The organism is Streptomyces sp. NPDC029526 (assembly GCF_040637405.1).
In the GTDB taxonomy this organism is placed as follows: domain Bacteria; phylum Actinomycetota; class Actinomycetes; order Streptomycetales; family Streptomycetaceae; genus Streptomyces.
In genome coordinates this window covers 320,105-374,703 of record NZ_JBEZWE010000005.1, presented here as the reverse complement: position 1 = coordinate 374,703, position 54,599 = coordinate 320,105, and the positions used below count along the sequence as shown (strand labels likewise).

Genomic DNA, 54,599 nt, shown 5'->3' with positions numbered 1-54,599 from the left:
CGCCGGCCGGTGAGGACGGCGCGGACGGCGAGGGGGACGCGGACGGGGACGCCGACGGGGCGGCCCGCCGGTGGGGCGCGGTCGGCGCCGCGCTCGCCGTCGGGGTGACGGCGGTGCGCTCCTCGTCGGCGGCAGCCCGTCGCCCGTCCGGCAGCGCGGCCAGCGCCCCCACCACCGTCAGCACCGCGCAGGCCACCGCGCCGACGACGACCGCCCTCCGGCGGCGGGACCACGGCCGTGACCGGGCGCGGTCGGCGGTGCCGGACGGCAGCGGACCGTTGACCAGCGCCCCCGCGTCGGCCTGCGCGGCCGGGGCGGGGGAGCCGGTCGGGGCCGTGTCGTCCGGGCCGGGAACCGGTCCGGTGCCCGCCGGCTGACGCTCACCCTGGTCGGGCGCCTCCGGAAGGTCGGAGGCGGCGTCCGTGCGGGGCTCCACCACCGAGTCGGCGTCCGCGACGGCCTCCGGCCTGGCCGGCCCGGCCTCGTGCACGGCGTCCCCGACGGCCTCAGGTGCGGGCCCGGGCACGGCGTCGGCATCGGCATCGGCGTCGGGCGTCGTGTCGCCGGACGCCCCGTCAGCCGCCCCCGGGCCGGCCCCGGTGCCGGCGCGCGCGCCCGTGACCTCGGCGGTGTCCGAATCCGCTCGGCCGGCGGCCGGATCGGGCTCCCGTGCGGCACCGGGTGTCCCGCCGGCCGTCCCCTCGGGGCCGGTCCCCTCGGGGCCGGTTCCCTCGGGGTCGGTCCCCTCGGGGTCGGTCCCGGCGTCCGGCAGCCGGCCGTCCGTCCGGGGGCGCCGACGGGCCTCCACGGCCGGCAGCCACCGGCGGTGCAGCTCCAGGCGCTCCTCGCGCGTCGCCCCGCACAGGGCGGCGAACCGCTCGACGGGCGCGAACTCGACGGGGACCGCTTCGCCCGCGCAATACCGGTGCAGCGTCGAGGTGTTCATGCCCAGGCGACGGGCCAGCGCGCCGTAACTGCGGTCCGTGCGCTCCTTCAACTCCCGCAGCAGCGCGGCGAACCGCGCGACCTCCTCCTGCTCCGACACCGTCACCCCGCACTCGAATGGCCCGTTCCAGGCCCGGGACGGTGTCCCAGGCACCCCATGTACCTGCACGTCAGGGGGCCTGGGATGGTTCCAGGCCCGCCGATCGGGCCTCGGCCCTTGCGCCGTCCTCCCGCGACCGCCGATGCTCTCGGTGTCGCCGACGGCCCCGGACGGACCTGCCCGGCCGTCACGGTGGCCCCGGCGCGGGCCGGCCGGGCGCGGTACCGCCCGCCCGTCGCGCCGCACCGCTCCGCATCCGATCACGTTCCTACGGGGGACCGCCATGCCCATGCGTACCCGAGCCGCCGTGCTCGCCGCTCTCACTGCCGCCGTCGTCGCCGCCGGCACCGCGCTGACCGCGCCCGCCGGGGCCGCGCCCGCCCAGGCGGCGCCCCGCTTCCTGTCGGCCTCGCAGCTGCCGCCACACCCGTTCTCCGACTGGAGCGCGGGGCCCGTCACGGACGGCTTCCCCGTGGAGCTGGCCTACTGCCTGGGCGAGGGCGTCCCGGCCTACGACTACCGGCACCGGGTCTTCCACACCGATCTGGACACGGGCGCCGTGCAGGTCACCGTCGTGACGGGGTCCGCGGCCAAGGGCAGGGCGCTGGCCGCCCTGCTGAACAAGGAGATCCGCGGCTGTGCGGCGCGGCTGGAACAGTCCGACCCGGAGGTCGACGCCGCCTACCGCTCCTACGGCCCGGTGCGGGTGGAGGAGGGCGCCAAGGTGCACGGCCTGCACACGGAGACCTCCTGGGGCGCCACGGACATCCACCTGCTGTCCGTGGGACGGGACGGCCGGACCGTGACGGTCGTGGGCTGGGGCCAGATGGGCGACTTCGGTGACGCCCCGGTGGGCGCGTTCCGGAAGACCACGAAGAAGGCCGTGGAGAAGCTCTACTGACCGCAGCGTTGACCGCTGGGCCGCCACCGCGCGGACCGTGAGCCGCCATCGCGCGGACCACGGTGCCCCGCCACCGCGCGGACGGGGTCGTCCTCCCGCCTCGGGGGTCGGGAGGACGACCCCGCACCCGTGTGCCCGGGCCTCGCCCGCGTGGGCCGGACCCCGCACCCGGTACGTGGCCGTCGCACTTCGGCCAACTTCGGCCGATGACCGACGGTGACGGTCCGGCATGACTTCCCGCACCGGTGACGGGGCATGGATTCCCCTGGACCGTTCGAAGAACGTGTTCGGGCAAGGGGGAACCGACATCGGAACGCGGGCGGGGGTCATGACGAGGCAGGTGGGCGGGGTCGCTCCCGGTGAGGCCGGGACGTCCTCGGTGAAGACGGCGGAGAAGAGAGCCGGTGAGGACACCGCGGTGGCGGTGGGCACTCAGCTGCGGCGCAGACTGGGCCGGGCGGACCTCAGGGCGGTGCCCGAGTCCCGCCGGGCCCTGCGCGAGCTGTTGCGGCAGTGGGGCAGGAGCGGCGGATCGGAGACGGCAGAGCTTCTGACCAGCGAACTCGTCACCAACGCACTGGTGCACACCGACCACGACGCGGTGCTGACGGCCACCGTGGGACCGGACGGACTGCACGTCGAGGTACGGGACTTCACGGCCCGCGAACCCCGCCCGCGTCCCCCGGACACCGACCGCACGCACGGCCGGGGGCTGGCGCTGGTCGAGGCGCTCGCCGACGCCTGGGGGATCCGGGCGCACGGCGTGGGCAAGGCCGTCTGGTTCGAACTGGGCGCGGACCCGGCCTGATCCGGACCGCCGTGCGGCCCCGGGACGCCCGGCCGGCCACACGGGGGGTGAACCGGCAGGGGCGCGCGGCGTGCCGCGGGAACGGGCCGCGCCACAGGAGCCCGGCACCGGCGGACCTGACGGCAGCGGGACGGGGTGCGGCCGACTCGGGCCGCCGCACTCCGTCCCGCTGCCGTCGTCCCCGTCGCCCTTCCGTCGCCTGCCCGTGCCCGTGCCCGACCCTCCGTACGGTCTCCGACGGCCCCCGCTCAGTCCCCGACGGACCGTCAGCCGAACTGCTGCTCCAGGTCCTTCAGCTTGCGCTCCAGGGAGTCCAGGCGCGGCAGCGCCTGTGTGTCGTCCTCCGCGGTCAGGTCGACGGGCTGGGCGTCACCGGCGCCGCGGACCGGCTGCAGGGAGGGACGCGCGCGCACGGGCAGGGCCTCCGGCGCCGGTATGGCAGGCTCCGCGGGCACCCGCTCCAGGTCGGTGGCCCGCTCGACCGTCGGCGTGTCCAGCTCCCGCCCGCCGCCCCGGCCCACGAAACCGCGGTGGCCCCGGCTGATCGCCTTGAGCCGGGCCCGCTCCACGCGTTCCTGCTCGCGGCGGCGCCGCCGGGTCTCCTCCTTCTGCCGCTGGTCCTCGCGGACCTCCTCGACCGCCTCGTCCAGGCTGCGCACACCCTCCAGCAGCATCAGCGACCAGGCGCGGTAGGTCTCCCGCGGCGCCCGCAGCCAGCGCACGATGCGGATCTGCGGCAACGGCCGCGGCACCAGGCCCTGTTCCCGCAGGGCGGCCCGGCGGGTCTGCTTCAGCGCGCGGTCGAACAGCACCGCCGCCGACAGGGACATCCCCGCGAAGAAGTGCGGCGCCCCCGCGTGGCCGATGCCCCGGGGGGCGTGCACCCAGTTGAACCAGGCCGCCGCGAAGGCGAACGTCCACACGAGTATGCGCGAGCCGAGCGCCGCGTCACCGTGGCTGGCCTCGCGCACGGCGAGCACGGAGCAGAACATCGCCGCGCCGTCCAGGCCGAAGGGAACGAGGTACTGCCAGCCGCCGGACAGGCCGAGGTTCTGCTCGCCGAAGCCGACCAGGCCGTGGAAGGACAGCGCCGCCGCCACCGCCGCGCAGCAGAACAGCAGGATGTAGGAGACGGTGCCGTAGATGGCCTCCTTGCGCCTGCGGCGCTCCTCGCTGCGCTCCCACGAGTCGTCCGCACTCGTGTCCTTGACCGAGGAGCGCTTGCCGCGCGCGAGCACCGCCACCGCCGCCAGCATGCCCAGGAGCAGCACGGCGCCCGGAAGCAGCCAGTTCAGCGATATGTCGGTCAGTCTCATCTAGGGGTCCCTTGCATTGGGATAGGGCGTAACGCCCGCCATAGTGGCCCAATCCCGTCGTCCCTCAGGGGTTTTCGGGGCAAGAGGCCGCCAATGAAGTGCGAGGGGATGCCCAGGGCGGCGTTCTGCTCGAACTGCCGCGTGAGGGGCGGGAGGTGAGTTCGAATAACACTACCCGTAAGGGTGGTTCCACGGAGTGTTCCCGCGCTGGGTGAGGGAAGTGTGAATGAACCGTGACCTTCGGGTGCCCGGAGTCACGGTGGCCTCAGGGAGGCGGGAGGTGCGCGGGACGGCGTTCCCGGAGGGCCGAGGAGTCTTGGGGGTGACCGTCGCGGGTCGCGGAAGCTCACCGTACGGGTCGCGGGAGTGCCCCCGTACGGGCAGGGCGCTGGGTGCCCCGTACGGGGCAGGGGTACTCCTCACGCGGGGCGCGGCCCGGTCCTCGGGGGCGCGGGAGCGGTGAGGGCCGGGTACGCCGGGTTTGGGTACGCCGGATTGGGGGGCGTCGGCTCCGGGGGTGGCGGCCCGCCCGGCCGCCGGTGTGACGTGCGGAGTCGCCCTGTGGGGCGGGGCGGCAGGCCGTGCGGTCCGTCAGCTCGCCCGGGCGGTCTGCCTCTCGGCGCGTACGGCGCGGTCGGCCGTCCGGGCGGTGGTGCAGGTGCGGGGGCAGGTGGCGCAGATGTCCTCGGGGCGCAGCGTGTAGAACATGCAGCAGCTCACCCGGTCCCGGGTGGGGGCGGGGGCCGGCTCCCCGGCGGGTCCGGCCGGACGGCGGAAGGCTGCCGCGCCGACGTACGGGGTGGTCGACCCGGGCAGCAGCAACTCCAGTTCGCGCACCACCCGGGTGTCCTCGCCGAGCAGCTGGCCCACGTACCACAGGCTCTCGACGATCTCGTCGGTCGCCATGCCCCACAGGGCCCGCCCGCGACGCCGCATGCGCGGGCCGAAGGAGGCCAGCAGCGGCTCCAGGTGCTCCGCGACGGCCGCGCGCACCTCGGCGCGCAGGGCCTCCTCGTCCGGTACGACGCGGGCACCGGGCAGCGCCGCCGCCGGGTCGTCCGGGAGGCAGGCGAAGGTGTCCGGGCGCACGGCCATGCGGCCCACGGCGAGGCCCGGGGCGGTGCGGTCGAACGAGACGTGCGTCACGGGGCAGCGCGGCACCCTGCGGTGCAGGAACCACGGCACGGTGATCAGCAGGCAGGCGGGCCAGGCGTACCGGTGCAGCCCGAAGCTGGCGATGACGTCGGGCCGGGCCTGCTGCCCGTAGTCCCGCTGCACCTGGGTGTCGTCCAGGGCGAGGAAGGCGTCCAGTTCCGGCCCGCCCGCGGCCAGCTCGGCGGCGGGGATCCAGCCGCCGCCCCGGGGCATGTCCTCGTCGGGTCCGAGTACCGTGACCGCCATCGCCGGGAAGACCTCGGCCAGGCGGTCGTACGCGTCGGTGACGGCCGAACCGGGCACAGGCATGGGACCACCCATTCACGTCGTCGACCGGCCCCGTGGAGGCCGCTTGAAAGGTAAGGCTCACCTTACCGAAGATCGGCGAGATGTGAACCCGTGCCCCTGTGCCCGTATCGTGCTTGACGGCCGGGTGACAACCCGTCGTAATGACCTCAAGTACCGAAACGTCCGGAGGGGGACCTGTGAAGCACGGTGGGCAGGGCTCCGTCAGGACGGAGGAGACCGGGACGGGAGTGACCGGGGCGCGGGAGACGGAGGAGGCGGCGCGCGTGTCGGACGTCCGCCGGAGCGCGGGGACCGGGCGGGCCGGGAACACCCGGCAGGGCCCGGCCCTTCCCGCCGCCCACCGCGTGCCCGCCCAGCCCGGGGCCGGCGACGCCGGCCGCGAGCGGGTCCGCAGGGAGGGCGGGGACACCGGTGCGAGGGAGTCCGGCGCGAGGGAGTCCGGATGGGACGCGGCCGCCCCGGACCGGGAGCGGCCCGGCACCGGGACGGGAGGTGCGGGCGGCGGTGCGGGTGGCGGTGCGGCGCGCGGCGAACACACGCACAGCGAACCGCCGCTGCCCCGGCCGCGGGTGTCGGTCCAGCGCTCCTCCGTGCGCGGCCAGGTCCTCGCCGCCCTGCGCACCGCACTCGTGTCGGGCGAACTGCGGCCCGGCGAGGTGCACTCCGCGCCGGTGCTGGCGCAGCGGTTCGGCGTCTCCGCCACGCCCGTCCGCGAGGCCATGCAGCAACTCGCGCTGGAGGGCGCGGTCGAGGTCGTGCCGAACCGGGGATTCCGCGTGGTCGAACGGAGCGCCCGGGAGCTGGCCGAACTGGCGGAGGTGCGCGCGCTCATCGAGGTGCCGGTGATGCTGCGGCTGGCCCGCACCGTGCCGGCCTCCCGCTGGGCGGAACTGCGTCCGCTCGCCGAGGCCACGGTCCGCGCCGCCGTCTCCGGCTGCCGTGCCACCTACGCCGAGTCCGACCGGGCCTTCCACCGCGCGGTGCTGGCCCTCGCCGGGAACGAGCAACTGGTCCGCATAGCGGAGGACCTGCACCGCCGCGCCCAGTGGCCTCTGGTGGGCGGCGGCCCGGACGCCCGCCACCGGGGCGAACTGGTGGCCGACGCCCACGAACACACCGTGCTGCTGGACGCGTTGATCGCCGGCGACCTGGACGTCGTCCGTGACCTGGTGCGGGAGCACTTCACCGGGTCGGCCTGAGCGGGGACCGGGAACTCCCCGGCGGCGGAGCGTCTTCGCCGCCGGATGCCCCGGAGGCGTGGCGTCGTCCTTCCGTGCCGGGCCCGTGCCGGGCGTGCCGTAGCCGGGGTGCGCTTCCCTTCGGTGGGAGTTTCCGTCCGCCGGGCCGCGGGTGTTCCTAAGCCGTCGCCGCCGCGCCCGTGGCCGGGGGTGCCAACTGGCGGGCCAGCCACGTCGGGACGCCCCCCAGGAGCCGGAACAGCCGGCGGGCCTCCTCGCGCAGCCGGGACGCCTCCGCCTCGGTCTCCGTGTCGGCGAGCGAGACCAGCGCCGGAGCCGTGCCGATCAGATAGCCCAACTCCTCGCGGATCCGGAGGGATTCGGCGAAGCCCTGTCGTGCTTCGACCAACTCTCCCTCGCGCAGGGCGAGTCCGGCCAGATGGCGCCACGTCCCGGACAGGAGCAGCGCGTCGGCGTGGGCGGTGGCGCCCGCGTGGGCCCTGCGGTACGCGGCCCGGGCGGCCTGCGGGGACCGGGTGAGGTTCTCCGCGACCAGCCCGCGGCGGAAGTCCAGGAGGGGCCGCCCGGCCGCGTCGGGAGCGATCAGGGCAGCCGCCCGGCCGAGGGCGGCGCGTGCCTCGTCGGCCCGGTCGCGCACGCCGAACAGGGTGGCCGCGTAGGCCAAGTACCCGCGTTCACAAGCGGCGGCGCCCCGCTCGTCGTCGCCGGTGGCGAGGGCCTCGGCGGTGCGCAACGCGTCCTCGGCCTCCTCCCAGCCCGTCTCGGTGTACAGGCACCGCTCCACCAGCAGGGAGGCCCGTTGCAGAGCGGCCGCCGGTTCCGCCGCCGGGAGCAGGGCTGCCGCGTCGGCCCAGCAGGCACGTGAGCGCAGCCGCCATACCGCGGTCTGGAGGGGATCGTCACCAGAGGTCGTTCCGTTACCAGACATGGCGGTATGCGCCACGTTGCCCTCCCCGAGCACGCCATCGAGCTGTTGAGTGGTGGCCGCATCTCAGCACGAACAACAGGGCCGGGCCAAGAGGGTGGGTGAAGTTTTTCACAAAGTCGTGGACCGGGAGGCCCGAACCCGCGAACGCGCCCCGGCGCGCGGGTCTCGCCCAGGGCGCCCCCGGCGTCCCCCGCGCCCCACAGGGCGCCCCGCACCACCCGCGAAGCCGCTCTCGACCACAGGGCGGGGCGTACTCGCGCGCGGGCGGGACCGAGCACGGAGGGGGCGCGCTCGCACACGGGGCCTGCTCGCAGACGGGGCGCGCTCGCCGGCGGGGCGCGGCCGTACACGGAGGGGGCGCGCTCGCACGCAGGCGGCGCTCGTACGCAGGCCGCGCTCGCCGGCGGGGACGGAGTGTGCTCGCCCCGGGGCGCCCCGTCCGCGGGACGGGGCGCCCCCGCCCCGCGCACCGCTCGCCCCGGCCCCGCGCGGCCCCCGCCCCGCGCCCCGCCCCGCGCCCCGCCCGCGCCGGCCCCGCTGCGCGCGCTGCCCCGCCCGCGCCCGGGCCGCACTCCCGCCTGAGGTGCGGTCAGCTCATGCGCAAAGCCAGGAAGAAGTCCAGCTTGTCCTCCAGCCGGGACAGGTCCCGGCCGGTGAGCTGCTCGATGCGGCCGACGCGGTAGCGCAGGGTGTTGACGTGCAGGTGGAGGCGTCCCGCGCAGCGGGTCCAGGAGCCGTCGCAGTCCAGGAACGCCTCCAGCGTCGGGATGAGTTCGGCGCGGTGCCGGCGGTCGTAGTCCCGCAGCGGGTCGAGGAGCCGGGCGGTGAAGGCGCGGCGCACGTCGTCGGGGACGAAGGGGAGCAGCAGGACGTGCGAGGCGAGTTCCTGGTGGCCGGCGGCGCAGACCCGGCCGGGGCGGGCCGCCGCCACCCGGCGGGCGTGCCGGGCCTCCTCCAGTGCGCCGCGCAGTCCCTCCGCCGAGTGCACGGCCGCGGACACGCCCAGGGTGAGGCGGCCGTCCCCGTCGAGACCGGCCGCCAGCGGATCGCGCACCGCGGCCAGCAGCGTGTCGGCCTGGATGCCCGCCCGGGACTCGTCGTGCTCGCCCGTGGCGAGGGTCGGCAGCGGGACGAGGGCGATCGCCTCGTCCCCGGTGTGGGCCACCGCGATCCGGTCGGAGTGCTCCGGACCGGTCTCGGCGGGGTCGACGAGGATCTCCTCCAGCAGCGCCTGCGCCTGCGCCTGCGCGCCGCCGTCCGGCCCGTCCGGTCCCTCGCCGTCCCAGTCGACCCGGGCGACCACGACCTGCCAGTGCGGTGCCGCGCCGAGCCCCGGAAGCAGCACCGGGGCCGCCACCCGCAGCCGGGCGGCGATCTCGGCCGGGGCCGCGCCGTTCTGCACCAGCTCCAGCACCTCCTGCGCCAGGCGGCGGCGGACGGTGCGCGCCGCGTCCCGGCGGTCGCGTTCCACGGCGATCAGCTGGGTGACCCCGTGCAGCAGGTCCAGGCGCTCCTCGGCCCACTCCCCGGCGTCCGCCTCCACGGCGAGCACCCAGTCCGCCAGTGACCCCTCCGGCGGCGCGGCCCCCTCCGGGGTGTCGCCGGGCCGGGGGGAGCGTCCGGTGCTGCGGACCGGGAACAGGCTGTAGGTGGTGGAGCCCAGCGTCACCCGGTGGGGGCCGCGCCGGCTGCCGCGGGCGGTCGCCAGGTGTTCCGCCGCCAGCCGGGCGCAGACCTCGGCGGGCAGCCGCGTGCCGCCCGCCGCACCGGCGGCGGGGCCCGCCTCCTTCGGCGCGGCGATCAGCCGGCCCGCGGGGGAGAGCACCCAGGCCCGCAGGTCCAGGTCGGTGCCGAGCAGGTCCAGGACCACGTCCGGGCCGCCGCCCGCCGGGCCCGAGGTCATCATCCGCCGGTGCCGGTCCACGACGGCCGCGAGGTCCCCGGCGCGTTCGCCGGACACCTGCCGGACCACGTGCTCGGTGACGGTCGCGAAGGCCACCGACTCGTCCACCGCGAACAGCGGCAGCCGGTGCCGAGCACAGGCGACCACCAGGTCGTCGGGGACGTCGCCCAGCTCCGCCGTGCCGGCCGCCAGCGCGGCCACGCCGGCCTGCGCCAGGACCCGTACGAAGGGTTCGGAGTCGTCCGCGTCCCGGCGCCAGGCGAGGCCGGTGAGCACCAGTTCCCCGCCCGAGAGGTAGCGGCTGGGGTCACGCAGGTCGGTCGTCATGACCCCGCGCACGCTGCGGTCCAGTTCCTCCTCGCCGCCGAGCAGCTTCAGGCCCAGCGCGTCGGTGTCCAGCAGTGCGCGCAGCCGCATTCTCGTCGCCGCCGTTTCTTTCGCTCGTTGTCGGTGACGGACCATGGAGGAACAGTGCGGTGTTCGGCCGGCCGGTGGCTGATCAGCGCGGTGGGCCGCTCCTGGACCGCCTCCTCCGGTGTCGGAGGAGGTGAGGGGGCCACGAGCCCCCCGCGTTCATACGAATCTACAAGATGACCTCGCTGGCCAGCCAACTCCTTCATGCAATCCGTGACTGACCCGTGCGGAGCAGCGGGCGGTGTACTGAGCCCACTCCGCGTGAACTGCACAGAGTACGAGCCCGGTCCGCCGCACCCGGATGGCTCGATCTGTACGACCCACCAGACGAAGAAGAAGAGAGCCGGTCATGGACTTCCTTCGCCCCGCCAGCTGGGAGGAGGCGCTCGCCGCCAAGGCCGAGCACCCCGCCGCCGTGCCGATCGCGGGCGGCACCGACGTGATGGTCGAGATCAACTTCGACCACCGCCGGCCCGAGCACCTGATGGACCTCACCCGCATCGGCGAGCTCTCCGAGTGGGAGACCGGCGAGGACGGCGTGCGGCTCGGCGCCTCCGTCCCCTACACGAAGATCATGGAGCACCTGCGGGCCGAACTGCCGGGGCTCGCCCTCGCCTCCCACACGGTCGCCTCCCCGCAGATCCGCAACCGCGGCGGCGTCGGCGGCAACCTCGGCACCGCCTCCCCGGCCGGCGACGCCCACCCGGCGCTGCTCGCCGCGGGCGCCGAGGTCGAGGTCGCGTCGGTGCGCGGCTCCCGCCGCATCCCCATCGACGACTTCTACACCGGCGTGAAGCGCAACGCGCTGGCGCCCGACGAGCTGATCCGCGCCGTCCACATCAGGAAGGCCGACGGCCCCCAGCAGTTCTCCAAGGTCGGCACCCGCAACGCCATGGTGATCGCGGTGTGCGCCTTCGGCATCGCGCTCCACCCGAGCACCCGCACGGTCCGCACCGGGATCGGCTCGGCCGCCCCGACACCCATTCGGGCGACGGCGGCCGAGGAGTTCCTGAACGCGGCGCTCGACGAGGGCGGCTTCTGGGACAACGGCAAGATCATCACACCGTCCGTCGCCAAGCAGTTCGCCGACCTGTGCGCCGCCGCCTGCAACCCGATCGACGACGTGCGCGGCACCGCGAGCTACCGCCGCCACGCGGTCGGCGTCATGGCCCGCCGCACCCTGACCTGGATCTGGGAGTCGTACCGCGGCGCCCGCCACCTCACCGAGGGAGCCGCCTGATGCGTGTCACCTTCACCGTCAACGGACGCCGCCAGGAGGCCGACGACGTCTGGGAGGGCGAGTCCCTGCTGTACGTGCTGCGCGAGCGGCTCGGCCTGCCCGGCTCCAAGAACGCCTGCGAGCAGGGCGAGTGCGGATCGTGCACCGTGCGCCTGGACGGCGTCCCGGTCTGCTCCTGCCTGGTCGCCGCCGGCCAGGCCGAGGGCCGCGAGGTCGTCACCGTGGAGGGCCTGGCGGACTACGCGAAGCAGCGCTCCTGCGCCACCGGCGCCTGCGGAACCGACACCGCGACGGACACCGCGACGGACGCCGGGACCGGCGCGGGCACCGACTCGCAGACCGGCGAGGGCACCGAACTCTCCCCCGTCCAGCAGGCGTTCATCGACGCGGGCGCCGTCCAGTGCGGCTTCTGCACCCCGGGCCTGCTGGTCGCCGCCGACGAGATGCTGGAGCGCAACCCGGCCCCGACCGACGCGGACATCCGCGAGGCCCTGTCCGGCAACCTGTGCCGCTGCACCGGCTACGAGAAGATCATGGACGCGGTCCGCCTGGCCGCGGCCCGCCAGTCCGAGGGGGTCTGACCATGCCGACCAACGGTGTTCCCACGAAACTCACCCAGGGCACCGGCGCCTGCGGCGGCATCGGCGAGTCCACCCTCCGCCCGGACGGCACCCTCAAGGTCACCGGGGAGTTCGCGTACTCCTCCGACATGTGGCACGAGGACATGCTCTGGGGCCAGATCCTGCGCTCCACCGTCGCCCACGCCGAGATCCTGTCCATCGACACCGCCGAGGCCCTGGCGACCCCCGGCGTCTACGCCGTCCTGACGTACGACGACCTGCCGACCGAGGTGAAGAACTACGGCCTGGAGATCCAGGACACCCCCGTCCTCGCCCACGGCAAGGTCCGTCACCACGGCGAACCGGTCGCGATCGTCGCCGCCGACCACCCCGAGACCGCGCGCCGGGCCGCCGCCAAGATCAAGGTCGACTACCGGGAGCTGCCCGTCGTCACCGACGAGGCGTCCGCGCTCGCCCCCGACGCCGTCCTGATCCACGAGAACCGCGACGACCACCACGCCGGCCACGTCCCGCACCCCAACGTCGTGCACCGCCAGCCCATCGTGCGCGGCGACGTCGCCGCCGCCCGGGAGCGGGCCGACGTGATCGTCGAGGGCGAGTACACCTTCGGCATGCAGGACCAGGCCTTCCTCGGCCCCGAGTCCGGCCTCGCCGTCCCCGAGGAGGACGGCGGCGTCCACCTCTACGTCGCCACCCAGTGGCTCCACTCCGACCTGCGCCAGATCGCCCCCGTGCTCGGGCTGCCCGAGGACAAGGTGCGGATGACGCTGGCCGGCGTCGGCGGCGCGTTCGGCGGGCGCGAGGACCTGTCGATGCAGATCCACGCCTGCCTGCTCGCCCTGCGCACCGGCAAGCCCGTCAAGATCGTCTACAACCGCTTCGAGTCCTTCTTCGGCCACGTCCACCGCCACCCCGCCAAGCTGTACTACGAGCACGGCGCCACCGCCGACGGCCGGCTCACCCACGTCAAGTGCCGCATCGTGCTCGACGGCGGCGCCTACGCCTCCGCCTCCCCGGCCGTGGTCGGCAACGCCTCCTCGCTCGGCGTCGGCCCGTACGTCGTGGACGACGTCGACATCGAGGCGATCGCCCTCTACACCAACAACCCGCCGTGCGGCGCGATGCGCGGCTTCGGCGCCGTCCAGGCGTGCTTCGCCTACGAGGCGCAGATGGACAAACTGGCGGCGAAGCTGGGCATGGACCCGGTGGAGCTGCGGCAGCTCAACGCCATGGAGCAGGGCACGCTGCTGCCCACCGGGCAGGTCGTCGACTCGCCCGCCCCGGTCGCCGAACTGCTGCGCCGCGTCAAGGCGATGCCCATGCCGCCGGAGCGCCAGTGGGAGTCCAGCGAGGGCGCCGACGTGCGCCAGCTGCCGGGCGGCCTGTCCAACACCACGCACGGCGAGGGCGTGGTGCGCGGCGTCGGCTACGCCGTCGGCATCAAGAACGTCGGCTTCTCCGAGGGCTTCGACGACTACTCCACCGCCCGGGTCCGCATGGAGGTGGTCGGCGGCGAGCCGGTCGCCACCGTGCACACCGCGATGGCGGAGGTCGGCCAGGGCGGCGTCACCGTCCACGCGCAGATCGCCCGCACCGAACTCGGCGTCGGCCAGGTCACCATCCAGCCCGCCGACACCCAGGTGGGCTCGGCCGGTTCCACGTCCGCCTCCCGGCAGACCTACGTCACCGGCGGCGCCGTCAAGAACGCCTGCGAGCTGGTCCGCGAGAAGGTGCTGGAGCTCGGCCGGCGCCGCTTCGGCTCCCACCACCCGGCGTGGGCGACCGCCGAACTCCTGCTGGAGGGAGGCAAGGTCGTCACCGACGGCGGCGAGGTCCTCGCCGACCTGGTGGACGTCCTCGGCGACGACGCGGTGGAGGTCGAGGAGGAGTGGCGGCACCGGCCGACCGAACCCTTCGACCTGCGCACCGGCCAGGGCAACGGCCACGTCCAGTACTCCTTCGCCGCGCACCGGGCCGTCGTCGAGGTCGACACCGACCTCGGCCTGGTCAAGGTCATCGAACTGGCCTGCGCCCAGGACGTCGGCAAGGCGCTCAACCCGCTGTCCGTGCTCGGCCAGATCCAGGGCGGCACCACCCAGGGGCTGGGCGTCGCCGTCATGGAGGAGATCGTCGTCGACCCGAAGACCGCGAAGGTCCGCAACCCCTCCTTCACGGACTACCTCATCCCCACCATCCTCGACACGCCGACCATCCCCGTCGACGTGCTCGAACTCGCCGACGACCACGCGCCGTACGGGCTACGCGGCATCGGCGAGGCCCCGACCCTGTCGTCCACCCCGGCGGTCCTCGCGGCCGTCCGGAACGCGACGGGCCGGCAGCTCGACCGCACACCGGTCCGCCCCGAACACCTGACGGGAACCGCGTAGCGGGTCCCCGAGGGATCCGCGTGCCCGCCGCACCCCGCGGCACCCGGCGCCGGGCAGGGAGCAGCACCACACGGTCCTCCCGGCGCCGCCCACCGATGTTCGTCTCGGGCCGTCCCCCGGGTCGTGCACATCCCAAATCCCGTGAACCCGCTCCAGGGCACGGGTGCCCCTGTGAACCTTGGGAGATGGCACCATGACCCAGTCAGTGCAGCCCAGGACCGCCGCCGACGACGCGGGCGCGGGAACCCGCGTCCCGGCCGGACGGTCCTGGCTCGACCGTTACTTCCACATATCGCACCGAGGGTCGACGGTCGCCCGTGAAGTGCGCGGCGGCATCACCACCTTCATGGCGATGGCCTACATCCTGCTGCTCAACCCGCTGATCCTGTCCGGCGAGGACGCGGCCGGCGACACCCTCGGCCGCACCGCCCTGATCACCGCCACCGCGTTCGCCGCCGCGCTCACCACCCTGCTGATGGGCTTCTTCGGCAAGGTGCCGCTCGCCCTCGCCGCCGGGCTGTCCGTCTCCGGCGTCCTCGCCTCGCAGGTCGTGCCCGTCATGACGTGGCCGCAGGCGATGGGCATGTGCGTCCTGTACGGCGTGGTCATCATGCTGCTGGTCGTCACCGGCCTGCGGGAGATGGTCATGAACGCCATCCCGCTCGCCCTCAAGCACGCGATCACCATGGGCATCGGCCTGTTCATCGCCCTGATCGGCTTCTACAAGGCCGGCTTCGTGCACCAGGGCGAGGCGACCCCGGTCACGCTCGGCCCGGCCGGCGAGCTGTCCGGCTGGCCGGTGCTGCTCTTCGCCGTCACCCTGCTGGCGATCTTCATGCTCCAGGCGCGCGGCGTGCCGGGCGCGATCCTCATCGGCATCATCGGCGGCACGGTGCTGGCCGTCGCCCTCAACGCCTTCGGCGTCATCGACCCGAAGCAGTGGGCGGCCGGCGCTCCCGAACTGAACGGCAGCGCGGTGTCGATGCCCGACTTCGGGGTGTTCGGCGCCGTCGAGTTCGGCGGCTGGAGCGAGGTCGGCGCGATGACCGTCGGCATGATCGTCTTCACCCTGGTGCTGGCGGGCTTCTTCGACGCCATGGCCACCATCATCGGCGTCGGCACCGAGGCGAAGCTGGCCGACGACAAGGGCCGCATGCCCGGCCTGTCCAAGGCGCTGTTCATCGACGGCGCCGGCGGTGTCGTCGGCGGTGTCTCGGGGGCGTCCGGGCAGACCGTGTTCGTGGAGTCGGCGACCGGGGTCGGCGAGGGCGCCCGCACCGGACTGTCGTCCGTCGTCACCGGCCTGTTCTTCGCGGCCTGCCTGTTCTTCACCCCGCTCACGGCGATCGTGCCGGGCGAGGTGGCCGCCGCCGCCCTGGTGGTGATCGGCGCCATGATGATGATGAACGCCCGCCACGTCGACTGGGCCGACCGCGCCACCGCCATCCCGGTGTTCCTCACCGTGGTCATCATGCCGTTCACCTACTCCATCACCGCGGGTGTCGCCGCCGGCGTCATCTCCTACGTCGCCATCCGGACCGGCCAGGGCAGGGCCCGCGAGATCGGGGCCTTCATGTGGGGCCTGGCGCTGATCTTCCTGGTCTACTTCGCCCTCGCCCCCATCGAGAGCTGGCTGGGCGTGCACTGACCCCGCCCGGGAACCCGCACCACGCCGAGGAGAGAGCACGATGCTGGACATCGCCGAGGAACTGCACCGGTGGGCCGCCGAGGGCCGCGACTTCGCCGTCGCCACGGTCGTGGCGGTCGGCGGCAGCGCGCCCCGGCAGCCCGGCGCCGCGCTCGCGGTCGACGCCGACGGCACCGCGATCGGCTCGGTCTCCGGCGGCTGCGTGGAGGGTGCCGTGTACGAGCTGTGCACCCAGGCGCTCCGGGACGGCGAGCCCGTCCTGGAGCGCTTCGGCTACAGCGACGACGACGCCTTCGCGGTCGGCCTGACCTGCGGCGGCGTCATCGACGTCCTGGTCACCCCGGTCCGGGTCGGCGATCCCGTCCGCCCCGTCCTGACCGCCGCCCTCGACGCCGCCGCCCGGGGCGGGGCGGCGGCGCTGGCCCGGGTGGTGAGCGGCCCGGCGGAACTGCGGGGCCGCGCACTGGTGGTCCGGCCCGACGGGTCGACGGAGGGCGGCTTCGGCGGCCACCCGGAACTGGACCGCACGGTCGCCGCGGAGGCCGCCGCCCTGCTGGACGCGGGCCGCACCGGCACGGTCGAGATCGGCGCGGAGGGCTCCCGGTGCGGGGCCCCGCTGACGCTGCTGGTGGAGTCGTCGGTCCCGCCGCCCCGCATGATCGTCTTCGGGGCGATCGACTTCGCGGCGGCCCTGGTCCGGGTGGGCAAGTTCCTCGGCCACCACGTCACCGTGTGCGACGCCCGCCCGGTGTTCGCCACCCGGGCGCGCTTCCCCGAGGCCGACGAGGTCGTCGTGGAGTGGCCGCACCGGTACCTGGAGCGCACCGAGGTCGACGGCCGCACCGTCCTGTGCGTCCTGACCCACGACGCGAAGTTCGACGTGCCGCTGCTGCGGCTCGCGCTGCGGCTGCCGGTGGCCTACGTCGGCGCGATGGGCTCCCGCCGCACCCACCTGGACCGCGCCGCACGCCTGCGCGAGGTCGGCGTGACCGACCTCGAACTGGCCCGGCTCCGCTCGCCCATCGGCCTCGACCTGGGTGCCCGTACGCCGGAAGAAACGGCGCTGTCCATCGCGGCGGAGATCGTCGCCGACCGGCGGGGCGGCAGCGGCACCCCGCTCACCGGCGCGCACACCCCGATCCACCACGACGGCGGCCCGGGCCCGGGGCCGGCGGGGCGGATCGGCTCGGTGGCCTGACGGCCCGATCGGCACGGGCGGCACGGGCGGGCGGACGAACGGACCGGACGACTGGACCGGACGACCGGACTGGACCGGACGACCGGACCGGACCGGACGGACGGCCGTCGGACGGGCCCGGCGGCCGATCGGACCTGGCGGGTGGCCGACAGCGTGGCGGTGGCCCGCCGGCCGGACCTCGTCGCGGAGACCGTCGAGCGCGCCGGTCACAGCGGCTCCTCGTCCGCGTCTCCGCCGTCGGCCCTCCCACCGTCTTCGCGGCCCCGCTGGACACGCCCCCGGAGGGACGGCCGCCGGCGCCGGGCCGAGCCGTCGGCCATCCCTCCAGGGTGCGCGGGCCGTCCGCCCGACGGGGTCACGCCTGCCGGAGCAGCCGGTTGACCGCCCGGCCGAAGACCAGGCGCCCCGTGCGGGCCACCACGCCGTCGAGCGCGGTCGGGACCAGCGCGACCCGCAGGTCCTCGCGCCACTCCACGCGGGCGCGCCCGCCCGGTCCCGGCCGCACCTCGATCTCCGCCCACCCGGTGACGACCCGGCCCCGCTTCTCCAGGCGGCACCGGCCCGGGGTGCCGTCCCCGGGCGGCTGCCACACCGTGACCTCCATCGGGTCGTCGAAGGCCAGCGGGCCGATCCCGGAGCGGGCCACGACGACCGTGCCCTCGCCGGTCGGCGGGGGAGTGGTCACCGTGACCCGGGTGAACGGGACGGTGTCGCCGTGCCGGTGCCAGGCCGTGAGCCGGCGCCAGGCCTCTGCGGGGGGAAGGGGCGCCGTGCGCCGGACGAGGAAGAGGGCCACCGGACGATCCTAGGAAACGGCGTCCGCCCCCCGGCGGACCCGGGGCCGTGTCACCCGGTCGGCCCAGCGCCCGCCCCCTGCCGCGGTCACCGGTACACCTTCCCCGGTTCCGCCCGGCCCGGGGCCAGCAGCTGGGGGACGGTCACGAACACGTAGCCCCGCTCCTTCAGCACGCGGATGATGCCGGGCACGGCCGGCACCGTGCCGTCGTAGAGGTCGTGCAGCAGGACGATGCCGTCGCGGGAGACCTGGGACAGGACGCGGCGGGTGATGACGTCGGAGTCCGTGGTCGCGTAGTCCTTCGCGGTGACGCTCCACAGGATCTCGGCCAGCCCCAGTTCCCGGCAGATCTCGTGCACTCTCGCGTCGGTGCGGCCCTGCGGTGGACGCATGAGGGTGGGGCGGCGGCCGGTGAGCTCCTCGATCGCGTCGTCGGTGCGCGTCAGCTCCTCGCGTATCTGGTCCGGCTGAAGGTCCGTGAGGTTGCGGTGCGTCCAGGTGTGGTTGGCGAGCTCGTGCCCCTCGTCGGCCATGCGGCGGACGAGCTCGGGGTAGCGGTCGATGTGCCGCCGGCCCATGAGGAAGAACGTGGCCGGGACCTGTTCCTCGGCGAGGATGTCCAGCAGCCGTGCGGAGTGCTCGCTGGGGCCGGCGTCGAAGGTGAGCGCGACGCACTTGGCCTGGCGGCAGTCGACGGTGCCGAACCGCGCCCGGACGTCGGTGGCCCGCGCGCTGCTCGGGGTGGTGGTGTCCGTCCGTCCGCAGCCGCCCAGGGCCATCAACAGGGCCGCCGCCACCCCCAGCGAGGCGGCCCGGAACGCGATCGTGGATCTCTTCGTCTTCTTGGTCGGAGAAGGCATGCCCGGACTATACGCAGCGTGTATACGCGCAGTGCATAGTCGCTCCGACGTGCTCTCCGCCGGGCGCCGGCGGGCCTGTGAGGGTGATCACTCGGCCGTCTCCCACCCCGGCGCGCGCTCCGCGCTCCGCGACCTCGACTGGGCCGAATCGGTGCATATCTGCCTAAGTTGTCTCCAAGTGTTTGAGACAACCGCAAAACGGCACTCGCGTTCCCCAGGAGCCCCACCGGCCCAGGACGGAGCACATCCCCCATGCGCATCCTTGGTATCAACGCCCTGTTCCACGACCCCGCCGCCGCCCTCGTCGTCGACGGGCAGGCCGTGGCGGCCGCCGAGGAGGAGCGCTTCAGCCGGCGCAAGCACGGCAAGCGCCCGGTGCCCTTCTCCGCCTGGGAGCTGCCCGAGCTCGCCGCCCGCTGGTGCCTCGAGCACCACGGGCTCACCCCCGCCGACCTGGACGCCGTCACCTACTCCTTCGACCCCGCCCTCGCCCGGCCCGCCGCCGACCTGGGCCTGGACGACCCCTTCGACCACCTCCGCCTCGACTACGCGCGCCGCGCCCCCGAGTTCCTCGCCGAGGCCCTGCCCGGCCTGGACCCGGCCCGGGTGGTCTTCGTCCCCCACCACGTCGCCCACGCCGCCTCCGCCGGACCCGCCTCCCCCCACCCCGACAGCGCCGTCCTCGTCCTGGACGGCCGGGGCGAGGCCGCCTCCCACCTGGCCGGCCGCTACCGCGACGGCAAGCTGGACACCCTCGCCACCCAGGCCCTGCCCCACTCCCTCGGCCTGGTCTACGAGGAACTCACCGAGCACCTCGGCTTCCTGCGCAGCAGCGACGAGTACAAGGTGATGGCCCTCGCCTCCTACGGCACCCCCCGCCACCTGGCCCGGCTGCGCGAACACGTCCACGCCACCGGCGACGGCGGCTTCCGCGCCCACGGCGTCGACTGGGCCGCCCTCACCCCGCGCCGCGCCCCGCACGAACCCTGGAACCAGGACCACGCCGACCTGGCCGCCAGTGCCCAGGCCGTCCTGGAGGAGGTCCTGCTGGACCTCGTGCACTGGCTGCACCGCGAAGCCGGCGGCGACGCCCTCACCCTGGCCGGCGGTGTCGCCCTGAACTGTGTCGCCAACTCGCGCCTCGCCGCCCGCGGACCGTACCGCCACGTGTGGGTGCAGCCCGCCGCCGGTGACGCCGGCACCGCCCTCGGCGGCGCCCTGCACGTCTCCGCCCAGGAGGGCGTCACCACCCTGCCCATGCCCGGCGCCGACCTCGGCCGCGGCTGGAGCGACGACGAACTGCGCGACTGGCTCGACCGGGCCGCCGTCCCCTACGAGCGGCCCGACGACATCGCCGAGACCGTCGCCGAGGAACTCGCCCGGGACGGCGTCGTCGCCTGGTTCCAGGGCCGCAGCGAGTACGGACCGCGCGCCCTCGGCCACCGCTCCCTGCTCGCCCACCCCGGCCGCGCCGAGAACCTCGAACGGCTCAACCAGGTCAAGGGCCGCGAGGAGTTCCGGCCGGTCGCCCCCATGGTGCTCGCCGACCGCGCCGCCGACCTGTTCTCCGGCGGCCCGCTGCCCAGCCCGTACATGCTCTTCGTGCACGACGTGGCCGCCGGATGGCGCGACCGCATCCCCGCCGTCGTCCACGTCGACGGCACCGCCCGCATCCAGACCGTCGACGAGCGGCAGGAGCCCCTGGTCGCCCGGATGCTGCACGGCTTCGAACGCCGCACCGGGCTCCCCGTCGTCGTCAACACCAGCCTCAACACCGCCGGCCGGCCCATGGTCGACGACCCGCGCGACGCCCTGGAGTGCTTCGGCTCCGCCCCCGTCGACCTGCTCGCCATCGGCCCCTACGCGGTGCGCCGGGGGAGGGCCTACGCATGACCGCCTACGCCGTCGTGATCCCCACCCTGGTGCGGGACACGCTCGCCGACTGCCTCGCCGCCCTGGCCGCCGCCACCGGGCCGCGCCCCGACGAGATCGTCCTCGTCGACGACCGGCCCGACCCCGACCCGGCCGCGCTCGACCACCCGCTGGGCGTCCTCGGCGACCTGCGCGACCGCACCACCGTCCTCACCGGCGGCGGACGCGGACCCGCCGCCGCCCGCAACACCGGACTGCGCGCCGTCTCCGCCCCCTGGGTGGCCTTCCTCGACGACGACGTCCAGGTCGGCCCGAACTGGTGCGCACAACTCACCGAGGACCTCGCCGACGCGCCCCCCGACGTCGCCGGCGTCCAGGGCGTCATCACCGTGCCGCTGCCCGGCGAACGCCGCCCCACCGACTGGGAACGCGGCACCGCCGGACTGGCCCGGGCCCGCTGGATCACCGCCGACATGGCCTACCGCACCGAGGCGTTGAAGCAGGTCGGCGGCTTCGACGAACGCTTCCCGCGGGCCTTCCGCGAGGACGCCGACCTCGCCCTGCGCATCCTCGGCCGGGGCCTGCGCATCCGGCGCGGCAGCCGCACCACCCGGCACCCCGTGCGCCCCGCCTCCCGCTGGGCCTCCCTCAGGCAGCAGCGCGGCAACGCGGACGACGCGCTCATGCGGCGCCTGCACGGCCCCGACTGGTGGGACAAGGCCGCCGCCCCCCGCGGCCGGATCCGCCGCCACGCCGCGATCACCGCCGCCGGGGCCGCCGCCTGCGTCCTGGCCGCCACCGGACACCGGCGGGCGGCCACCGCCTGCGCCCTCGGCTGGGCGGCCGGCACCGCCGAGTTCGCCCGCGCCCGCATCCTCCCCGGGCCGCGCACCCGCGACGAGGTGACCACCATGCTCGTCACCAGCGCCCTCATCCCGCCCGCCGCCACCTGGCACCGCCTCACCGGCGCCTGGCGCCACCGCCGCGCCCCCGCCTGGCAGGAGGCGGCCCGGTGAGCCCGGTCCGCGCCGTCCTGTTCGACCGCGACGGCACCCTCGTCCACGACGTCCCCTACAACGGGGACCCCGCCCGCGTGCGCCCCGTCGAGGGCGCCCGGGAGGCGGTCGCCGCCCTGCGCCAACGGGGCGTGCGCACCGGCGTCGTCACCAACCAGTCCGGCATCGCCCGCGGACTGATCACCGAGACCGACGCCCGCGCCGTCAACCGCCGCGTCGACGACCTCCTCGGCCCGTTCGACGTGTGGGCGCTGTGCCCGCACGGCCCCGACGACGGCTGCGCCTGCCGCAAACCCCGCCCCGGCATGGTCCTGTGGGCCGCCGGACGGCTGTGCACCGACCCCGCCGACTGCGTCGTCATCGGCGACATCGGCGCCGACGTCGAGGCCGCCCACCGGGCGGGCGCCCGCGCCGTCCTCGTCCCGACCCCCGCGACCCGACCGGCGGAGACGGCCGCCGCACCCCACGTCGCCCCGGACCTGACGACGGCCGTCCGCGCGGTGCTGGACGGCCTGCCGGAGCCCGGCCGGACCACCACCCCGGCCGCCGGATCCCCGGCGCCCGGGAGGCACCCGTGAAGGCCCTCGTCACCCGGCTCGACAGCTTCGGCGACGTGCTGCTCGCCGGGCCCGCCGTGCGCGCCGTCGCGGCCCGCGCGGACCACGTCACCCTGCTGTGCAGGCCGCTCGGCGAGCCCGCCGCCCGGCTCCTGCCCGGCGTCGACGACGTCCTCGTCTGGGACGCGCCCTGGGCCGGGTTCCGCCCGCCGCCCGTCCGGCGCGACGACATCGACGCCCTCGTCGGCCGGATCGCCGCCACCGGCGCCGACACCGCGCTCGTCCTCACCTCCTTCCACCAGTCCCCGCTGCCCACCGCCCTGCTGCTGCGCATGGCGGGCGTCCGGCACATCGCCGCCGACAGCGAGGACTACCCCGGCTCCCTCCTCGACGTGCGCCACCACCGCGCCCCGCACGCCCACGAGGCCGAGGCCGCGCTGGATCTCGCCGGCGCCGCCGGGTTCCCGTGCCCCGACGACGGCCGCCTGCGCGTCCTCGCGCCCCCGGACACCGAGCCGCTGACCGGCCCCGCCGGCTACGTCGTCGTCCACCCCGGCGCCAGCGTCCCCGCCCGCGCCTGGAGCCCCGGCCGGTGCGCCGAGGCGGTCGCCGACCTCACCGACGCCGGGTACCGGGTGGTGGTGACCGGCGGCCCCGGCGAGCGGGACCTGACCGCCCGCGTCGCCGGCGACCACGCCCTCGACCTCGGCGGCCGCACCGACGCCGCCCGACTCGCCGGGGTGCTCGCCCGGGCCGCCTGCGCGGTCACCGGCAACACCGGCCCCGCCCACCTCGCCGCCGCCGTCGGCACCCCCGTGGTGTCCCTGTTCGCGCCGGTCGTCCCGGCCGGACGGTGGCGGCCGTACGGCGTGCCCTGCGTGCTGCTCGGCGACCAGAACGCGCCGTGCGCCGGCACCAGGGCCCGCACCTGTCCCGTCCCCGGCCACCCGTGTCTGGACGGCGTGACCGCGCTCGACGTCGTAGCCGCCGTCGGCAAGCTGGTGGAGGTGGCATGAGGATCCTGCTCTGGCACGTGCACGGGTCGTGGACCACGGCCTTCGTGCAGGGCCCCCACACCTACGTCGTCCCCGTCACCCCCGACCGCGGGCCCGACGGCCTCGGCCGCGCCCGCACCTTCGACTGGCCCGACTCCGTCGTCGAGGTCCCGCCGGAACGGCTGCGGGACGAGGACATCGACGTCGTCGTGCTCCAGCGCCCCCACGAACTGGCCCTGGTGGACGCCTGGCTGGGCCGCCGCCCGCCGATGATCTGGCTGGAGCACAACGCCCCGCACGGCGACGTCCCCGACACCCGGCACCCCGCCGCCGACGTGCCCGGCGTCACCCTCGTGCACGTCACCCACTTCAACCGCCTGATGTGGGACGCGGGCGCCACCCCCACCACCGTCGTCGAACACGGCATCGTCGACCCCGGCCCGCGGTGGACCGGCGAGCTGCCCCGGGCCGCCGTCGTGGTCAACGAGCCGGTCCGGCGCGGCCGTACCACCGGCACCGACCTGCTGCCCGCGTTCGCCGACGCGGCCCCCCTGGACGTGTTCGGGATGGGCACCGAGGGCGTCGCCGCGCACGTCGGCCTGCCCCCCGACCGGTGCCGCGCCCACGAACTCGCCCAGCGCGACCTGCACGCGGAGATGGCCCGCCGCCGCGTCTACGTCCACCCCGTCCGCTGGACCTCCCTCGGCCTGTCCCTGCTGGAGGCGATGCACCTCGCCATGCCGGTGGTCGCCCTCGCCACCACCGAGGTCACCGAGGCGGTCCCGCCCGGCGCCGGGGTGGTCTCCAACCGGATCGACGTCCTGACCGACGCCGTCCGCGACTTCCTCGCCGACCCGCTGTACGCCCGCGGCGTCGGCGAGGCGGCCCGAGCGGCGGCCCTCGCCCGCTACGGGCTCCCCCGCTTCCTGGACGACTGGGAGCGGCTGCTGAAGGAGGTGACCCGATGAGGATCGCCATGGTGTCCGAACACGCCAGCCCCCTGGCCGCGCTCGGCGGCGTCGACGCCGGCGGCCAGAACGTGTACGTGGCGCGGCTCAGCGAGGAACTGGCCCGCCGCGGCCACCACGTCACGGTCTACACCCGCCGCGACACGGTGACCCTGCCCGACCGGGTGCCGCTGCCCGGCGGGGCCGTCGTCGAGCACGTGCCCGCGGGCCCGCCGGAGACCGTCCCCAAGGACGAACTGCTGCCGCACATGGCCGCGTTCGGCGCCCACCTGACGCGGGCCTGGGGCCGGGACCGGCCCGACGTGGTGCACGCCCACTTCTGGATGTCCGGCATGGCCTCCCAGGTCGGCGCCCGCCCGTACGGCATCCCGGTGGTGCAGACGTTCCACGCCCTGGGCACCGTCAAGCGCCGCCACCAGGGATGGCGGGACACCAGCCCGCCCGCCCGCATCGGCATCGAACGGCAACTCGCCGGCACCTGCGAACGCATCCTCGCCACCTGCTCCGACGAGGTCGCGGAACTCGCGGCGACGGGCGTGCCCGCCCGGCGCGTCTCGGTGGTGCCGTGCGGCGTCGACGCCGGCCACTTCCGCCCCGGCGTCACCGGCCCCGGCATCCCGCCGCGGCGGGCCCGGCACCGGCTGCTGGCCTGCGGCCGGCTGGTCCGCCGCAAGGGCTACGACCTCGCCGTGCGCGCCCTGGCCCGCGTCCCGGACGCGGAACTCGTCCTCGCGGGCGGCCCCGCCGCCGGGCGCCTGGACCGCGACCCCGAGGCGCGCCGGCTGTGGCACCTGGCGCACCGCACGGGCGTCGCCGACCGGGTGCGGATGCTCGGCGCCGTCGACCCCGCCGCCATGCCCGCCCTGATCGGCAGCGCCGACCTGGTGCTGTGCACCCCCGCCTACGAACCCTTCGGCATCGTCCCCCTGGAGGCGATGGCGTGCGGCGTCCCGGTCGTCGCCACCGATGTCGGCGGCCACCGCGACAGCGTCGCCGACGGCACCACCGGCCGGCTCGTCACCCCCGGCGACCCGGACGCGGTCGCCACCGCCGTGCGCGACCTCCTCGCCGACGACGACACCCGCCGCGCGTACGGGGCCGCCGGCCGCGCCCGCGTCCTCGACCACTACACCTGGCAGCGGGTCGCCGACGGCGTCGAGCGGGTCCACCGCCAGGTCCTGGCCGCACACACGATCCCGAAGGAGGTGGCCTGATGACCGTGCACCCTCCCGTCACCGGGCACTGCGACCGACTGGCCGAGGCGCTGGCCGCCTTCCGGGCGCACGCGCCCCTCGTCGCGCGGTGGGGCGAACGGCTCGCCGAGGTCCTCACCGCCGGCGGCCGGCTGCTGGCCGCGGGCAACGGCGGCAGCGCGGCCCAGGCCCAGCACCTGACCGCCGAACTCGTCGGCCGCTACCGCGACGACCGGCCCGCGTTCTCCGCCATCGCCCTGCACGCCGACACCTCCAGCACCACCGCCATCGCCAACGACTACGGCGTCGACGCGGTGTTCGCCCGCCAGGTCCGGGCGCACGGCCGGCCCGGCGACGTGCTGATGCTGCTGTCCACCAGCGGCGCCAGCGCCAACCTGCTGTCCGCCGCCGACGCCGCCCGCGCGGCCGGACTGCGCGTGTGGGCCCTCACCGGACCCGCCCCCAACCCGCTCATGGCGTGCAGCGACGAGTCCCTGTGCGTCGAGGCGCCCCGCGCCGCCACCGTCCAGGAACTCCACCTGGTGGCCGTGCACATGATGTGCGGGGCCTTCGACGCGGCGCTGGAGAGCGGAAGGTGGCGGGAGGGCACCGAGGGACGGAGGGTGTCGTGAGCGGCACCGGCGTCAAGGCGCCCCTGCTGGTCGTCGGCGACGCCCTCCTCGACCGCGACCTCACCGGCAGCTCCGAACGGCTCGCCCCCGACGCCCCCGTCCCCGTCGTCGACGACTGCGCCGAGACCACCCGGCCCGGCGGCGCCGCCCTCACCGCCTACCTCGCCGCCCGCGACGGCCGCGAGGTCACCCTGGTCACCGCGCTGGGCGGCGACCCGGCCAGCCGCGAACTGAAACGCCTCCTGCGGCCCTGGGTCGAGGTGATCCCCCTGCCGCTGACCGGGGCCCTGCCGGAGAAGACCCGCATCCTGGCCGGGGACCGCCCGGTGGCCCGCCTGGACCGCGGTGACGGCCGCGCCCGCGCCGCCACCGACGAGGCCCGCGAGGCGGTCCTCGGCGCGTCCGCCGTCCTGGTCTCCGACTACGGCCGCGGCACCGCCGACGCCCTGCGCGACGTCCTGACCGCCCGCCCGCCGCTGGTCTGGGACCCGCACCCGCGCGGCGGGCCGCCGGTGCCCGGAACCCGGCTGGTCACGCCAGCCGAGAAGGAGGCGCAGGCCCACGCCCCCGACGCGGCGCCCGCCCGGCGGGACCTGTACGGGGTCGCCCACGGGGCCGCCACCCTCGTCCGGCAGTGGAAGGCCGCCGCCGTCGCCGTCACCCTCGGCGCCCGCGGCGCGCTGCTCTCCTACGGCGACCACCCCCTGCTGGTGCCCGCCGCCGCCGTGCACCGCGGCGACCCCTGCGGCGCCGGCGACCGCTTCGCCGCCACCGCTGCCGGGCTGCTCGCCGACGGCGCCCTGGTCGGCGAGGCGGTGGAACGCGCCGTCGCCGACGCGACCGCCTTCGTCGGCGCGGGCGGCGCGGGCGCCGTGCCCCGCGCCGACGCCGCCCACGGCCACCGTCCCGACGGCGACGACCCGTTCGCCCTCGCGGCGGGCGTCCGCGCCGCCCACGGCACGGTCGTCGCCGCGGGCGGCTGCTTCGACCTGCTGCACGCCGGCCACGTCGGCCTCCTCCAGGCCGCCCGGGACCTCGGCGACTGCCTGGTGGTGTGCGTCAACTCCGACGCCTCCGTACGGCGCCGCAAGGGCCCCGGCCGCCCGGTCAACCCCATCGACGACCGGGTACGGGTGCTGCGCGCCCTGGCCTGCGTCGACGCCGTCGCGGTGTTCGACGAGGACACCCCCGAGCGCCTGCTGACGGACCTGCGCCCCGACGTCTGGGTCAAGGGCGGCGACTACGCCGCCGCCGACCTGCCCGAGGCGGCCCTCCTCGACGCCTGGGGCGGCCAGGCCGTCCTGCTGCCCTACCTCGCGGGCCGCTCCTCCACCGGCATGCTGGAACGCGCCACGGAGCGCCGGCCGTGACCCCCCGGCCCGCGCCCGGCCGCCCGAACGCCGTCCCGCCGGGGGGTACGGCGGCCCGGGCGGCGGGCGGCGCACCCGCCGCCGCCCCGATCCGCCGGCCGCCCGGAGCGACCGGGCGCGCCGCGGCGCGCCCCGGCGCCGGGAGTGCCGGGCCTGCGCCCGGGAGTGCCGGGCCGGTGCCGGGGCCTGCCGGGCCCGCGTCCGAGAGCACCGAGCTGGTTCCGGGGTCTGTCGGGTCCGTTCCTGAGTCCGCCGGGCTGGTGCCGGGGTCGGCTGGTTTGACGCCTGATTCCGTCGCGCCCGCGGCCCGGAGCGGTGGGCCCGCGCCCCGGAGCGGTGGGTCCGCGCTCCGGAGCGGTGGGTCCGCGCGCGATTCCGCCGGGCCCGCGCCCGGGAGTGCCGAGCCCGTGCCGGGGCCTGCCGGGCCCGCGCCTGGGATCGCCGGGTCCGTGCCCGGGACAGCCGCACGCTCCCCCCGGACCCGGCACGGCGCGGTGCCGGCCGGGGGCACGCGGCCCCGGGTGCTGGTCCTGCGGGCGCTCGGCCTCGGCGATCTGCTCGCCGGCGTGCCCGCCCTGCGGGCCCTGCGCCGGGCCTTCCCCGGCCACGAGCTGGTCCTCGCCGCCCCGTCCGCGCTCGCCCCGGTCGCCGAGGCCACCGGCGCCGTGGACCGGCTGCTGCCCGCCTCCGCGCCCGGCCGGGCCGTGCCCTCGGCCCTCGACTGGACCGGAACGCCCCCCGACCTCGCCGTCGACCTGCACGGCAACGGGCCGCCCAGCCACCTCCTGCTGGCCCGCCTGCGCCCCCGGCGGCTGCTGGCCTTCGCGCACCCGGGCACCCCGGAGATCGACGGCCCGCCCTGGTACCCCGAGGAACACGAACGGGACCGCTGGTGCCGCCTGCTGCGCTGGTACGGCATCGACGCCGACCCCGCCGATCTGCTGCTGCCCCGCCCGGCCGCCACGTCCCCCGCCCCCGGCGCGGTGATCCTGCACCCCGGCGCGGGGGCACCCGCCCGCTGCTGGCCCGTCGAGCGGTACGCGGCCGTCGCCGACGCCCTGCGGGCGCGCGGCCTGCGGGTCGTGGTCACCGGGGGCCCCGACGAGGGCGACCTGGTGGCCCGCCTCGCCAAGCAGGCCGGCCTGCCCGACACCGACGTCCTGGCCGGCGGCGTCCCCTACGACCGGCTGTCCGCCCTGGTCGCCGACGCCCGCGCGGTCGTCAGCGGCGACACCGGTATCGCGCACCTCGCCGTCGCCCACGCCACCCCCACCGTCACCCTCTTCGGGCCGGTCCCGCCCAGCCGCTGGGGCCCGCCGTCCCACCCGCGCCACCTCGCCCTGTGGTACGGCCCCGAAGGAGACCCGCACGCCCGGCGGACCGACCCCGCCCTGCTGCGCATCACCCCGGCCGACGTCCTGGACGCCCTGGCCCGGCTGCCCGGCCCCCGGCCCCCCGGAGAGGAGCCCGCACCGTGACCGCCCCGTCCCCGCCCCGCAGGATCGGCGTCGTCATCGCCACCCGCGACCGCGCCGAGCGGCTCGCCGTCACCCTGCGCCACCTCCTCGCCCTGCCCGAGCGGCCCGAGGTCCTCGTCGCCGACAACGCCTCCACCGACCACACCCGCGCCCTGCTCGCCCGCGACTTCCCCCAGGTCCGCGTGCTGGCCCTGCCCGTCAACCGCGGCGCCCTGGCCCGCAACCACGGCGCCCGCGCCCTCGACACGCCCTACGTGGCGTTCAGCGACGACGACTCCTGGTGGGCGCCCGGCGCCCTCGCCCGGGCGGCCGACCTGTTCGACGCCCACCCGCGCCTCGGCCTGATCGCCGCCCGCACCCTCGTCGGCCCGGACGCGGAACCGGACCCGCTCAACGACGTCCTCGCCCACTCGCCGCTGGGCACCGCCACCGACCTGCCCGGCACCCAGGTCCTGGGCTTCCTGGCCTGCGGCGCCGTGGTCCGCCGCAGCGCCTATCTCGACGCGGGCGGCTTCCACCGGCTGCTGTTCTTCGGCGGCGAGGAGACCCTGCTCGCCTACGACCTGGCCGCCCGAGGCTGGGGCGTCACCCACTGCGCCGATGTCGTCGCCCACCACCATCCGGACCCGGGCCCCCGCGACGGCCGACCGGCCGTGCAGCGCCGCAACGAGCTCCTCACCGCCTGGCTGCGCCGCCCCGTCCCGTACGCGCTGGCCCGCACCGGAGCCCTCGCCGCCGCCGCCCGCAGCGACGGCCACGCCCGCCGGGCCCTGCGCGAGGCCCTCGGCCGCCTGCCCGCCGCGCTGCGCGCCCGCCGCCCGCTGCCGCCGCACGTCGAACGCGCCGCCCGCCTGCTGGACGGGGCGCCCGCATGACCGGCCCCGGGACGACCTCCGTGGAAGGGGGGCACCACGCATGACCGACCCCAGGACGACCGTCGTCGTCATCACCCACAACCGGCGCCGCGAACTCCTGCGCACCCTCGGCCACCTCGCGGCGCTGCCCGAACGCCCCCGGGTGATCGTCACCGACAACGCCTCCACCGACGGCACCGCCGAGGCCGTCGCCCTGCGCCACCCGGAGGTGCGGCTGCTGCGCCCTGGCCGCAACCTCGGCGCCGTGGGCCGCAACCTCGCCGTCCGTGAGGTGCGCACCCCCTACATCGCCTTCTGCGACGACGACTCCTGGTGGGCACCCGGCTCCCTGGCCGGCGCCGCCGACCTCCTCGACCGGCACCCCGGCCTCGCGTCGGTCACCGCCCGGATCGTCGTCGAACCCGACGGCACCGAGGACCCCATCGTCCGCGAACTGCGCCACTCACCGGTCCCCGGCCCGCCCTGGCTGCCCGGACCCGCCCTCGGCTCGTTCCTGGCCGCGGCCACCGTGCTGCGCGCCGACGCCTTCCGCGCCGCCGGCGGCTTCCACCCCCGGCTGTGGCTCGGCGGCGAGGAGGAACTGCTGGCCGCCGACCTCGCGGCCGACGGCTGGTGGCTCACCTACGCCGATCACCTGACGATCCATCACCAGGCGTCGGCGGCCCGCGACTCCACGCTGCGCCGCCGCCACGGCATCCGCAACACCCTCTGGTTCACCTGGCTGCGCCGCCCGCCCCGGGCGGCCCTGCGCCGCACCGTGAACCTGGCCCGCACGGTCCCGCGCGACACCACCTCGCTGCGCGCCTTCGCGGAGGCGACGGCCGCCCTCCCCTGGGTCCTCCGCGAGCGCCGCGTCCTGCCGCACGAGGTGGAGTCCCGGCTGCGCCTGCTCGAACCCTCCCAGCGTGACTCCACGGCCCGGCGGTACACGGGCTGACCGGCCCGCACCGCCAGGGGAGCACCAACCGGGTGGACGGGTGCGCCGGAACGCCTTCAGCCGCCGGACCAGCGGCACAGCAGCCTGAACACCGCGAACAGCGTCGGCGGCCACACCAGGGCGAACGCCCAGATCACGCCCGGTGACGAGGTGACCATCCCGGTCACCGACAGGGCGACGGACAGTGCGCACAGCAGGGCCACCGTGAGGGTGTGCGGGCGGTAGGAACCGACCCGCCTCAGCAGGCCCGGCACGTCGGGCCACCGGCTCCACCGCAGGGTGCGCAGCCGCCGCGCCAGGCGACGGTCGCGGCACAGGGCCCGTTCGATCTCGTCGAGCAGCCGCTGCTCGTGGTCGGGGAGTCGACCGATGGACACAGCACCTCCCGGGACGGAACGGCGGGAACGTCCGCTCCGAGTGCCCCGCCCCGCCCGGGCCCAACCCGGGCCCGATCCGGGCCCAACCCGGCCCAAGCCGGGCCCGGTCCGACCCGGACCCGGCGGGCGCGGAGGACCTCGGACACCCGGCCCGCGGCGCACTCCCGTGGCCCGCCCCTCGGGCGGACGACGGCAAGGTGACGACAGGACCCGGCGTGGCCAAGGGACCCTCGACCCCCGCACGCCGCCGCAGGTCGCGCCGCCCTACCGCACCGTGCTCGTCGTCAGCGCCTCGACCAGGTGGTCGGCGCTGTCGGGGGCGGTGTCCTCGCGGAAGGCGTCGCGGGCCTGGCGGGCGGCGACCCGGCCCGAGGTCAGGCACCAGTACCACCAGCGGTCCAGTCCGCGTTCGTCCAGCCGCTCGGCGGGCAGCAGCGCGGGCCACCCGCAGGCGCGGGCCTGGGCGGAGACCTTGGCGCCGCCCGCCACCGGATCCACGGCGAGGACGGGCGTGCCCACCCGCAGCCCGAGGACCAGCCCGTGCAGCCGGTCGGTCACCACCAGGTCGAGCCGGGCCAGGACGGACTGGGTCTGGGCCGGGGTGGCGTTCAGGTGCCAGTCGGATGTGTCGAGCCGGGTGTCCAGTTCCAGCCGGGCGCAGTCCTTGCCGGCCAGCCAGCGCGTCACCGTCTCGGCGACCTGCCCGTGCCGACGCTGCCGACCGTACTCGTGCTGCCCGTGCGTGAGGATGACCCCGACGACGGGCCGGGCGGGCTGGACCGGGGCGTGCGCCGCGAGGTCCTCCACCGGCGGGGCGTCCGGGGCGTCCCGGGCGAGCACCCGGTGGAACCCGGTCACGGCGGGGCTGCCGGGGTCGATCACACTGGTCCCCACCGCGATCCGCACGCAGTGCGCGAACCGCCGGTGCAGTTCCTCGACCTGCGGCCCGTGCAGCGGGCCGCACACGAACACCAGGTGCGAGTAGTCGCCCGGCCGCACGTCGTCGAAGTGGCGGGCGTCCGGCCGGAAGCCGGGGCTCCACACCACGTCGTAACCGATCTCCGCGCCGCGCAGCACCTCTTCGACCCGGTGCAGGGCCAGCACGTCCCCGGCGGTCGCCTCCCCGTCACGGAAGCTGAACCACCCGGTCAGCAGGACCCTCTTCGGGCGCACGTCGTCCTGTGTGAACATCGCGCTCCGAGTGCCCCGCCCGAGATGAACCAATCGTCCCCATTGTCCGGTCGTCCGCGACGTCTGGTCGTCCGATCGTCCGGTCACCCGCGGTGTGCGGCCGTCCGCGACGTCCCGTCGCCCGACCTTCCCCGTCCGGTCCCCCGGGCGACCGCACCACCGGAGGGCAGCTGCCCCCGACCGGAGGGCGACGCAGGACGGCTGCCCACCACAGCGCGGTTGCCCGTCGCGGACGGTGTCCGGCCGCGAGGCCGGTTAGCCTGCCCGCATGACCGCGAAGAGCGAGCGAGGCGCCACTCCGCCGACGGGCCCGGTGCTCGGCCCCCGCGCCCTCAACCGGGCCACTCTCGCACGGCAGTTGCTGCTGCGTCCGGCCGCGATGTCGGCCGAGGCGGCGGTGGGCCACCTGGTCGGCCTCCAGGCGCAGAACGTGAAGCCGCCGTACTACGCGCTCGCCGCCCGTCTCGACGGCTTCACGCCCGAGGCGCTGTCCGGGCCGATGGCGGAGCGCCGGGTCGTCCGCATCGTGACCCTGCGCTCGACCCTGCACACCCACACCGCCGACGACTGCCTCACCCTGCGCCCCCTCGTGCAGCCCGCCCGGGAACGCGAGCTCGCGCTCTTCCGCAAGGGGCTCACCGGCGTCGACCTCGACCGCCTCGCGGCCGTCGCCCGCGAGCTGGTCGAGGCGGAGCCGCGCACCATGAAGCAGCTGCGCGAGGCCCTCCTGGTCCACTGGCCGCACGCCGACCCGCAGGCCCTGGGCATCGCCGCCCGCTGCCTGCTGCCCCTGGTCCAGATCACCCCGCGCGGGCTGTGGGGCCGCAGCGGGCAGGTCGTGCTCACCACCGCCGAGCGCTGGCTGGGACGCCCCTCCGAACCGGCGCCCCGGACACCCGACGCGACCGTGCTGCGCTACCTCGCCGCCTTCGGACCGGCCTCCGTGAAGGACATGCAGACCTGGGCGGGCCTCACCCGGCTGAGCCCCGCCTTCGAACGGCTGCGGCCCCGACTGGTGACCTTCCGCGACGAGCGGGGCACCGAGCTGTTCGACCTTCCCGACGCGCCCCGCCCCGACCCCGGCACCCCGGCGCCGCCCCGCTTCCTGCCCGAGTTCGACAACCTGCTGCTCTCCCACGCCGACCGCTGCCGGGTCGTCCCGGCGGACTACGCGGGCCTCAACTGGCGGGTGAACACCGCCTACCCCGCGCTCCTCGTCGACGGCTTCCTGGCCGGCGTCTGGCGGCTCGACGCCCACGCCCTGGTCGTCGAACCCTTCGGCCGGCTCGACCGGGCCGGCCGTGCCGACGTCGAGGCCGAGGCCGAGCGGATGCTGCGGACGATGCATCCCGGCCGTGCCTACGACATCGGCTTCGGGACGGTACGGACCTGATCCGGCCGGGGCCCCCGCCGGCCGCCGACCGCGCGGGCGGGCGGGTGCCGCCGTGCCGGGACGGCGGCGTGGACCCGCGGACGCGCCGGGCGGCGCCGTAGGAATGGAGAGGGGGCGTTGCGGGCTGCTCGTGGAAGCCCGCAACGCCCCCTGGTCTGTCGGCCCGGCGGTGTCGCCGGGCGCCGGAGCGGCTAGGAGGTGACCTGCGCGGTGACCAGGGAGGAGAACGTGGTCAGCCGGGCGTAGACGCCGGGTGAGCCGGCCGCGGCGCAGCCGTCGCCCCAGGAGGTGATGCCGGCCAGCCGTCCGCCGATCAGCAGGGGGCCGCCGCTGTCGCCCTGGCAGGTGTCCACGCCCCCGGAGGAGTAGCCGGCGCACACCATGTCGCTCGCCACGTAGCGCGAGCCGTAGGAGGTCCGGCAGCTGCTGTCGGACACGGTCGGCACGGTGGCCGTCCGCAGCTGGTTGGAGGAGGTGCCGCCGGAGCGGGTGGTGCCCCAGCCGAGGACGCGGGCGGTCGTCCCGGCCGCGTACACCGAGGTGTCGGTGGGGGAGACGTACGGCGCCGTGGCGTACGGCATCGGCGTCGAGAGCGTCAGGACGGCCACGTCGTCGCCCCGGGTGACGCTGCGGTAGTCCGGGTGGATCCAGATCCGGCTGACCCGCGCGACCGTGCCGTTGGTCCCGTTGAGGTAGGTGCGTCCGCCGACCACGCGCACACTGTTCGTGGTCTCGCCGGTCATGCAGTGCGCGGCGGTGACGACCTTCGTCGGGGCGACCAGCGTGCCGCCGCAGAACTGGTCCTGCGAGGCGTCGGTGATCTGCATCATGAACGGGTAGGCGGACGTGGTGGTCGTCGTACCGCCGACGACGGGCTGGGGCGCGGCGCTCGCGGCCGGGGCGCTGAGCAGGGCGGACGCGGCGGCGGCAGCGGTGGCCGCGAGGACGGCGGCGGATCTCCTGGCACGGGTGAACCCGGACATGGTTCTCCTCGGGGTTTGCCGGTGGGGGGTCGCGCGGGGTGGGGGGTGGTGCACGAGGTCCGGTGACCCGGCCCCCGTGTGCCCGGCGAGCGGCACGGTTTCACGCTACGAGCCCCGGCGCACGCCCCCAATGAGGGAACGCCCTACGGGAGTTGGGGCAGGGAAAACCCTCGGTGGTCCACCTCCGCACCGAGGGTGCCGGCGGGCCCGTTCCTCCGCCCGGCGGGCGGCGGGGGCGTCGGGGCGGCCCGCCCGTGTGCACGGCGAAGTCCGCGACGGCAGCGGGGGAGGCCGGCGGGGGAAGGCAGCCGGGGAGGGGCGGTGGACGGGGCCGGGACGCCGCCCGTCCGGAGACCGGCCGCGGCACCGCCACGCGCACCGGCAGCCGCGGGTGGCAACCCGCAACGGCCCCTGGCACAGCGGCTTCTGACGGGTCGTCGACCGCACCGCCGCTACTGCGTGCGGCGCCCCGCCGCCAGGCGGACGATGTCGACGCGGGAGCGGATGCCGAGCTTGCGGTAGACGCGGGTGAGGGTCGCCTCGACGGTCTTGACGCTGATGAACAGCCGGCCGGCGATCTCCCGGTTGGTGGCCCCCTCCATCACCAGCGAGGCCACCTGCCGTTCCATCGACGCCAGGCCGTCCAGCGCGTCCGGGGCCGCCGGGGGGACCGTCTCCGGCCGTACCGGGCCGGCGGCCACCGCCGCGTCCACCTGGCGCAGCCACGGCACGGCGCGGCAGCGACGGAACAGCCGGGCCGCCTCCTCGTAGGCCACCGCGCCGGGACGGCGGGCGCGCAGCCGGGCCAGCACGAACGCCGAACGGGCCTCCTCCAGCCCGTAGCCCAGCTTGCCGAGGCGGTCCTGGGCCGAGGTCAACAGCGCCTCGGCGGCCTGATGTTCGCCCCGCGCCGCGCGCACCAGCGCTTCCGCGCGGTCCAGCACCGCCAGTACGCCCGGACGGTCCAGGCGCAGTGCGTGCGCCCGGGTGCGGTTGATGAGGTCCTGCGCCTCGGCGGGCTCTCCGACGCGCACCAGCGCCTCGGCCAGGTCACCGTGCCAGCGCCCGCGCGCCGGGTCGGTGATGCCCATGCCCCGCTCCAGCTCCCGCACCCGGCGCAGCGAGCGCACCGCGTCCGCCGCCTCCCCGGCGACCAACTGGGCGTAGCCCAGGGCGGCCAGGGCCCGCGAGAGGTACATCTGGTCGCCGTCCACCTCGGCGTGGTCCGCGGCCTCCCGGGCCAGCGCCAGCGCCCGGTCCACGTCGCCGCCGGACGCCTCCGCGAGGGAGGCGAGCATGGCCGACGCCCCCTCGCCGATGCCGGAGTCCCTGGCCAGCCGCAGGCTCTCGCGGGCCAGGTCCAGGGCCCGGCCGCAGTGCCCGGTGCGCAGTTCGGTGTCGGCGAGGAAGCGCAGGAAGTGCACCTCGCTCTCGACCATGCCGCGCCGCCGCGCCTCGCGCAGCAGCCCGGTGATCGTGGTGCGGGCCTGCGGCAGCTGGTCGCTCATCAGCAGCCAGCGGAAGCGGGCCATCCCCGCCCCGTTGTGGTGGCAGGCCACGTACGGGTCCTGCGGTTCGCGCAGCGCCCGCTTGACGGTCGCGGCGGCGTCCGGGTGACCCATCAGCGTCTCGGTGGAGGACTGGAAGGCGAGCGCCATCAGCTCGGTGCGCCGGTCCTCGCCCCGGGCGGCGAGATCCGCCGCGTGCGCGGCCTCCTGGCGGGCCTTGTCGAAGTCGCCGTGCACCACCAGCTCCCGCCACGCCAGCTGGTAGTGGACCAGGGCCAGCAGCCGCGGGTCGTCACCGGCGTCGGCCAGGACCTGCGGGAAGACCGCGTCGACCTCGCCGAGCGCCTGCCCGGCCGCCTCGATGACGACCATCCAGGCCCGCACCCGCTCGGCCGGCACGGTGGCCCGGGTCAGCACCTCCCGGGCGATGTCCCGGGCGAGGTCCGCCTCCCCGGCGATGATCGCGTCCTCCGCGGCCTGCAACCTCCGCTCGTCCGGGCCCGGCGTGCTGTCGCCCGGGGTGTGCCGGGCGGCGAGCAGGCCGAGCGAGGCGGCGACGGACGGCGCGCCCCGGTCCCGGGCCAGCGCGGCGGCCCCGGCGAGCCGGGCGGCCACGTCCGGGTCGGTGCCGGTGGTGGCCAGCGCCAGGTGCCGGGCGCGTTCGATGGGGTCGGAGGCCGCCGTGGACAGCGCGGTGTGCACGGCCCGCCGCTCGTGCACCGGTGCCTCCGCGTACAGCGCCGCCGAGATCAGCGGGTGCGCGAAGCGCAGCGCGGGATCCTCCGGGTCCGTGGTCAGCAGTCCGAGCGCGGCGGCCTGCGCGGTCTCCGCCTCGGCCTGTTCCCGCCCGGCCGCGTGCAGCAGTGCCAGCGTGGGGCGCGCCCCGGCGCTGGCCACCAGCAGGGTGCGGCGGGCCTCGTCGGACAGCATGCCCAGGCGGCTGAGGACCAGCGCCCGCAGCGAGGTCGGCACGGGCAGCGGCTCGCCCGGCCGGGGCCGGGTGGGGCTCTCGGCGAGGGCCCGGCCGAGTTCCAGCGCGAACAGCGGGTTGCCGGCACTGGTGCGGTGGATGTCGCGGACGGTGGAGCGGGACAGCCCGGTGTAGCCGCGGTGGTCCAGCAGTGCGGAGACCTGGGAGCGGGAGAACGGTCCGAGCCGGACGGCGTGCGTGTCGGGCGGGCAGGCCCGCAGGTGCCGGTCGTACTCCTGGCCCTCGGTGCGCACCGCGCACAGCATCTGCACCGGGGTGTCGCCCAGCCGTCGGGCGGCGAAGCCGAGGAGTTCCGCACTGGCCGAATCCAGCCACTGCAGGTCGTCGGCGACGACGAGGACCGGGCCCTCGGCGGCCAGCGCCCGCAGCGTCGACAGCACGGCGAGCCGCAGCGCCAGCCCGTCCCGCTGGAGGCTGGACTCGCCGCGGCCGGTGAGCGCCGACTCCAGCGCGGTGCGCTGGGCGGCGGGCAGCCCGGCGGAGACGCGGTCCAGGACCAGACCGAACAGGTCCGCGAGCGCCAGGAACGGCAGATGGGATTCGGACTCGGTGGCCGAACACCGCAACACCGTGCGCGCCCCGCCCGCGTTTTCCGCCGCAAGTGCCCGGAGCACGGTCGACTTTCCTATTCCGGCGGGCCCGTGGAGCAGCACACTGCCCCCGTCGGCCAGCTGCCCGCGGGCGTCCGCGTACAGCTCGTCCCGGCCGATGACCAGGTCGGGGCGGCACCTGGCAGGCTCCTTATGGTCCCCTCGCACGGTCACCGCTCCCCTCCGAGTGTCGTGTCCTGGCCAATATTAGGCAATCGACTCTTTCATTTCGGACGGACGGCGTGGTGAGGGAAATAACAGTGCAGCGACATCCGTGAAAATCCAATGCCGCGCACACGGAAATAACACCCTGGCGGGAAATCACCGCAAACCTACGGCAATCACCCCGCCTCGCGGGCCGGGACGGCCGTCGGCCCGCCCAAAAGCGCCCTCGGCCTCCCCGTCGGCCGACGACCCGGTGGCCCGCCGCGGCCGGGCCGGCGCACCGCGCATCTCGGCCACGCCCGCCGCCCCCGCCGGGTCCGTCGTCACGTGATCGCCCCTTCGCCGCGGTGTCCGAGCGCACCGCCCCCCGTTCGGGGGTAGTGGGACCCGCACCACGGATTACACGATGGACCACAGCCGCCCGGCAAGGTCCGGCACCGGGGGGCACACGAGCCGCAGGGCTCCCGACACCGATCCGGGGCCCGCACGGGCCGCCCGGACGGAGGAGAGGATCGATGACGACGGCGACCGAAGAGTTCCGCAGGGCCCGCGACTTCCTGCTGGCACACCGCGAGGACTACGCCACCGCCCACGCGGGCTTCACCTGGCCGAGGCCCGAACGGTTCAACTGGGCGCTCGACTGGTTCGACGTGATCGCGGACGGCAACGACCGCACCGCCCTCCACCTGGCCGAGGAGGACGGCACCGCCACCCGGCTGTCCTTCGCCGACCTCGCCCGCCGCTCCGACCAGGCCGCCAACTGGCTGCGCCAGCAGGGCGTGCAGGCCGAGGACCGGGTGCTCGTCATGCTCGGCAACCAGGCCGAACTGTGGGAGACCGCCCTCGCCGCGATGAAACTGCGCGCCGTGGTCATCCCCGCCACCCCGCTGCTGGGCGCCGCCGACCTGCGCGACCGCGTCGACCGGGGCCGCGTCCGGCACGTGATCGCCCGCGCCGCCGACACCCCCAAGTTCGACGAGGTGCCCGGCGACTACACCCGCATCGCGGTGGGGGAGGGCGCGAGCACCGCCTGGCTGCCCTACGAGGACGCCTACGGCGCGGCCGGGCACTTCGCCCCCGACGGGCCGACCCTCGCCGACGACCCGCTGATGCTGTACTTCACCTCCGGCACCACCGCCCGCCCCAAACTCGTCGAGCACACCCACACCTCGTACCCGATCGGCCACCTGGCCACGATGTACTGGATCGGCCTGCGCCCCGGCGACGTGCACCTGAACATCTCCTCGCCCGGCTGGGCCAAGCACGCCTGGTCCAACCTCTTCGCCCCCTGGAACGCCGAGGCGACCGTCTTCCTGTACAACTACTCGCGCTTCGACGCCGGCCGGCTGATGGCCGAGATGGACCGGGCCGCGGTGACCACGTTCTGCGCCCCGCCGACCGTGTGGCGCATGCTGATCCAGGCCGACCTGACCCAGCTGCGCACCCCGCCGCGCGAGGTCGTCGCCGCCGGCGAACCGCTCAACCCGGAGGTCATCGAACAGGTCCGGCGGTTGTGGGGGGTGGACATCCGCGACGGCTTCGGGCAGACCGAGACCGCCGTGCAGGTCTCCAACAGCCCCGGGCAGCCCCTGAAGACCGGCTCCATGGGCCGCCCCAGCCCCGGCTACCGCATCGAGCTCCTCGACCCGGTCTCCGGCGCGCCCGGGGCCGCCGAGGGCGAGATCGCCGTGGACCTCTCCGACCGCCCGGCCGGCCTGATGACCGGCTACCACGGCGACCCCGACCGCACCGCCGAGGCCATGGCGGGCGGCTACTACCGCACCGGCGACATCGGCTCCCGCGACGCCGACGGCTACATCACCTACGTGGGCCGCGCCGACGACGTGTTCAAGGCGTCCGACTACAAGATCTCCCCGTTCGAGCTGGAGAGCGCCCTGCTGGAGCACGAGGCGGTGGCCGAGGCGGCCGTGGTGCCCGCCCCGGACGCGCTGCGGCTCGCCGTGCCCAAGGCGTACGTCGTCCTCGCGGAGGGCTGGGAGCCGGGACCGGACACCGCGAAGGTCCTCTTCGAGCACTCCCGCCGCACCCTGGCCCCCTACAAGCGGATCCGCCGCCTGGAGTTCGGCGACCTGCCCAAGACCGTCTCCGGCAAGATCCGCCGCATCGCCCTGCGCGAGGCCACGGCCGCCGGTTCCGCCGCCGAGTACCGCGAGGAGGACTTCCGCTGACGGCCCGGCCCCCGGGGAGGCCGTCCGCCGTCCCGCCGTACGCCCACGCCACCGCCCCGCTGCCCGGCGGCACCCCCGGGGCCGGCCTGGGGGCCGCCGCCGTGCGGTGAGCGCCGCCGCCCTCAGGACCCGGGCGGCGGCGCGACCTCGCGCCGCATGCACACCCGCGGCCACCGGGCCAACCCGACCTCCGCCTCCTCGGCGACGACGCGGCGCAGCCCGTCCGGCAGTTCGTCCGGGTCCAGGACGCGGAAGCCGAGCCGGGCGTAGTAGGGGGCGTTCCACGGGATCTCGGCGAACGTGGTCAGGGTCAGCGCCGTCAGCCCCTCCGCGCGCGCCCGCCCGGCCGCGTGGTCGATCAGCGCCCGGCCCACCCCGCGGCGGGCGGCGCGGGGGTGCACCGAGACCTGCTCGATGTGCAGCGCGCCGTCGACCGGTTCGGCCAGCAGGTAGCCGGCCGGCCGGTCCGGGCCGTCCTCCGCGACCCAGCACCGGCCCGCCCTGCGGTAGCGCTCCAGCATGCCGAGGGAGGGTGGTTCGTCGTCGGCGATCTCCGGCAGGCCGGCGTCGCGGAAGGGGGCGCCGGCGGCCCGCTCGATGTCCTGGAGCGCGGGCAGGTCGCCGGGGGCGGCGGAACGGATGCGCATCCGTCGAGTATCGGCCGCCCGGGCCCGCGCGTCGCCGGGATTTCAGGCCCGGGTGGCGTCCAGGTCGTCGGCCGGGGTGTTCGCCGGTCTCGGCACGCCGTCGCGGTCGATGAGGAACAGGGGGACGGCGAGGGTGTCGCCGCGGGCCCGGGCGCCGTCGGTGTGGCCCGCCCGGGAGAAGTGCACGCCCAGGGCGGACTCGGCCATCGCCGTCAGCCACAGGCACTCCACGTCCCGCTCCGTCGCGGGCAGGGGCGCGGGGTGGACCCGGGCGACGATCCCGGGGCCGGTCAGCCACAGCCCGGACGGCGGGCGGCGGCCCACGCGGCGGACGTCCCGGTGGCCGAGGCGGCGCAGGTACCGCTCGGCCGCCGCGACCGCGTCCCGCACCTGCCCGTCGGGCTCCGCGTCCGTGCCGTGCTCCGCCACCGGTATCCGCAGCGACGTCCCGCACGGGCAGCCGAGCTGGGGACGCGGCCACTCGCCGGGCAGGCCGCAGGCGGGGCACCGCACGGTGACCCACTCCTCCTGCCAGGCCCGGTGCACCACCGGCACGGCCGGCCGCGCGCGGTCCAGCGGCGGCACGACCGGGGCGCCGCAGGCGCACGGGTACGACGGTGCCGTGTAGCGGTGCGCCCGGCGGCAGACCGGACAGTGCACCCTCAGTTGCTCGGACATGGGATCCCCGTTCCCGGACCGCCCCCCGGGTCCGGCACTCCATCGCCCCATCGTGCTCCTTTCGGCCGCCGGGTGTCCGGTGCTTTCCGGTACTCACCGCTTCCCGCCGCCGTCTTGACGGGATTCGCGCGCCCGCCCTACATTCATTCCAGATAGCAGAAGATGATTTCCGCAATACGGAAGCGGAAGTTGGGCAGGTTCCCACCGGAGGAGCTCACCGCGGGGCGCGACGGGAGTGCGAATCCGACGGCCGAAGCAGGAGAACTCCATGGCTCGCATGACCGCTGCCCGCGCGGCAGTCGAGATCCTCAAGCGCGAGGGCGTCACCGACGCGTTCGGTGTCCCCGGCGCGGCGATCAACCCCTTCTACGCGGCGCTCAAGGCATCCGGCGGCATCACCCACACCCTCGCCCGCCACGTGGAGGGCGCCTCCCACATGGCCGAGGGCTACACCCGCGCCGCCCCGGGCAACATCGGTGTCTGCATCGGCACGTCCGGCCCCGCCGGCACCGACATGATCACCGGCCTGTACTCGGCGACCGGTGACTCCGTGCCGATCCTGTGCATCACCGGCCAGGCGCCGACGGCCGTGCTCCACAAGGAGGACTTCCAGGCCGTCGACATCGCCTCGATCGCCGCGCCGGTCACCAAGATGGCGATGACCGTGCGGGAGGCGGCCCAGGTCCCCGGCGCCTTCCAGAAGGCGTTCCACCTGATGCGCTCCGGCCGTCCGGGCCCGGTGCTCATCGACCTGCCGATCGACGTCCAGCAGACGGAGATCGAGTTCGACCCCGACACCTACGAGCCGCTGCCGGTCCACCGGCCCGCCGCCTCCCGCGCCCAGATCGAGAAGGCGCTCGCCCTGCTGAACGCCGCCGAGCGCCCGCTGATCGTCGCGGGCGGCGGCGTCATCAACGCGGACGCCGCCGACCTCCTCGTCCGGTTCGCCGAACTGACCGGCGTCCCCGTCGTGCCCACCCTCATGGGCTGGGGCGCCATCCCCGACGACCACGAACTCAACGCCGGCATGGTCGGCCTGCAGACCTCGCACCGCTACGGCAACGCGACCTTCCTGGAGTCCGACTTCGTCCTCGGCATCGGCAACCGCTGGGCCAACCGCCACACCGGCCGGATCGACGTCTACACCGCCGGGCGCACCTTCGTCCACGTCGACATCGAACCCACCCAGATCGGCCGCATCTTCGCCCCGGACTACGGCATCACCTCCGACGCCCGCGCGGCGCTGGACCTGTTCATCGAGACCGCCGAGCAACTGCGCGCAGAGGGCCGCCTGCCCGACCGCACCGCGTGGGCGGCGGCGGCGCAGCACCGGCGGGCCACCCTCCAGCGCCGGACGCACTTCGACGACGTCCCGATCAAGCCGCAGCGGGTCTACGAGGAGATGAACCGCGCCTTCGGACCCGAGACGCGCTACGTCTCCACCATCGGCCTCTCCCAGATCGCGGGCGCCCAGCTGCTGCACGTGCAGCGCCCCCGGCACTGGATCAACTGCGGCCAGGCCGGCCCCCTCGGCTGGACGGTGCCCGCCGCGCTGGGCGTCGCCAAGGCCGACCCGGACGCGCCGGTGGTCGCCCTGTCCGGCGACTACGACTTCCAGTTCATGATCGAGGAGCTGGCGGTCGGCGCGCAGCACCGGATCCCGTACGTCCACGTCCTGGTCAACAACGCCTACCTGGGCCTGATCCGCCAGGCGCAGCGGGCCTTCGACATCGACTTCCAGGTCAACCTGGAGTTCGAGAACGTCAACAGCCCCGAACTGGGCGTCTACGGCGTCGACCACGTCAAGGTCGCGGAGGGCCTGGGCTGCAAGGCGATCCGGGTGACCGACCCCGGTGAACTGGGCGCGGCCTTCGAGCAGGCGAAGAAGCTCGCGGCGGAGCACCGCGTCCCGGTCATCGTGGAGGCGATCCTGGAACGCGTCACGAACATCGCGATGTCGACGACGAACGACATCGGCGCGGTCGCCGAGTTCGAGGACCTCGCGACGGAACCGGGGCACGCGCCCACGGCCGTCAGGCCGCTGGAGGTCTGAGCCCCGAGCCGCCGGGCGGCCCTTCCCCCGCGAGGGGCGGGCCGCCCGGCGGCGTGTCCGGACGGCCGGCACCGCCCCGAGCCGTCGGGCCGGGCCGGCGCCCCGAGCGGCCGTTCCGAGCCGTGCCCGACGGGCCCGGCGCCGCATCCTGCCCGTCCGACGGCCCGTCGTCTGCCCGCACGGCGGCCACCGCCCGTCTCCCGTCACGCCCTCGGCCGTCCGATGGCGCGAGGCTCCCCGCTGCCCGTCCGCCCCGCCCGGACGACGTCACGCCGGGTGCTCGGGCGCGGGGCGCGCTTCCGCGGGCTGCCGTCCTGCCCCGCTGCTCGCCGCATGCGCCGGGCCCTTTCCGGTGTCCGGCGGGTGCGCGACGGCCGGGTACTCCGACCGGTCGCCCCTTCAGCCGGGCGGGGGAGCCCGGCTGAAGGGGCCCCGCCCCCTGAAACCCCGCTTCCACGGGCTCCCGCACCCGGCCCCGGCGCTCAGTCCCCGCCGCCCCCTCCGCCACCACAGCCTCCGCCTCCGCCCTCGCCGGATCCGCCGTAGTCGCCACAGGCGAACCCGACGCCGGAGGATCCGCCGCCCCACCTGCCCCCGTACAGGCTGCGCCGCAGGAGGGGCGCCTGCCGCAGCCGGACCCGCTCGACCAGGCCCGTGCGCAGGGCGAAGCGGGGAACCAGAGCCCGGAGCGCGGGCTCGCCGTGCAGGGCGATCGCGAGCAGGACGGTGCGGTCGGGCAGGCCGCGGCGGCTCGCCGGCACCGGATGGGCCGTGCGCAGTGCGCGCAGGTGCCGCCGGGCGGCCCGGGCCGGCCGCAGCAGGGGCAGGCGCAGCAGCCCCGCCTCGGCGAGCGGGACGCGCAGCTCCGCCACGGCCCACCGGACGTCCGGACGGCGGGCCAGCTCGGCGAGGCCGCAGGGCTCGTGGAGGCAGGAGTGCACCGCGCTCTCCAGGTACCGCGCGCGCTCCGCGCGGCTCACGGCGCCCGGCCGCCCGTCCGGCGGGGCCGGCGCCGCATCCGGGGGCGGGAGAACGGGCAGGCCCTGCTCGCCCTCCCCGTGGACCGCGCGGAACGTCCCGGGGGCGGCCGCCTCGACCGCTCCCCGCAGGTGCAGGGCGACCACGGCGACCGTGACCGCGGCGCGTGGTCCACCGCCCAGCAGCGCCACCTCGTGCGGTGTGCCGAGAACCGTCGTGACGTCGTCGTCGCCCATGGAGCACCCCCGACTCCCGTGCCGGCGGGGCCCGCCGCCCCCGTGCCGACGGGCCCCGCGTACCGGGGTTCTTCCCGGCCCGTGGGGCGGCCCACCCCTCCAAGTCCCGGGTTCAGAGGTTGATTTGAGGGTGCCGTAGCGCGCCTACGACCCCTGCGGTACGCGGCGCGTCAGGGGGTGTGGGGGTGGGACAGTCCGGGCCAGTCGTCCGGTCCGCCGCCCTGCCACTCGACGAGGTCGGTGCTCTCGACGTCCGTCACGTACAGGTCGGCCAGCCGCAGGATCTCGCTCACGTCGTCGGCGTGCGTGGCGAGGCCCAGGGTCTCGTCGCCCGCGGTGACGCGGCGGGAGCCGTCCAGGCCGGGCGCGTGGACCACGACGTGCGGCCGCTCGGTGGGAGGTGCCATGTCTCCAGGCTGCTGCGCCCCGGCCCGGTCCGCACCCCGGGGCGGGGACGGGACGGGGCACGCGGGAGGCCCCGGTGCGGGACCGTCCACACCGGGGCCGTGGGGAGGTGGGTCCGTCCGGCGGGCGAGGCCGGGCGCGACGGAACGTTCGCGCCGCCGGACGGGGCTGGGGGTGCTCGTTCCGGACGGGGACCGCGGCGGGTGCGACGGCACCGGTGCCCCTCCCCTCAGGTCGAAGAAGAGGCGCCGGCGGCCTTCACCACCGCACTGGCTCGCACGCCACCGCGGGTCCCCGTCCCGCCCGGCGGACTCCGTCCCGGCCCCTCGTCGGGGGCGGGGGCGCGGTCCGCGCGGGCCGCGTACGGTCCCGACCTCCCGTCAGAGGCCGTACGCGAGCTTCGGGTGCCGTTCCGGTGGAACGGCCGGGGTGGGGAGAAGAAGGGGGATCCGGACGGTGCCGGTGCCCGGGCGCGACACAACAGGTGACGGCACCGGCACCGCCCGGGGACCGGGAGGGCGCGGGGTCAGGCCGCCGCGCCGGACAGCCGTTCGACCGCCCGCAGCAGGGCGGAGTGGTCCAGCCCGCCGTCGCCCTGTGCGCGCAGGCTCGCCACCAGCTGGGCGACGACCGCGCCGACGGGCAGTGCGGCGCCGACCGTGCGGGCCGCGTCGGTGACGATGCCCATGTCCTTGTGGTGCAGGTCGATGCGGAAGCCCGGCGCGAAGTCGCGGCTGACGAAGTTGTCCTTCTTGCGGGTCAGCACGGTGGAGCCGGCCAGTCCGCCGTTCAGGACCTCCAGCGCGGCCTTGAGGTCCACGCCGGACTTCTCCAGGAAGACCACGGCCTCCGCGCACGCCTGGATGTTGACGGCCACGATGAGCTGGTTGGCGGCCTTCACGGTCTGCCCCGACCCGTGCGGACCGCACAGCACGATGGTCCGGCCGAGGGTCTCCAGCAGCGGCCGGGCCTCCTCGAAGTCGGCCTGCTCACCGCCGACCATGATGGACAGCACCGCCTCCACCGCCCCGGCCTCACCGCCGGACACCGGGGCGTCTAGCACCCGGACGCCCTTCTCCCGGGCGGCGGCGGCCAGGTCGACGGAGGTCTGCGGGGTGATCGAGGACATGTCGATCAGCAGCGTCCCGGGGCGGGCGTTCTCCAGGATGCCGTCGGGGCCGTAGGCGACGGCCTCGACCTGGGGGGAGGCCGGCACCATCGTGATGACGACGTCCGCGTCGCGCACCGCCTCGGCGACCGATCCGGCGGCGGTGCCCCCCGCGGCGGTCAGACGGTCCAGTTTGGCCTGCTCCAGGGTGTATCCGGTGACCTGGTAGCCCGCCTCGACCAGGTTCTCGGACATGGGGGAGCCCATGATGCCGAGTCCGATCCAGGCGACCTTGGGAAGCGTGCTCATAGGGGTTGCCTCTCTGCGTCTGTCAGTGCGTGGGCGCTCGTCCGGCCGCGGGCGACGCCGCCGGTCCCCGGGGTGTTCAGCGTGCGGCGCGGGCCTCGGGCGGGAGCCAGTCGAAGGACCGGTCGCTCGTGGGGCCGCCGGGCTTGTACTCCAGCCCGACCAGGCCCGTGTAGCCCGCCCTTGCCAGGCGCCCGAGCAGGTCCGCCAGCGGCAGCGTCCCGGTGCCGGGGGCGCCGCGGCCCGGGCTGTCGGCGATCTGCACGTGGCCGGTGAGGGCGGCGTACCGGTCGATCACCGCGGGGAGGTCCTCCCCGTTCATCGCCAGGTGGTACAGGTCCATCAGGAACCGCGCGTTGCCCAGTCCCGTCGCCGCGTTGACCTTCTCCACGACCTCGACCGCGGCGGGCGCCGAGACCAGCGGGTAGTGCGGGGACTCGGGCGCGTTGAGCGCCTCGATCAGCAGCACCGCACCGACCCGGTCGGCGGCCCGGGCCGCCAGGGTGAGGTTCTCCAGCGCGAGCGCGTCCTGCTCGGCCGGGTCCACGCCGTCGACGCGGTTGCCGTACAGCGCGTTGAGGGCCGTGCAGCCGAGGGAGCCGGCGAGGTCGGCGGCCACGTCGAGGTTGGCGCGGAACCGTTCGGACTCCTCACCCGGCACCGACAGGGCGCCCCGGTCGCGGCCGGGCAGCTGCCCGGCGTAGAAGTTCAGGCCGGTGAGGCGGACACCTGAGCGCTCGATGGCCGTGCGCAGCGCGTCGAGGTCGGACCGGTCGGGCGTGGGGGTGTCGGTCCAGGGCCACCACAGTTCGACGGCGGTGAACCCGGCCTCGGCCGCCGCCGCGGGGCGCTGAAGGAGCGGGAGTTCGGTGAACAGCATCGACAGGTTGACGCTGAAGCGTTGGTCGGCGGCTGTACTCCGGTCGAAACCCGGCATCGGGGCCGCTCCCTTCCGTGGTCGGGACGTCGGGGGGACGTGGGCGGGACGGGGGTGCAGACGCGGGGCCGACGGGGCGATCGGGGGCCTGTCGGGACGCCTCGGTGGCGTCAATGGCACTGACTTCCGCTATGTGGAAGTTGTTTTCTGCACATTGGAAGAGTGCAGTCGCGTCGGGGTGCTTGTCAAGAGGGATCCGGGAAGGAAGCGCGGGATCCGCGGCCGGTGGGCCCGGCGGGTCCCGCAGGCCGGCGGAGGCGGCTCGGCGTGCGGGTGCGGGTGCGGGTGTGGGCGGCGGGCGGAGGGAGCGGGTGCCGCCCGGGGCCCGGATCGCCCGGTGCGGGTTAGGTTGGGCGCGTGCGATTGAGAGTGGAGTTCACGACCGAGCCCTTCGACCTCGACGAGGCGCCGGAGCATGCCGTGGTGGCCCGCGAGACCGTCGAGGCCGCGGCGTTGGACGCGGTCGACGTCGGCCCGTTCGGGAACACCGTGGAGGGCGGCGCCGACGCCGTGCTCGGTGCCGTCGACGCCCTGCTGCGCCGCACCCTCGCCGCCGGGGCCACCCGCGTGTCGCTCCAGGTCAACGTGATCGGGGAGGCCGGGGAATGACCGGCGCGGCGGCCGAGGAACCGTTCATCGCGGCCGTCAAGCCGCTGATCGACGCGATCGGCGGGGAACTGCTGCCGCCGGACGAGGCCGGGCCCGACGACGTGGTGCTCGCCTGGGAGGGGGCCGACGTGGTCGCCGTGCGCCTGCCGCAGCTGGCCGACTCCCTCGACCACATCCTGGCCGCGCTGGAACGCCGCCGGGGCCGGCCGCTGGCGGAGCTGGACCGCAAGGCGAAGCAGGAGATCGTCCGGGGGCTGGAGGCGCGCGGCGCCTTCGCGGTGCGGCACGGCGTGGAGACCGTGGCGAGCGCGCTCGGCGTCAGCCGGTTCACCGTCTACAACTACCTCAACCGCGAGAAGGGCACCTGAGCCCGGGCGGATCACGGCGGTCTTCCGACCCGTCCTGACCTGGGCGTTGACGGTCGCGGCCGGTCCCGGCCCCGGGCGTCCGCCCCGCGAATTTTCAACAAACTGTTGACGTGCGGTGCGGGGCGGCGTTCACTGTCGGCACGCCCGGCCGGCATCCACCGGCCCGGCGCCCCGCCCGTTCCGCACGATGCCCGCGTTCGGCACCACGGCCGTGCGCGGCCCCCGAGAGGCTCCCGTGACGTCCACCGACACGCCGCAGGGTCTGGCCCGGTTCAACACCCTCGACGAGAGCGCGGCCCGCGCCGCACTCCTGAGGATCTGCGCCTCCACCGCCTGGGGCAGGCACCTGCTCGCCGCCCGCCCCTACGCCACCCCCGAGGACCTGTACGCCGCAAGCGACGCCGCCATGGCCGAGCTGACGGCGGCGGACCTCGCGGAGGCGATGGCCGGGCACCCCCCGATAGGGCGCCCCGAGCCGGGTGATCCGGCCTCCACCCGCGAACAGGCGGGCATGTCCGGCGCCCCCGCCGGGCTGAAGGCGGAGATGCTGGAACTGAACCTGGCCTACCAGGAGAGGTTCGGCCACGTCTTCCTCATCTGCGCCACCGGCCTGACCGGCGAGCAGATGCGGGACGCGGTCCGCCGGCGGCTCGGCAACCCGCCCGAGAAGGAGCGGGAGACCGTCCGCACCGAACTGGGGAAGATCAACCGCATCCGACTGGCCCGACTCGTCGCGGAGGATTGACGCAGCCATGAGCACCACGACCACCGCATCCGTGTCCACGCACATCCTGGACACCAGCGCCGGCCGCCCCGCCGCGGGCGTCGCCGTCCACCTCTCCGCCCGCGCCGGGCGGGAGGCGCGGTGGCAGGCGCTCGGCGGTTCCGCCACCGACGCGGACGGGCGGTGCAAGGACCTGCCGGCCCTGCCGGAGGGAACCACCCACGTACGGCTCGACTTCGCCGTGGAGCCGTACCTCGAACAGCAGGCGAAGAAACAAGCCGTCGCGCAGCAGGACGCCCCCGCGCACCGGGACAGCGGATCGGCCGTGTTCTTCCCGGAGGTGACGGTCACGTTCGCCGTCGTCCCGGGCGAGCACTACCACGTACCGCTGCTGCTCAGCCCGTTCGGCTACTCCGTATACCGAGGGAGCTAGCAGACCATGGCCGCCACACCCCGACCCGACCGCCCCGCCACGTCCCCGGCCCGCACCGCGGTCCTGGGCCAGAACCAGTACGGCAAGGCGGAGAACCGCGTCGTCCGCATCACCCGCGACGGCGACACCCACCACATCAAGGACCTCAACGTCTCCGTCGCCCTCTCCGGCGACATGGACGACGTCCACTACTCCGGCTCCAACGCCAATGTCCTGCCGACCGACACCACCAAGAACACCGTGTTCGCCTTCGCCAAGGAACACGGCATCGAGTCGGCCGAGCAGTTCGCCGTCCACCTCGCCCGGCACTTCGTCACCTCGCAGGAGCCGATCCACCGGGCCCGCATCCGTGTCGAGGAGTACGCCTGGGAGCGGATCGCCGCCCCCGGCACCGACCGCGGCGAGCACTCCTTCGTCCGCACGGGCCAGGAGACCCGCCTCACCCAGGTCACCTACGACGGCGAACGCTGGGAGGTCGTCTCCGGCCTCACGGACCTCACCGTGCTCAACTCCACCGACTCCGAGTTCTGGGGCTACGTCAAGGACCGCTACACCACCCTCCCGGAGACCCGTGACCGCATCCTCGCCACCTCCGTCTCCGCCCGCTGGCGCTTCGGCTGGACCGACGACGCGCAGCCGATGCCCGACTGGGAGGAGTCCTACGCCGAGACCCGCCGGCACCTGCTGGAGGCGTTCGCCGAGACCTACTCGCTCTCCCTGCAGCAGACCCTCTACGAGATGGGCGCCCGCATCATCGAGCGGCGCGACGAGATCGACGAGGTCCGCTTCTCCCTCCCCAACAGCCACCACTTCCTGGTGGACCTGGAGCCCTTCGGGATGAAGAACGACACCGCCGACTCGGCCGTCTACTTCGCCTCCGACCGCCCCTACGGCCTGATCGAGGCCACCGTGCTGCGCGAAGGCGCCGAGGCGCTCATCCCGGTCGACCTCACCAACCTCTGACCGCACCGCATTTCGGCACCCGTGGCCGGGGAACCCGTGCGGACCGCCCGCCCCCGGCCACGGCACTCAACTCTCCCCGGGTCCTGCCGTGCCCTCTCTCCGTACGCGAAAAGGACGCACCATGGCAGCAGTCCAGCGCATCGTCATCGAGAACGCGGCGATCGCGACCGTCGACGCCCAGGACACCGAGTACGCCTCCGGGCACCTGGTCCTGGCCGGCCACCGCATCGAGTCCCTGGGCGCCGGCCCCGCCCCGGCGGACCTGGAGAACGTCGTCCGCCGGATCGACGCCACCGGGCACCTGGCGACCCCGGGTCTGGTCAACACCCACCACCACTTCTACCAGTGGCTCACCCGGGGCCTGGCCACCGACCACAACCTCTTCGACTGGCTCGTCGCCCTCTACCCGACCTGGGCGCGCCTCGACGAGCCGATGGTGCGCGCGGCGGCGCGGGGCTCGCTCGCGATGATGGCCCGCGGCGGCGTCACCACCGCCATGGACCACCACTACGTGTATCCGCGCGGCACCGGCGACCTGTCCGGGGCCATCATCGGCGCCGCCCGGGAGACCGGAGTCCGCTTCACCCTCGCCCGCGGCTCCATGGACCGCGGTGAGAGGGACGGCGGGCTGCCCCCGGACTTCGCGGTCGAGACCCTCGACGACGCGCTCGCCGCCACCGAGGAAACGGTCCGCCGCCACCACGACGCCTCCTCCGACGCCATGACCCAGGTCGCCGTGGCGCCCTGCTCGCCCTTCTCCGTCTCCACCGCCCTCATGCGGGACGCGGCCGAACTGGCCCGCCGGCTCGGCGTGCGCCTGCACACCCACGGCTCGGAGACCGTGGAGGAGGAGAAGTTCTGCCACGAACTGTTCGGCATGGGCCCGACCGACTACTTCGCGTCCACCGGCTGGCTCGGCGAGGACGTGTGGATGGCGCACTGCGTCCACATGAACGACTCCGACATCGACGCCTTCGCCCGCACCGGCACCGGCGTCGCCCACTGCCCCTCCTCCAACGCCCGCCTCGCCGCCGGCATCGCCCGCGTCCCCGACCTGCTCGCGGCCGGCGTCCCGGTGGGTCTCGGCGTGGACGGCACCGCCTCCAACGAGTCCGGCGAACTCCACACCGAACTGCGCAACGCTCTGCTCGTCAACCGCCTTGGCCCGCACCGCGAGGCCGCCCTGACCGCCCGTCAGGCCCTGCGGCTCGGCACGTACGGCGGAGCCCGGGTCCTCGGCCGGGCGGACGACATCGGCTCCCTGGAGCCCGGCAAGCTGGCCGACCTGGTGCTGTGGCGGATGGACACCCTCGCCCACGCCTCCATCGCCGACCCCGTCGCCGCCCTCGTCCTCGGCGCGGCGGCCCCGGTCACCGCGTCCTTCGTGCAGGGCCGTCAGATCGTCGAGAACGGGCGGCTGCTGACCGTCGACGAGGACGAGATCGCCCGCTCCACCCGCACCGAGGCGCAGCGCCTGGCCCGGATCGCCGCCGGCGACTGAGCCGGACGGCGCGCGCCCCCGAAGTCTCCGGCCGGGAGGGACGGCTCCCGGCCGGTGACCGTGGACCCCCGCCGGGTCCGCGGCGGCCGTCCCCGGGACCGCGCGTCCGCGCCCGCCCCGGGGACGGCCACCCCCGACCTCCCACCCCCGCCTCCCGTCCCCGGCCTCCCACCCCCGAGGCCGTCCGTCCACCCGGTTCCTCCCCTCCCGCCCGGCCACGACCCGGGCGGGCGATGCCCCCTGCCCGCCGCACACGGGCCCGTCCGCCGCACAGCTCATCCCGCCCGCCCGCCCGCACCACCTCCTTGACACCCGCGGCAGCACCCACCGCTGCCGTGTAACCGACCGGAGGAGAACCGCAGTGGCCGACCACCCCGTCGACGAGAAACTGCCCGCGCTCACCATGGCGACGACCGGCCTCCAGCACGTGGCCGCCATGTACGCGGGAGTCGTCGCCCCACCCCTGATCGTCGGCGCGGCCATCGGCCTCACCGGCACGGAGCTCACCTTCCTCACCGGCGCCTGCCTGTTCACCGCGGGCCTCGCCACCCTCCTGCAGACCCTCGGCATCTGGCGGATCGGCGCCCGGCTGCCCTTCGTCAACGGCGTGACCTTCGCCGGCGTCGCCCCCATGACCGCGATCGTCGCCGCCACCGGCGACAAGGACGACGCCCTGCCGGTCATCTTCGGTGCCGTCATCGTCGCCGGACTGCTCGGCTTCCTCGCGGCGCCCTTCTTCAGCAAGGCCGTCCGCTTCTTCCCGCCCGTCGTCACCGGCACCGTCATCACCCTCATAGGCGTCTCCCTGCTGCCCGTCGCCTTCGGCTGGGCACAGGGGGACGACCCCGCCGCGCCGGCCTACGGCTCGGCGACCAACCTCGCCCTCGCCGCCGCCACCCTCGTCATCGTCCTTCTGCTGCGCCGCTTCACCCGCGGCTTCGTCAAGCAGATCGCCATCCTGCTCGGCATGGTCGCCGGCACGCTCCTCGCGATCCCGTTCGGCGTCACCGACTTCTCCGCCGTCGCCGAGGCGGACGTCGTCGGCTTCCCGGAGCCGTTCCACTTCGGCGCACCGCAGTTCCAGCTCGCCGCGATCGTCTCGCTGTGCGTGGTGATGGTCGTGTCGATGACCGAGTCGACCGCCGACATGCTGGCCCTGGGGGAGATCGTCGACCGCCCGGCGGACGAGAGGACCATCGCGGCCGGGCTGCGCGCCGACACCCTCGGCTCCGCCCTGAGCCCGCTGTTCAACGGCTTCATGTGCAGCGCCTTCGCCCAGAACATCGGCCTGGTCGCGATGACGCGCATCCGCAGCCGGTACGTGGTCGCCGTCGGCGGCGGCTTCCTCGTCCTGATGGGGCTCTGCCCGGTCGCCGCCTCGCTGATCGCCGTCGTGCCCCGCCCGGTCCTCGGCGGGGCCGGCGTGGTCCTGTTCGGCTCGGTCGCGGCGAGCGGCATCCAGAGCCTGGTCAAGGCGGGGCTGGAGAAGGACAACAACGTCCTGATCGTGGCCGTCGCGCTCGCGGTCGGCCTGATCCCGGTCAGCGCGCCGGAGTTCTACCACTCCTTCCCGGAGACCGCCCGGATCGTCCTGGACTCCGGCATCTCCACGGGCTGCGTGGTGGCGGTCCTGCTGAACGTCGTCTTCAACCACCTCGGCACCGGCCGCGGCGGCACCGCCGACGTCACCCACCCCATGGAGCCGGGCGAGGAGATCACGAAGGCGGGGACCCCGGCGGTCCCGTGACCCACCGGCGCCCCGCCGTCAGCCGCCCCCGCGCCGCCGTCCCGGCGCGGGCGAGGCCCTCGACCGGCCCCGTGGGAGGCGGCCGGGACCGGCGCGTACGGCGGTGAACCCCGCCTCCCGGGGCCCCGCCGTCCGGATCACGCGCCCCGGGCCGCCGCCACTTCGTCACGCAGCCGGGGCAGCATGTCGTGGTAGACGCCCGGGCACTGGGTGGTGCCGTAGTCCTTGTGGCCGTAGATCTGCGCGGACGGGATGCCGTACTGCGCGCAGGTGTACGCGCACAGCGCCACCAGCACCTCCCACTGGGCGGCCGGCGGCACCGCGCCCGCGTGGTAGGCGCCCTCGTTCGCGATGCCGATCGCGTGGTTGTTCTGCCCCGAGGTGTGGGCGCCGAGCACGAAGGTCCGGCCGCCGCGCAGCGCCTGGAGGCTGCCGTGCCGCCCCTCGGTGATCCAGCCGCCCCGGCTGACCAGGAAGTGGTAACCGGTGTCCGCCCATCCGTTCTTGTCCAGGTGCAGGTCCTGCACCCAGTGGGCGTGGGCGTGTGCCTGGGTCCGGGAGAAGTCGGTGGAGTTGGTGCTGACCGTGTGGTGGATCACGATCCGGCTCGGCCGGTACTGCAGGACGCCGATGGTGCCCTTGGGGGCGCGTGCGTTCCAGGCGGCGGTGGAGTCGATGTCCGGCTCGACGGCCTGGGCACCACGGGCCAGGGCGGTGCCGGGCAGCGCGGTGACGGCGGTCGCGGCGGCGAGGCCCGCCGCCCCGGCGAGCAGCAGCCGGCGCCGGGAGGCGCGCGGGGAAGGCGGGGACGGGTGCTGGGAGGGCACGATCACTCCTCGGTCGGGGGAGGGGAGAGGGTGGGGGGAGGCGGCGGCTCTCGATCTCGTGGATCCGGTAGCCGGGGCCGAGGTGGCGGCGCAGCCACTCGATGCCCATGC

The 54,599-nt window shown here is 75.6% G+C and carries 47 protein-coding genes; 29 read left to right on the top strand and 18 right to left on the bottom strand.

The window, feature by feature from the left end; all coding sequences use genetic code 11:
- Window positions 1-1,045: helix-turn-helix domain-containing protein (locus tag AB0F01_RS16200; protein ID WP_362095228.1), on the bottom strand; the 1,045-nt coding region annotated here is incomplete at its 3' end.
- 283 nt (window positions 1,046-1,328) lie between these two features.
- On the opposite strand from AB0F01_RS16200, the gene AB0F01_RS16195 reads away from it, so the two are divergent.
- Together AB0F01_RS16195 and AB0F01_RS16190 are read left to right on the top strand one after the other, a co-directional pair.
- Complete coding sequence (locus AB0F01_RS16195) at window positions 1,329-1,946, top strand: hypothetical protein (protein ID WP_362095225.1); 618 nt, start codon at window positions 1,329-1,331, stop codon at window positions 1,944-1,946.
- 328 nt (window positions 1,947-2,274) lie between these two features.
- Window positions 2,275-2,754 (top strand): ATP-binding protein, encoded by a 480-nt coding sequence (locus tag AB0F01_RS16190; protein WP_362095265.1) that lies wholly within the window; start codon window positions 2,275-2,277, stop codon window positions 2,752-2,754.
- A gap of 266 nt (window positions 2,755-3,020) precedes the next feature.
- Here AB0F01_RS16190 and AB0F01_RS16185 read toward each other — a convergent pair whose 3' ends face one another.
- Complete coding sequence (locus AB0F01_RS16185) at window positions 3,021-4,070, bottom strand: DUF2637 domain-containing protein (RefSeq protein WP_362095222.1); 1,050 nt, start codon at window positions 4,068-4,070, stop codon at window positions 3,021-3,023.
- Between the two features lie 591 nt (window positions 4,071-4,661).
- On the bottom strand, window positions 4,662-5,534 hold the full coding sequence (locus AB0F01_RS16180; RefSeq protein WP_362095220.1) for a (2Fe-2S)-binding protein: 873 nt from the start codon (window positions 5,532-5,534) through the stop codon (window positions 4,662-4,664).
- 344 nt (window positions 5,535-5,878) lie between these two features.
- On the opposite strand from AB0F01_RS16180, the gene AB0F01_RS16175 reads away from it, so the two are divergent.
- On the top strand, window positions 5,879-6,733 hold the full coding sequence (locus AB0F01_RS16175; protein ID WP_362095262.1) for a GntR family transcriptional regulator: 855 nt from the start codon (window positions 5,879-5,881) through the stop codon (window positions 6,731-6,733).
- 157 nt (window positions 6,734-6,890) lie between these two features.
- Here AB0F01_RS16175 and AB0F01_RS16170 read toward each other — a convergent pair whose 3' ends face one another.
- Window positions 6,891-7,661, bottom strand: coding sequence for a hypothetical protein (locus tag AB0F01_RS16170; RefSeq protein WP_362095217.1), 771 nt, complete (start codon window positions 7,659-7,661; stop codon window positions 6,891-6,893).
- Between the two features lie 589 nt (window positions 7,662-8,250).
- Entirely contained in the window at window positions 8,251-9,981 is a 1,731-nt protein-coding gene (locus AB0F01_RS16165; protein WP_362095214.1) for a PucR family transcriptional regulator ligand-binding domain-containing protein, read from the bottom strand.
- A 346-nt stretch (window positions 9,982-10,327) separates the two neighbouring features.
- On the opposite strand from AB0F01_RS16165, the gene AB0F01_RS16160 reads away from it, so the two are divergent.
- The 5 genes from AB0F01_RS16160 (at window position 10,328) to AB0F01_RS16140 (ending at window position 17,032) form a co-directional block, all read left to right on the top strand.
- A complete protein-coding gene (locus tag AB0F01_RS16160) occupies window positions 10,328-11,218 on the top strand; it encodes a xanthine dehydrogenase family protein subunit M (RefSeq protein ID WP_362095211.1) in 891 nt (296 codons plus the stop codon).
- Window positions 11,218-11,799 carry a (2Fe-2S)-binding protein gene (locus AB0F01_RS16155; protein WP_362095208.1) on the top strand — a complete coding sequence of 194 codons (582 nt, stop codon included), beginning with the start codon at window positions 11,218-11,220 and terminating at the stop codon, window positions 11,797-11,799. The genes AB0F01_RS16160 and AB0F01_RS16155 overlap by 1 nt, the downstream gene beginning before the upstream one ends.
- 2 nt (window positions 11,800-11,801) lie before the next feature.
- Window positions 11,802-14,186 (top strand): molybdopterin cofactor-binding domain-containing protein, encoded by a 2,385-nt coding sequence (locus tag AB0F01_RS16150; protein ID WP_362095205.1) that lies wholly within the window; start codon window positions 11,802-11,804, stop codon window positions 14,184-14,186.
- Window positions 14,187-14,379: 193 nt separating this feature from the next.
- Window positions 14,380-15,834, top strand: coding sequence for an NCS2 family permease (locus AB0F01_RS16145; RefSeq protein WP_362095202.1), 1,455 nt, complete (start codon window positions 14,380-14,382; stop codon window positions 15,832-15,834).
- A gap of 40 nt (window positions 15,835-15,874) precedes the next feature.
- Window positions 15,875-17,032: an XdhC/CoxI family protein gene (locus AB0F01_RS16140; protein ID WP_362095199.1), complete on the top strand. Its 1,158-nt coding sequence runs from the start codon at window positions 15,875-15,877 to the stop codon at window positions 17,030-17,032.
- 355 nt (window positions 17,033-17,387) lie between these two features.
- On the opposite strand, the gene AB0F01_RS16135 is transcribed toward AB0F01_RS16140, so the two are convergent.
- Together AB0F01_RS16135 and AB0F01_RS16130 are read right to left on the bottom strand one after the other, a co-directional pair.
- Entirely contained in the window at window positions 17,388-17,828 is a 441-nt protein-coding gene (locus AB0F01_RS16135; protein ID WP_362095196.1) for an SRPBCC family protein, read from the bottom strand.
- 86 nt (window positions 17,829-17,914) lie between these two features.
- Complete coding sequence (locus tag AB0F01_RS16130) at window positions 17,915-18,688, bottom strand: polysaccharide deacetylase family protein (protein ID WP_362095193.1); 774 nt, start codon at window positions 18,686-18,688, stop codon at window positions 17,915-17,917.
- A 252-nt stretch (window positions 18,689-18,940) separates the two neighbouring features.
- Here AB0F01_RS16130 and AB0F01_RS16125 point away from each other — a divergent pair, with 252 nt between their 5' ends.
- From AB0F01_RS16125 to AB0F01_RS16075, 11 genes are all read left to right on the top strand, one after another.
- Window positions 18,941-20,581: a carbamoyltransferase C-terminal domain-containing protein gene (locus AB0F01_RS16125; RefSeq protein ID WP_362095190.1), complete on the top strand. Its 1,641-nt coding sequence runs from the start codon at window positions 18,941-18,943 to the stop codon at window positions 20,579-20,581.
- Entirely contained in the window at window positions 20,578-21,576 is a 999-nt protein-coding gene (locus AB0F01_RS16120) for a glycosyltransferase (RefSeq protein ID WP_362095187.1), read from the top strand. Before AB0F01_RS16125 ends, AB0F01_RS16120 begins: the two co-directional genes overlap by 4 nt.
- Window positions 21,573-22,154: an HAD family hydrolase gene (locus tag AB0F01_RS16115; RefSeq protein ID WP_362095184.1), complete on the top strand. Its 582-nt coding sequence runs from the start codon at window positions 21,573-21,575 to the stop codon at window positions 22,152-22,154. The genes AB0F01_RS16120 and AB0F01_RS16115 overlap by 4 nt, the downstream gene beginning before the upstream one ends.
- Window positions 22,151-23,149 carry a glycosyltransferase family 9 protein gene (locus tag AB0F01_RS16110; protein ID WP_362095181.1) on the top strand — a complete coding sequence of 333 codons (999 nt, stop codon included), beginning with the start codon at window positions 22,151-22,153 and terminating at the stop codon, window positions 23,147-23,149. The genes AB0F01_RS16115 and AB0F01_RS16110 overlap by 4 nt, the downstream gene beginning before the upstream one ends.
- Entirely contained in the window at window positions 23,146-24,096 is a 951-nt protein-coding gene (locus AB0F01_RS16105; RefSeq protein ID WP_362095179.1) for a glycosyltransferase, read from the top strand. The genes AB0F01_RS16110 and AB0F01_RS16105 overlap by 4 nt, the downstream gene beginning before the upstream one ends.
- Complete coding sequence (locus AB0F01_RS16100; RefSeq protein ID WP_362095178.1) at window positions 24,093-25,310, top strand: glycosyltransferase; 1,218 nt, start codon at window positions 24,093-24,095, stop codon at window positions 25,308-25,310. Before AB0F01_RS16105 ends, AB0F01_RS16100 begins: the two co-directional genes overlap by 4 nt.
- Window positions 25,310-25,921 carry an SIS domain-containing protein gene (locus tag AB0F01_RS16095; protein ID WP_362095175.1) on the top strand — a complete coding sequence of 204 codons (612 nt, stop codon included), beginning with the start codon at window positions 25,310-25,312 and terminating at the stop codon, window positions 25,919-25,921. Before AB0F01_RS16100 ends, AB0F01_RS16095 begins: the two co-directional genes overlap by 1 nt.
- Window positions 25,918-27,291 (top strand): D-glycero-beta-D-manno-heptose 1-phosphate adenylyltransferase, encoded by a 1,374-nt coding sequence (gene rfaE2 / locus AB0F01_RS16090; protein WP_362095172.1) that lies wholly within the window; start codon window positions 25,918-25,920, stop codon window positions 27,289-27,291. Before AB0F01_RS16095 ends, rfaE2 begins: the two co-directional genes overlap by 4 nt.
- A gap of 494 nt (window positions 27,292-27,785) precedes the next feature.
- Window positions 27,786-28,769 (top strand): glycosyltransferase family 9 protein, encoded by a 984-nt coding sequence (locus tag AB0F01_RS16085; protein ID WP_362095260.1) that lies wholly within the window; start codon window positions 27,786-27,788, stop codon window positions 28,767-28,769.
- Window positions 28,766-29,644: a glycosyltransferase gene (locus tag AB0F01_RS16080; RefSeq protein ID WP_362095169.1), complete on the top strand. Its 879-nt coding sequence runs from the start codon at window positions 28,766-28,768 to the stop codon at window positions 29,642-29,644. The genes AB0F01_RS16085 and AB0F01_RS16080 overlap by 4 nt, the downstream gene beginning before the upstream one ends.
- A gap of 40 nt (window positions 29,645-29,684) precedes the next feature.
- A complete protein-coding gene (locus tag AB0F01_RS16075) occupies window positions 29,685-30,581 on the top strand; it encodes a glycosyltransferase (RefSeq protein WP_362095168.1) in 897 nt (298 codons plus the stop codon).
- Between the two features lie 56 nt (window positions 30,582-30,637).
- Here the strand turns inward: AB0F01_RS16075 and AB0F01_RS16070 are convergent, their stop codons facing one another.
- Together AB0F01_RS16070 and AB0F01_RS16065 are read right to left on the bottom strand one after the other, a co-directional pair.
- Window positions 30,638-30,958 (bottom strand): DUF3040 domain-containing protein, encoded by a 321-nt coding sequence (locus tag AB0F01_RS16070; protein ID WP_362095165.1) that lies wholly within the window; start codon window positions 30,956-30,958, stop codon window positions 30,638-30,640.
- A gap of 264 nt (window positions 30,959-31,222) precedes the next feature.
- Complete coding sequence (locus tag AB0F01_RS16065) at window positions 31,223-32,149, bottom strand: polysaccharide pyruvyl transferase family protein (RefSeq protein WP_362095163.1); 927 nt, start codon at window positions 32,147-32,149, stop codon at window positions 31,223-31,225.
- A gap of 268 nt (window positions 32,150-32,417) precedes the next feature.
- Here AB0F01_RS16065 and AB0F01_RS16060 point away from each other — a divergent pair, with 268 nt between their 5' ends.
- Window positions 32,418-33,542, top strand: a complete 1,125-nt coding sequence (locus AB0F01_RS16060; RefSeq protein ID WP_362095160.1) for a winged helix DNA-binding domain-containing protein — start codon at window positions 32,418-32,420, stop codon at window positions 33,540-33,542.
- 191 nt (window positions 33,543-33,733) lie between these two features.
- On the opposite strand, the gene AB0F01_RS16055 is transcribed toward AB0F01_RS16060, so the two are convergent.
- Window positions 33,734-34,525 carry a serine protease gene (locus AB0F01_RS16055; RefSeq protein WP_362095157.1) on the bottom strand — a complete coding sequence of 264 codons (792 nt, stop codon included), beginning with the start codon at window positions 34,523-34,525 and terminating at the stop codon, window positions 33,734-33,736.
- Window positions 34,526-34,977: 452 nt separating this feature from the next.
- Complete coding sequence (locus AB0F01_RS16050) at window positions 34,978-37,788, bottom strand: AAA family ATPase (protein ID WP_362095154.1); 2,811 nt, start codon at window positions 37,786-37,788, stop codon at window positions 34,978-34,980.
- 506 nt (window positions 37,789-38,294) lie between these two features.
- On the opposite strand from AB0F01_RS16050, the gene AB0F01_RS16045 reads away from it, so the two are divergent.
- On the top strand, window positions 38,295-39,968 hold the full coding sequence (locus tag AB0F01_RS16045) for an AMP-binding protein (RefSeq protein WP_362095151.1): 1,674 nt from the start codon (window positions 38,295-38,297) through the stop codon (window positions 39,966-39,968).
- A 122-nt stretch (window positions 39,969-40,090) separates the two neighbouring features.
- Here the strand turns inward: AB0F01_RS16045 and AB0F01_RS16040 are convergent, their stop codons facing one another.
- Together AB0F01_RS16040 and AB0F01_RS16035 are read right to left on the bottom strand one after the other, a co-directional pair.
- The gene (locus AB0F01_RS16040; RefSeq protein WP_362095148.1) at window positions 40,091-40,615 is read right to left on the bottom strand and encodes a GNAT family N-acetyltransferase; all 525 of its coding nucleotides are present in this window, start codon (window positions 40,613-40,615) and stop codon (window positions 40,091-40,093) included.
- 42 nt (window positions 40,616-40,657) lie between these two features.
- On the bottom strand, window positions 40,658-41,293 hold the full coding sequence (locus AB0F01_RS16035; RefSeq protein ID WP_362095145.1) for a hypothetical protein: 636 nt from the start codon (window positions 41,291-41,293) through the stop codon (window positions 40,658-40,660).
- 268 nt (window positions 41,294-41,561) lie between these two features.
- Here AB0F01_RS16035 and gcl point away from each other — a divergent pair, with 268 nt between their 5' ends.
- Window positions 41,562-43,346 (top strand): glyoxylate carboligase, encoded by a 1,785-nt coding sequence (gene gcl, locus AB0F01_RS16030; protein WP_362095143.1) that lies wholly within the window; start codon window positions 41,562-41,564, stop codon window positions 43,344-43,346.
- 482 nt (window positions 43,347-43,828) lie between these two features.
- Here gcl and AB0F01_RS16025 read toward each other — a convergent pair whose 3' ends face one another.
- The 4 genes from AB0F01_RS16025 to AB0F01_RS16010 all read right to left on the bottom strand — a co-directional run bounded on the left by AB0F01_RS16025 (window position 43,829) and on the right by AB0F01_RS16010 (window position 47,316).
- Window positions 43,829-44,560, bottom strand: coding sequence for a TIGR04222 domain-containing membrane protein (locus AB0F01_RS16025; RefSeq protein ID WP_362095140.1), 732 nt, complete (start codon window positions 44,558-44,560; stop codon window positions 43,829-43,831).
- A 170-nt stretch (window positions 44,561-44,730) separates the two neighbouring features.
- Complete coding sequence (locus AB0F01_RS16020) at window positions 44,731-44,967, bottom strand: hypothetical protein (RefSeq protein ID WP_362095138.1); 237 nt, start codon at window positions 44,965-44,967, stop codon at window positions 44,731-44,733.
- A gap of 524 nt (window positions 44,968-45,491) precedes the next feature.
- Window positions 45,492-46,382 carry a 2-hydroxy-3-oxopropionate reductase gene (locus AB0F01_RS16015; protein ID WP_362095135.1) on the bottom strand — a complete coding sequence of 297 codons (891 nt, stop codon included), beginning with the start codon at window positions 46,380-46,382 and terminating at the stop codon, window positions 45,492-45,494.
- Between the two features lie 76 nt (window positions 46,383-46,458).
- Complete coding sequence (locus tag AB0F01_RS16010; protein ID WP_362095132.1) at window positions 46,459-47,316, bottom strand: TIM barrel protein; 858 nt, start codon at window positions 47,314-47,316, stop codon at window positions 46,459-46,461.
- A 357-nt stretch (window positions 47,317-47,673) separates the two neighbouring features.
- Between AB0F01_RS16010 and AB0F01_RS16005 the strand changes: the two genes are divergently transcribed.
- The 7 genes from AB0F01_RS16005 to AB0F01_RS15975 all read left to right on the top strand — a co-directional run bounded on the left by AB0F01_RS16005 (window position 47,674) and on the right by AB0F01_RS15975 (window position 53,661).
- On the top strand, window positions 47,674-47,925 hold the full coding sequence (locus AB0F01_RS16005) for a hypothetical protein (RefSeq protein WP_362095129.1): 252 nt from the start codon (window positions 47,674-47,676) through the stop codon (window positions 47,923-47,925).
- Window positions 47,922-48,293: a helix-turn-helix domain-containing protein gene (locus AB0F01_RS16000; RefSeq protein WP_362095127.1), complete on the top strand. Its 372-nt coding sequence runs from the start codon at window positions 47,922-47,924 to the stop codon at window positions 48,291-48,293. The genes AB0F01_RS16005 and AB0F01_RS16000 overlap by 4 nt, the downstream gene beginning before the upstream one ends.
- A 235-nt stretch (window positions 48,294-48,528) precedes the next feature.
- Window positions 48,529-49,038 (top strand): 2-oxo-4-hydroxy-4-carboxy-5-ureidoimidazoline decarboxylase, encoded by a 510-nt coding sequence (uraD, locus tag AB0F01_RS15995; RefSeq protein ID WP_362095125.1) that lies wholly within the window; start codon window positions 48,529-48,531, stop codon window positions 49,036-49,038.
- A 7-nt stretch (window positions 49,039-49,045) separates the two neighbouring features.
- Window positions 49,046-49,450 (top strand): hydroxyisourate hydrolase, encoded by a 405-nt coding sequence (gene uraH / locus AB0F01_RS15990; protein ID WP_362095122.1) that lies wholly within the window; start codon window positions 49,046-49,048, stop codon window positions 49,448-49,450.
- Between the two features lie 6 nt (window positions 49,451-49,456).
- Window positions 49,457-50,413 (top strand): factor-independent urate hydroxylase, encoded by a 957-nt coding sequence (gene pucL, locus AB0F01_RS15985; protein WP_362095119.1) that lies wholly within the window; start codon window positions 49,457-49,459, stop codon window positions 50,411-50,413.
- Window positions 50,414-50,534: 121 nt separating this feature from the next.
- Window positions 50,535-51,914, top strand: a complete 1,380-nt coding sequence (locus tag AB0F01_RS15980; RefSeq protein WP_362095116.1) for an 8-oxoguanine deaminase — start codon at window positions 50,535-50,537, stop codon at window positions 51,912-51,914.
- A 361-nt stretch (window positions 51,915-52,275) separates the two neighbouring features.
- Window positions 52,276-53,661, top strand: a complete 1,386-nt coding sequence (locus AB0F01_RS15975) for a nucleobase:cation symporter-2 family protein (RefSeq protein ID WP_362095115.1) — start codon at window positions 52,276-52,278, stop codon at window positions 53,659-53,661.
- Window positions 53,662-53,798: 137 nt separating this feature from the next.
- Here the strand turns inward: AB0F01_RS15975 and AB0F01_RS15970 are convergent, their stop codons facing one another.
- Complete coding sequence (locus AB0F01_RS15970) at window positions 53,799-54,488, bottom strand: peptidoglycan recognition family protein (RefSeq protein WP_362095112.1); 690 nt, start codon at window positions 54,486-54,488, stop codon at window positions 53,799-53,801.
- Between the last annotated feature and the right edge of the window lie 111 nt (window positions 54,489-54,599).

What these genes read in the sequence shown, in the direction of transcription:
- AB0F01_RS16195 (WP_362095225.1), top strand. Translation starts at nt 1,329, where the DNA reads ATGCCCATGCGTACCCGAGCCGCCGTGCTCGCCGCTCTCACTGCCGCC.
- AB0F01_RS16190 (WP_362095265.1), top strand. Translation starts at nt 2,275, where the DNA reads ATGACGAGGCAGGTGGGCGGGGTCGCTCCCGGTGAGGCCGGGACGTCC.
- AB0F01_RS16185 (WP_362095222.1), bottom strand. Translation starts at nt 4,070, where the DNA reads ATGAGACTGACCGACATATCGCTGAACTGGCTGCTTCCGGGCGCCGTG.
- AB0F01_RS16180 (WP_362095220.1), bottom strand. Translation starts at nt 5,534, where the DNA reads ATGCCTGTGCCCGGTTCGGCCGTCACCGACGCGTACGACCGCCTGGCC.
- AB0F01_RS16170 (WP_362095217.1), bottom strand. Translation starts at nt 7,661, where the DNA reads ATGTCTGGTAACGGAACGACCTCTGGTGACGATCCCCTCCAGACCGCG.
- AB0F01_RS16165 (WP_362095214.1), bottom strand. Translation starts at nt 9,981, where the DNA reads ATGCGGCTGCGCGCACTGCTGGACACCGACGCGCTGGGCCTGAAGCTG.
- AB0F01_RS16160 (WP_362095211.1), top strand. Translation starts at nt 10,328, where the DNA reads ATGGACTTCCTTCGCCCCGCCAGCTGGGAGGAGGCGCTCGCCGCCAAG.
- AB0F01_RS16155 (WP_362095208.1), top strand. Translation starts at nt 11,218, where the DNA reads ATGCGTGTCACCTTCACCGTCAACGGACGCCGCCAGGAGGCCGACGAC.
- AB0F01_RS16150 (WP_362095205.1), top strand. Translation starts at nt 11,802, where the DNA reads ATGCCGACCAACGGTGTTCCCACGAAACTCACCCAGGGCACCGGCGCC.
- AB0F01_RS16145 (WP_362095202.1), top strand. Translation starts at nt 14,380, where the DNA reads ATGACCCAGTCAGTGCAGCCCAGGACCGCCGCCGACGACGCGGGCGCG.
- AB0F01_RS16140 (WP_362095199.1), top strand. Translation starts at nt 15,875, where the DNA reads ATGCTGGACATCGCCGAGGAACTGCACCGGTGGGCCGCCGAGGGCCGC.
- AB0F01_RS16130 (WP_362095193.1), bottom strand. Translation starts at nt 18,688, where the DNA reads ATGCCTTCTCCGACCAAGAAGACGAAGAGATCCACGATCGCGTTCCGG.
- AB0F01_RS16125 (WP_362095190.1), top strand. Translation starts at nt 18,941, where the DNA reads ATGCGCATCCTTGGTATCAACGCCCTGTTCCACGACCCCGCCGCCGCC.
- AB0F01_RS16120 (WP_362095187.1), top strand. Translation starts at nt 20,578, where the DNA reads ATGACCGCCTACGCCGTCGTGATCCCCACCCTGGTGCGGGACACGCTC.
- AB0F01_RS16105 (WP_362095179.1), top strand. Translation starts at nt 23,146, where the DNA reads ATGAGGATCCTGCTCTGGCACGTGCACGGGTCGTGGACCACGGCCTTC.
- AB0F01_RS16100 (WP_362095178.1), top strand. Translation starts at nt 24,093, where the DNA reads ATGAGGATCGCCATGGTGTCCGAACACGCCAGCCCCCTGGCCGCGCTC.
- AB0F01_RS16095 (WP_362095175.1), top strand. Translation starts at nt 25,310, where the DNA reads ATGACCGTGCACCCTCCCGTCACCGGGCACTGCGACCGACTGGCCGAG.
- AB0F01_RS16075 (WP_362095168.1), top strand. Translation starts at nt 29,685, where the DNA reads ATGACCGACCCCAGGACGACCGTCGTCGTCATCACCCACAACCGGCGC.
- AB0F01_RS16065 (WP_362095163.1), bottom strand. Translation starts at nt 32,149, where the DNA reads ATGTTCACACAGGACGACGTGCGCCCGAAGAGGGTCCTGCTGACCGGG.
- AB0F01_RS16060 (WP_362095160.1), top strand. Translation starts at nt 32,418, where the DNA reads ATGACCGCGAAGAGCGAGCGAGGCGCCACTCCGCCGACGGGCCCGGTG.
- AB0F01_RS16055 (WP_362095157.1), bottom strand. Translation starts at nt 34,525, where the DNA reads ATGTCCGGGTTCACCCGTGCCAGGAGATCCGCCGCCGTCCTCGCGGCC.
- AB0F01_RS16045 (WP_362095151.1), top strand. Translation starts at nt 38,295, where the DNA reads ATGACGACGGCGACCGAAGAGTTCCGCAGGGCCCGCGACTTCCTGCTG.
- AB0F01_RS16040 (WP_362095148.1), bottom strand. Translation starts at nt 40,615, where the DNA reads ATGCGCATCCGTTCCGCCGCCCCCGGCGACCTGCCCGCGCTCCAGGAC.
- AB0F01_RS16035 (WP_362095145.1), bottom strand. Translation starts at nt 41,293, where the DNA reads ATGTCCGAGCAACTGAGGGTGCACTGTCCGGTCTGCCGCCGGGCGCAC.
- gcl (WP_362095143.1), top strand. Translation starts at nt 41,562, where the DNA reads ATGGCTCGCATGACCGCTGCCCGCGCGGCAGTCGAGATCCTCAAGCGC.
- AB0F01_RS16025 (WP_362095140.1), bottom strand. Translation starts at nt 44,560, where the DNA reads ATGGGCGACGACGACGTCACGACGGTTCTCGGCACACCGCACGAGGTG.
- AB0F01_RS16020 (WP_362095138.1), bottom strand. Translation starts at nt 44,967, where the DNA reads ATGGCACCTCCCACCGAGCGGCCGCACGTCGTGGTCCACGCGCCCGGC.
- AB0F01_RS16015 (WP_362095135.1), bottom strand. Translation starts at nt 46,382, where the DNA reads ATGAGCACGCTTCCCAAGGTCGCCTGGATCGGACTCGGCATCATGGGC.
- AB0F01_RS16010 (WP_362095132.1), bottom strand. Translation starts at nt 47,316, where the DNA reads ATGCCGGGTTTCGACCGGAGTACAGCCGCCGACCAACGCTTCAGCGTC.
- AB0F01_RS16000 (WP_362095127.1), top strand. Translation starts at nt 47,922, where the DNA reads ATGACCGGCGCGGCGGCCGAGGAACCGTTCATCGCGGCCGTCAAGCCG.
- uraH (WP_362095122.1), top strand. Translation starts at nt 49,046, where the DNA reads ATGAGCACCACGACCACCGCATCCGTGTCCACGCACATCCTGGACACC.
- pucL (WP_362095119.1), top strand. Translation starts at nt 49,457, where the DNA reads ATGGCCGCCACACCCCGACCCGACCGCCCCGCCACGTCCCCGGCCCGC.
- AB0F01_RS15980 (WP_362095116.1), top strand. Translation starts at nt 50,535, where the DNA reads ATGGCAGCAGTCCAGCGCATCGTCATCGAGAACGCGGCGATCGCGACC.